The sequence below is a fragment of the Flavobacteriales bacterium genome, assembly GCA_016779995.1.
GTDB lineage: Bacteria > Bacteroidota > Bacteroidia > Flavobacteriales > UBA7312 > UBA8444.
In genome coordinates, this window is record JADHMO010000011.1 from 1 (window position 1) to 54,740 (window position 54,740).

General features: G+C 34.9%; 65 protein-coding genes and 1 pseudogene. 17 read left to right on the forward strand and 49 right to left on the reverse strand.

Features of this window, described 5'->3' with window-relative positions:
* The 6 genes from ISP71_06990 to ISP71_07015 all read right to left on the reverse strand — a co-directional run.
* The coding region (locus ISP71_06990; protein ID MBL6663830.1) for a hypothetical protein at positions 1-1,336 on the reverse strand (1,336 nt) is incomplete at its 3' end.
* 43 nt (positions 1,337-1,379) lie between these two features.
* A complete protein-coding gene (locus tag ISP71_06995) occupies positions 1,380-3,833 on the reverse strand; it encodes a hypothetical protein (GenBank protein ID MBL6663831.1) in 2,454 nt (817 codons plus the stop codon).
* Positions 3,834-3,868: 35 nt separating this feature from the next.
* Positions 3,869-5,146 carry an OmpA family protein gene (locus ISP71_07000; GenBank protein ID MBL6663832.1) on the reverse strand — a complete coding sequence of 426 codons (1,278 nt, stop codon included), beginning with the start codon at positions 5,144-5,146 and terminating at the stop codon, positions 3,869-3,871.
* Positions 5,147-5,182: 36 nt separating this feature from the next.
* Complete coding sequence (locus ISP71_07005; GenBank protein ID MBL6663833.1) at positions 5,183-5,686, reverse strand: T9SS type A sorting domain-containing protein; 504 nt, start codon at positions 5,684-5,686, stop codon at positions 5,183-5,185.
* 50 nt (positions 5,687-5,736) lie between these two features.
* A complete protein-coding gene (locus ISP71_07010; protein ID MBL6663834.1) occupies positions 5,737-6,510 on the reverse strand; it encodes a response regulator transcription factor in 774 nt (257 codons plus the stop codon).
* The gene (locus ISP71_07015) at positions 6,510-7,709 is read right to left on the reverse strand and encodes a histidine kinase (GenBank protein MBL6663835.1); all 1,200 of its coding nucleotides are present in this window, start codon (positions 7,707-7,709) and stop codon (positions 6,510-6,512) included. Before ISP71_07015 ends, ISP71_07010 begins: the two co-directional genes overlap by 1 nt.
* Before the next feature lie 132 nt (positions 7,710-7,841).
* On the opposite strand from ISP71_07015, the gene hemH reads away from it, so the two are divergent.
* From hemH to ISP71_07070, 11 genes are read left to right on the forward strand one after another with little or no spacing between them, the layout of a single operon-like run.
* Positions 7,842-8,858, forward strand: coding sequence for a ferrochelatase (gene hemH / locus ISP71_07020; protein MBL6663836.1), 1,017 nt, complete (start codon positions 7,842-7,844; stop codon positions 8,856-8,858).
* A gap of 4 nt (positions 8,859-8,862) precedes the next feature.
* A complete protein-coding gene (gene hemA / locus ISP71_07025; protein MBL6663837.1) occupies positions 8,863-10,086 on the forward strand; it encodes a glutamyl-tRNA reductase in 1,224 nt (407 codons plus the stop codon).
* The gene (hemC, locus tag ISP71_07030) at positions 10,087-11,001 is read left to right on the forward strand and encodes a hydroxymethylbilane synthase (GenBank protein MBL6663838.1); all 915 of its coding nucleotides are present in this window, start codon (positions 10,087-10,089) and stop codon (positions 10,999-11,001) included.
* The gene (locus tag ISP71_07035) at positions 10,985-11,647 is read left to right on the forward strand and encodes a uroporphyrinogen-III synthase (protein ID MBL6663839.1); all 663 of its coding nucleotides are present in this window, start codon (positions 10,985-10,987) and stop codon (positions 11,645-11,647) included. The genes hemC and ISP71_07035 overlap by 17 nt, the downstream gene beginning before the upstream one ends.
* Complete coding sequence (gene hemE / locus ISP71_07040) at positions 11,644-12,684, forward strand: uroporphyrinogen decarboxylase (protein ID MBL6663840.1); 1,041 nt, start codon at positions 11,644-11,646, stop codon at positions 12,682-12,684. Before ISP71_07035 ends, hemE begins: the two co-directional genes overlap by 4 nt.
* Positions 12,685-12,689: 5 nt before the next feature.
* Positions 12,690-13,592 (forward strand): oxygen-dependent coproporphyrinogen oxidase, encoded by a 903-nt coding sequence (hemF, locus tag ISP71_07045; protein MBL6663841.1) that lies wholly within the window; start codon positions 12,690-12,692, stop codon positions 13,590-13,592.
* 10 nt (positions 13,593-13,602) lie between these two features.
* Positions 13,603-14,583, forward strand: coding sequence for a porphobilinogen synthase (hemB, locus tag ISP71_07050; protein MBL6663842.1), 981 nt, complete (start codon positions 13,603-13,605; stop codon positions 14,581-14,583).
* Positions 14,576-15,859: a glutamate-1-semialdehyde 2,1-aminomutase gene (hemL, locus tag ISP71_07055; protein MBL6663843.1), complete on the forward strand. Its 1,284-nt coding sequence runs from the start codon at positions 14,576-14,578 to the stop codon at positions 15,857-15,859. The genes hemB and hemL overlap by 8 nt, the downstream gene beginning before the upstream one ends.
* 23 nt (positions 15,860-15,882) lie before the next feature.
* A complete protein-coding gene (gene gatB / locus ISP71_07060) occupies positions 15,883-17,334 on the forward strand; it encodes an Asp-tRNA(Asn)/Glu-tRNA(Gln) amidotransferase subunit GatB (GenBank protein MBL6663844.1) in 1,452 nt (483 codons plus the stop codon).
* Between the two features lie 3 nt (positions 17,335-17,337).
* A complete protein-coding gene (locus tag ISP71_07065) occupies positions 17,338-18,453 on the forward strand; it encodes an AhpC/TSA family protein (GenBank protein MBL6663845.1) in 1,116 nt (371 codons plus the stop codon).
* The gene (locus tag ISP71_07070; GenBank protein ID MBL6663846.1) at positions 18,446-19,180 is read left to right on the forward strand and encodes a UDP-2,3-diacylglucosamine diphosphatase; all 735 of its coding nucleotides are present in this window, start codon (positions 18,446-18,448) and stop codon (positions 19,178-19,180) included. Before ISP71_07065 ends, ISP71_07070 begins: the two co-directional genes overlap by 8 nt.
* Here ISP71_07070 and gap read toward each other — a convergent pair.
* The 4 genes from gap to ytxJ form a co-directional block, all read right to left on the reverse strand.
* A complete protein-coding gene (gene gap / locus ISP71_07075; protein MBL6663847.1) occupies positions 19,167-20,165 on the reverse strand; it encodes a type I glyceraldehyde-3-phosphate dehydrogenase in 999 nt (332 codons plus the stop codon). The two genes, ISP71_07070 and gap, sit on opposite strands and share 14 nt — an antisense overlap.
* 62 nt (positions 20,166-20,227) lie before the next feature.
* Positions 20,228-22,969, reverse strand: a complete 2,742-nt coding sequence (locus tag ISP71_07080; protein ID MBL6663848.1) for a T9SS type A sorting domain-containing protein — start codon at positions 22,967-22,969, stop codon at positions 20,228-20,230.
* Positions 22,970-23,038: 69 nt separating this feature from the next.
* Positions 23,039-23,893 carry a lipoyl synthase gene (gene lipA / locus ISP71_07085; GenBank protein MBL6663849.1) on the reverse strand — a complete coding sequence of 285 codons (855 nt, stop codon included), beginning with the start codon at positions 23,891-23,893 and terminating at the stop codon, positions 23,039-23,041.
* Between the two features lie 5 nt (positions 23,894-23,898).
* Complete coding sequence (gene ytxJ / locus ISP71_07090; GenBank protein MBL6663850.1) at positions 23,899-24,219, reverse strand: bacillithiol system redox-active protein YtxJ; 321 nt, start codon at positions 24,217-24,219, stop codon at positions 23,899-23,901.
* 208 nt (positions 24,220-24,427) lie between these two features.
* Here ytxJ and ung point away from each other — a divergent pair, with 208 nt between their 5' ends.
* The 6 genes and pseudogenes from ung (at position 24,428) to ISP71_07120 (ending at position 29,372) form a co-directional block, all read left to right on the forward strand.
* Positions 24,428-25,105, forward strand: coding sequence for a uracil-DNA glycosylase (ung, locus tag ISP71_07095; protein ID MBL6663851.1), 678 nt, complete (start codon positions 24,428-24,430; stop codon positions 25,103-25,105).
* Positions 25,093-25,683 carry a L,D-transpeptidase gene (locus tag ISP71_07100; protein MBL6663852.1) on the forward strand — a complete coding sequence of 197 codons (591 nt, stop codon included), beginning with the start codon at positions 25,093-25,095 and terminating at the stop codon, positions 25,681-25,683. The genes ung and ISP71_07100 overlap by 13 nt, the downstream gene beginning before the upstream one ends.
* Before the next feature lie 24 nt (positions 25,684-25,707).
* Entirely contained in the window at positions 25,708-26,949 is a 1,242-nt protein-coding gene (rmuC, locus tag ISP71_07105) for a DNA recombination protein RmuC (GenBank protein MBL6663853.1), read from the forward strand.
* A complete protein-coding gene (rlmB, locus tag ISP71_07110) occupies positions 26,936-27,682 on the forward strand; it encodes a 23S rRNA (guanosine(2251)-2'-O)-methyltransferase RlmB (protein ID MBL6663854.1) in 747 nt (248 codons plus the stop codon). The genes rmuC and rlmB overlap by 14 nt, the downstream gene beginning before the upstream one ends.
* Positions 27,679-28,911: pseudogene (locus tag ISP71_07115) on the forward strand (DEAD/DEAH box helicase). Before rlmB ends, ISP71_07115 begins: the two are co-directional and overlap by 4 nt.
* A gap of 77 nt (positions 28,912-28,988) precedes the next feature.
* Positions 28,989-29,372 carry a hypothetical protein gene (locus ISP71_07120; protein MBL6663855.1) on the forward strand — a complete coding sequence of 128 codons (384 nt, stop codon included), beginning with the start codon at positions 28,989-28,991 and terminating at the stop codon, positions 29,370-29,372.
* Positions 29,373-29,597: 225 nt separating this feature from the next.
* Here ISP71_07120 and purT read toward each other — a convergent pair whose 3' ends face one another.
* From purT to ISP71_07315, 39 genes are all read right to left on the reverse strand, one after another.
* A complete protein-coding gene (gene purT, locus ISP71_07125; protein ID MBL6663856.1) occupies positions 29,598-30,761 on the reverse strand; it encodes a formate-dependent phosphoribosylglycinamide formyltransferase in 1,164 nt (387 codons plus the stop codon).
* Positions 30,758-32,530, reverse strand: coding sequence for a UbiD family decarboxylase (locus ISP71_07130; protein ID MBL6663857.1), 1,773 nt, complete (start codon positions 32,528-32,530; stop codon positions 30,758-30,760). The genes purT and ISP71_07130 overlap by 4 nt, the downstream gene beginning before the upstream one ends.
* 67 nt (positions 32,531-32,597) lie before the next feature.
* Positions 32,598-33,884: a citrate synthase gene (locus ISP71_07135; protein MBL6663858.1), complete on the reverse strand. Its 1,287-nt coding sequence runs from the start codon at positions 33,882-33,884 to the stop codon at positions 32,598-32,600.
* Between the two features lie 5 nt (positions 33,885-33,889).
* A complete protein-coding gene (gene eno / locus ISP71_07140; GenBank protein MBL6663859.1) occupies positions 33,890-35,179 on the reverse strand; it encodes a phosphopyruvate hydratase in 1,290 nt (429 codons plus the stop codon).
* On the reverse strand, positions 35,179-36,288 hold the full coding sequence (carA, locus tag ISP71_07145) for a glutamine-hydrolyzing carbamoyl-phosphate synthase small subunit (GenBank protein ID MBL6663860.1): 1,110 nt from the start codon (positions 36,286-36,288) through the stop codon (positions 35,179-35,181). The genes eno and carA overlap by 1 nt, the downstream gene beginning before the upstream one ends.
* A 77-nt stretch (positions 36,289-36,365) precedes the next feature.
* Positions 36,366-37,028: a 50S ribosomal protein L17 gene (rplQ, locus tag ISP71_07150; protein MBL6663861.1), complete on the reverse strand. Its 663-nt coding sequence runs from the start codon at positions 37,026-37,028 to the stop codon at positions 36,366-36,368.
* A gap of 4 nt (positions 37,029-37,032) precedes the next feature.
* On the reverse strand, positions 37,033-38,025 hold the full coding sequence (locus ISP71_07155; GenBank protein ID MBL6663862.1) for a DNA-directed RNA polymerase subunit alpha: 993 nt from the start codon (positions 38,023-38,025) through the stop codon (positions 37,033-37,035).
* A 21-nt stretch (positions 38,026-38,046) separates the two neighbouring features.
* On the reverse strand, positions 38,047-38,649 hold the full coding sequence (rpsD, locus tag ISP71_07160; GenBank protein MBL6663863.1) for a 30S ribosomal protein S4: 603 nt from the start codon (positions 38,647-38,649) through the stop codon (positions 38,047-38,049).
* 30 nt (positions 38,650-38,679) lie between these two features.
* Entirely contained in the window at positions 38,680-39,063 is a 384-nt protein-coding gene (gene rpsK / locus ISP71_07165) for a 30S ribosomal protein S11 (GenBank protein MBL6663864.1), read from the reverse strand.
* A 13-nt stretch (positions 39,064-39,076) separates the two neighbouring features.
* Complete coding sequence (gene rpsM / locus ISP71_07170; GenBank protein ID MBL6663865.1) at positions 39,077-39,454, reverse strand: 30S ribosomal protein S13; 378 nt, start codon at positions 39,452-39,454, stop codon at positions 39,077-39,079.
* A 15-nt stretch (positions 39,455-39,469) separates the two neighbouring features.
* Positions 39,470-39,586 (reverse strand): 50S ribosomal protein L36, encoded by a 117-nt coding sequence (gene rpmJ, locus ISP71_07175; GenBank protein ID MBL6663866.1) that lies wholly within the window; start codon positions 39,584-39,586, stop codon positions 39,470-39,472.
* A gap of 4 nt (positions 39,587-39,590) precedes the next feature.
* Positions 39,591-39,806, reverse strand: coding sequence for a translation initiation factor IF-1 (gene infA, locus ISP71_07180; GenBank protein ID MBL6663867.1), 216 nt, complete (start codon positions 39,804-39,806; stop codon positions 39,591-39,593).
* A gap of 2 nt (positions 39,807-39,808) precedes the next feature.
* A complete protein-coding gene (gene map / locus ISP71_07185; protein ID MBL6663868.1) occupies positions 39,809-40,585 on the reverse strand; it encodes a type I methionyl aminopeptidase in 777 nt (258 codons plus the stop codon).
* Between the two features lie 10 nt (positions 40,586-40,595).
* Complete coding sequence (gene secY / locus ISP71_07190) at positions 40,596-41,981, reverse strand: preprotein translocase subunit SecY (GenBank protein ID MBL6663869.1); 1,386 nt, start codon at positions 41,979-41,981, stop codon at positions 40,596-40,598.
* A 9-nt stretch (positions 41,982-41,990) separates the two neighbouring features.
* Positions 41,991-42,440, reverse strand: a complete 450-nt coding sequence (rplO, locus tag ISP71_07195; GenBank protein ID MBL6663870.1) for a 50S ribosomal protein L15 — start codon at positions 42,438-42,440, stop codon at positions 41,991-41,993.
* Positions 42,441-42,447: 7 nt separating this feature from the next.
* Complete coding sequence (gene rpmD, locus ISP71_07200) at positions 42,448-42,630, reverse strand: 50S ribosomal protein L30 (protein ID MBL6663871.1); 183 nt, start codon at positions 42,628-42,630, stop codon at positions 42,448-42,450.
* An 11-nt stretch (positions 42,631-42,641) separates the two neighbouring features.
* Positions 42,642-43,154 (reverse strand): 30S ribosomal protein S5, encoded by a 513-nt coding sequence (rpsE, locus tag ISP71_07205; GenBank protein MBL6663872.1) that lies wholly within the window; start codon positions 43,152-43,154, stop codon positions 42,642-42,644.
* Between the two features lie 10 nt (positions 43,155-43,164).
* Complete coding sequence (rplR, locus tag ISP71_07210) at positions 43,165-43,506, reverse strand: 50S ribosomal protein L18 (protein MBL6663873.1); 342 nt, start codon at positions 43,504-43,506, stop codon at positions 43,165-43,167.
* Positions 43,507-43,528: 22 nt separating this feature from the next.
* The gene (rplF, locus tag ISP71_07215; protein ID MBL6663874.1) at positions 43,529-44,083 is read right to left on the reverse strand and encodes a 50S ribosomal protein L6; all 555 of its coding nucleotides are present in this window, start codon (positions 44,081-44,083) and stop codon (positions 43,529-43,531) included.
* Positions 44,084-44,104: 21 nt separating this feature from the next.
* On the reverse strand, positions 44,105-44,497 hold the full coding sequence (gene rpsH / locus ISP71_07220; GenBank protein ID MBL6663875.1) for a 30S ribosomal protein S8: 393 nt from the start codon (positions 44,495-44,497) through the stop codon (positions 44,105-44,107).
* Between the two features lie 17 nt (positions 44,498-44,514).
* Positions 44,515-44,784, reverse strand: coding sequence for a 30S ribosomal protein S14 (gene rpsN, locus ISP71_07225; GenBank protein MBL6663876.1), 270 nt, complete (start codon positions 44,782-44,784; stop codon positions 44,515-44,517).
* A 3-nt stretch (positions 44,785-44,787) separates the two neighbouring features.
* Positions 44,788-45,333, reverse strand: coding sequence for a 50S ribosomal protein L5 (gene rplE / locus ISP71_07230; protein MBL6663877.1), 546 nt, complete (start codon positions 45,331-45,333; stop codon positions 44,788-44,790).
* Positions 45,333-45,656, reverse strand: coding sequence for a 50S ribosomal protein L24 (gene rplX / locus ISP71_07235; protein MBL6663878.1), 324 nt, complete (start codon positions 45,654-45,656; stop codon positions 45,333-45,335). The genes rplE and rplX overlap by 1 nt, the downstream gene beginning before the upstream one ends.
* Positions 45,657-45,669: 13 nt before the next feature.
* Complete coding sequence (rplN, locus tag ISP71_07240; protein ID MBL6663879.1) at positions 45,670-46,038, reverse strand: 50S ribosomal protein L14; 369 nt, start codon at positions 46,036-46,038, stop codon at positions 45,670-45,672.
* A gap of 1 nt (position 46,039) precedes the next feature.
* Positions 46,040-46,291, reverse strand: coding sequence for a 30S ribosomal protein S17 (gene rpsQ, locus ISP71_07245; protein ID MBL6663880.1), 252 nt, complete (start codon positions 46,289-46,291; stop codon positions 46,040-46,042).
* 6 nt (positions 46,292-46,297) lie between these two features.
* Positions 46,298-46,501, reverse strand: a complete 204-nt coding sequence (rpmC, locus tag ISP71_07250) for a 50S ribosomal protein L29 (protein MBL6663881.1) — start codon at positions 46,499-46,501, stop codon at positions 46,298-46,300.
* Between the two features lie 9 nt (positions 46,502-46,510).
* A complete protein-coding gene (gene rplP, locus ISP71_07255; protein MBL6663882.1) occupies positions 46,511-46,936 on the reverse strand; it encodes a 50S ribosomal protein L16 in 426 nt (141 codons plus the stop codon).
* Between the two features lie 28 nt (positions 46,937-46,964).
* On the reverse strand, positions 46,965-47,675 hold the full coding sequence (rpsC, locus tag ISP71_07260; protein ID MBL6663883.1) for a 30S ribosomal protein S3: 711 nt from the start codon (positions 47,673-47,675) through the stop codon (positions 46,965-46,967).
* Positions 47,675-48,088: a 50S ribosomal protein L22 gene (rplV, locus tag ISP71_07265; protein MBL6663884.1), complete on the reverse strand. Its 414-nt coding sequence runs from the start codon at positions 48,086-48,088 to the stop codon at positions 47,675-47,677. Before rplV ends, rpsC begins: the two co-directional genes overlap by 1 nt.
* A gap of 6 nt (positions 48,089-48,094) precedes the next feature.
* Positions 48,095-48,364 carry a 30S ribosomal protein S19 gene (rpsS, locus tag ISP71_07270; protein ID MBL6663885.1) on the reverse strand — a complete coding sequence of 90 codons (270 nt, stop codon included), beginning with the start codon at positions 48,362-48,364 and terminating at the stop codon, positions 48,095-48,097.
* A 9-nt stretch (positions 48,365-48,373) separates the two neighbouring features.
* Positions 48,374-49,201 (reverse strand): 50S ribosomal protein L2, encoded by an 828-nt coding sequence (gene rplB, locus ISP71_07275; GenBank protein ID MBL6663886.1) that lies wholly within the window; start codon positions 49,199-49,201, stop codon positions 48,374-48,376.
* A gap of 11 nt (positions 49,202-49,212) precedes the next feature.
* Positions 49,213-49,503, reverse strand: coding sequence for a 50S ribosomal protein L23 (rplW, locus tag ISP71_07280; GenBank protein MBL6663887.1), 291 nt, complete (start codon positions 49,501-49,503; stop codon positions 49,213-49,215).
* A 4-nt stretch (positions 49,504-49,507) separates the two neighbouring features.
* Positions 49,508-50,134, reverse strand: coding sequence for a 50S ribosomal protein L4 (rplD, locus tag ISP71_07285; protein MBL6663888.1), 627 nt, complete (start codon positions 50,132-50,134; stop codon positions 49,508-49,510).
* Positions 50,134-50,751, reverse strand: coding sequence for a 50S ribosomal protein L3 (gene rplC, locus ISP71_07290; protein MBL6663889.1), 618 nt, complete (start codon positions 50,749-50,751; stop codon positions 50,134-50,136). Before rplC ends, rplD begins: the two co-directional genes overlap by 1 nt.
* 33 nt (positions 50,752-50,784) lie before the next feature.
* On the reverse strand, positions 50,785-51,090 hold the full coding sequence (gene rpsJ / locus ISP71_07295) for a 30S ribosomal protein S10 (protein ID MBL6663890.1): 306 nt from the start codon (positions 51,088-51,090) through the stop codon (positions 50,785-50,787).
* A 13-nt stretch (positions 51,091-51,103) separates the two neighbouring features.
* Entirely contained in the window at positions 51,104-53,215 is a 2,112-nt protein-coding gene (fusA, locus tag ISP71_07300; GenBank protein MBL6663891.1) for an elongation factor G, read from the reverse strand.
* A 4-nt stretch (positions 53,216-53,219) separates the two neighbouring features.
* On the reverse strand, positions 53,220-53,690 hold the full coding sequence (gene rpsG / locus ISP71_07305) for a 30S ribosomal protein S7 (GenBank protein MBL6663892.1): 471 nt from the start codon (positions 53,688-53,690) through the stop codon (positions 53,220-53,222).
* A gap of 23 nt (positions 53,691-53,713) precedes the next feature.
* On the reverse strand, positions 53,714-54,088 hold the full coding sequence (locus tag ISP71_07310) for a 30S ribosomal protein S12 (protein ID MBL6663893.1): 375 nt from the start codon (positions 54,086-54,088) through the stop codon (positions 53,714-53,716).
* 161 nt (positions 54,089-54,249) lie between these two features.
* Positions 54,250-54,740: T9SS type A sorting domain-containing protein (locus ISP71_07315; protein MBL6663894.1), on the reverse strand; the 491-nt coding region annotated here is incomplete at its 5' end.

The following is a 54,740-nucleotide window of genomic DNA, read 5'->3' on the forward strand; positions in this document are numbered from 1 at the left end:
CCTCTAAATACAAAGTGTCATTAGAAAATGTCAACTGTTGGTCGTCCGTGCCTAAGTCAGAAAGTGAAACCGCATTACCATCTTCTATACGTAAACTATCGCCGTCTATATTGATGTTTTGGTCGTCAGTTCCCATCAAGCCACTCAAATCCACTTCACCGCCATCCTCTAAATACAAAGTGTCATTAGAAAATGTCAACTGTTGGTCGTCCGTGCCTAAGTCAGAAAGTGCCACCGCATTACCATCTTCTATGCGTAAACTATCGCCGTCTATATTGATGTTTTGGTCATCAGTCCCCATCAAGCCACTCAAATCCACTTCGCCACCATCCTCTAAGTATAAAGTATCGTTAGAAAAAGTCAATTGCTGATCATCTGATCCTACGGCTTCTCCCAAATTGACAAAAGTGGTGTCTTGAAAATCATTAAGTACCATCACCAAGGAATCACCTTGAGAATAAACCGTATCAAAATCAAAAGCTAAAGCTGATAAATCTACCGTAACAGAATCTCCTCGTTCTATGTCTATAGTTAGGACATTATCGGTTAGTGTAGCGTAAGTTAAACCTTGGTTATCTGTGCCTAAATCAGAAAGTGCCACCGCATTACCATTTTCTATACGTAAACTATCGCCATCTATATTTATGTTTTGGTCGTCAGTTCCTACGGCTTCTCCTAAATCCACAAAAGTAGTGTCTTGAAAATTATCAAGTACTATGACTAAACTATCTCCTTGAGAATAGACTGTATCAAAATCAAAAATTAAAGAAGATAAATCTACAGCTCCTCCTTGTGTTAAAAATAATGAATCATTCTGAAAACTTAGGGTTTGTATTTCGTTCGTTGAATCCTGGTCGTTATCGTTTATTGGTCCTAAATACACTCCATTGCCATTGGAAATATATAAAGTGTCATTAGATACGCTTAATACTTGACCATCGGTATTGGTCATAGGAATCCAATGACCAGCATCAGCATTAAAAGGATGAGTATTTCTGTAGTAATAAAAGCCTGGATAAATCGAGTCTCCACCAACTGCAGAAATCCCTGTTCCTGTATTGAACACAATAAAACCATCCCATCTATTTGTAAAATTTGCCAAACCATAAGGTCCAGTTGAACCTAGCGTAAAAGTAAAAATAGTTAAGTCTGTTCTTGGAAATACTATACCTTTAGCAACATTAGCTGAAAAGTTCCAAGTTGGAGTACTACTAGCGTCTAAAAAAGCTGAACTTTCGTTCAATGAACCTTCATTTAAATTGTTGTTTAACCTTACTTGGGCTTTCGAAATAACTGCTATAGAAACAATTATTAATATAAAAACAATCTTTCTCATTTTCCTAGCTATATTTGTTTATAATTTAAATTCAACCTAACAATCATTGACTTCCTTTCATCAACCATACATTTCCCGTAGAAACAACTGAATTACTATTACCTGACCACACATTTTGAACTATTCCTAATACACCACCTGAGTCGCCAGTATGCTTTAAAAATTGTAAAACTGATGTCCCATTATTCGTTTCTTCAGCAAAAACAATTACACGACCTGGGCAAGATGCTGGATCTGGTAGAGTAACATTTATAGGATTTTGACCTCCTTGAAAAACTACGAACTCATCAGTATCTAAAACTGTATATGTATTTTCAGATGAATAAGTTACAGGCATATACTTGTAATGAGATACCTTTTTCAAATCACCGTTAGCATCAACTACTAATAATGAATCTGTTACTACACCATTTGGTATACTATCAATTCTAACTTGTCCATTGACGTGCAAGGCTTGTTGTGGAGAAGTCGTGCCTATACCGACCTTACCTGTTCTACCGATATCTGAATTTTGATCTTCACCATTTACTCCCCAAGCATCACCATCACTACCACCACCAGATGCAGTGTTTATAATAGTAGTATCTTGAAATTTATTAGTCACTATAACCACCGAGTCATTAGTGGTATAAATGGTGTCGAAAGCATTTACTAAATCGGATAAATCCACTGCTCCACCATTCTCCAAGAAAAGAGAGTCGTTAGCAAATGATATTTGCTGATCATCCGTACCTTTCAATGTTGATAAGTCCACTGCACCGCCACCCAAGGATAGAAATAAACTATCGTTTGCTAGAGTAATATTTTGAATTTCATTGAAAATGTCACCATCAACTTCAGTTGCATTCAAAGCGGATAAATCCACAAAGCCACCGTCCTCCAAATACAAGGTGTCATTATTAAAGCTTAATTGTTGGTCATCCGATTGGGTTGCTGATAAATCTACTTTGGCAGTGTCGTTAAAACTGTTATAAACAGCATATAATGTATCGTTTTTAGAATAGATAGTATCTAATCCAGTAGCTAGTGATGATAAATCAACCGTCTCACTCGTCCCGTTGCTAATACCAATAGTCAATACATTATTCATAAAGCTAGAACCTGAAATGTTTTGCTTATCATTATCAAAAGCAGATAAATCAATAACATTAGTTCCGTTATCAATAGTTAAATTAGTACCATTCAATTGTAAGTCCTGATTATCTGTACCTGTACCATCTTGCAAGGAAGATAAATCCACAGAATTAGCGTTGTCAATAGATAAACTGGTACCACTTAATGTTAATTGCTGATTATCTGTACCTGTACCATCTTGCAAGGAAGATAAATCCACAGAATTCCCATTGTCAATAGATAAACTAGTGCCACTTAATGTTAATTGCTGATTATCTGTACCTGTACCATCTTGCAAGGAAGATAAATCCACAGAATTCCCATTGTCAATAGATAAACTAGTGCCACTTAATGTTAATTGTTGGTTATCTGTATTATTACCAGCTATTAATGATAAATCAATAACATTAGTTCCGTTATCAATAGATAAATTAGTTCCATTCAATTGTAAGTCCTGATTATCTGTACCCGTACCATCTTGCAAGGAAGATAAATCCACAGAATTCCCATTGTCAATAGATAAACTAGTACCACTTAATGTTAATTGTTGGTTATCCGTACCTGTACCATCTTGTAGGGCTGCTAAATTCACAAAATTACCCCCAGATATACTCAAAACCGTAGTGCCTGAAACTAATTCTAAAGTTTGATTATCGGTTCCTGTACCATCTTGCAAGGAAGATAAATCTACAGAGTTCCCATTATCAATACTCAAATCTGTACCGTTTAAAGTTAATTGTTGGTTATCTGTTCCAGTACCATCTTGAAATTGAGTTAAATCAATGGTATTAGTACCATTGGTAATACCCAATAAATTACCCGTAAGTGTTAAATCCTGCTGATCGGTATCATCCTTATATTCCCCTAAAAATACTTTACCTCCATTCGATAAGAAAAGCGTGTCGTCAGAAAAACTAATAGCTTGAGTTTCATTATTTGGGTCTAAATCTTTATCTAAGGAAAGGTGTTGAGAAATTAAACTAAAAAGCGGCTTTCTTTCTTCTAGAACTTCAAAGTTAGTTCCCGTAGCTGTAAAATCTATATAGACATCTAACCATTTATCCTTACCATCCCATATAATGTCATCAAAGGTTTGAAACTCAGGATCTCCCCATCCTATTACTAAGTTTACCATACCAAACCTGTCGGTATATACACTTCTGTGAATTTCAACGAATTCATCGCCATCGTCATTATAGATTTTAAATCTGAAGGCTAACTCTTGTGAGGCTAACAATTCGTCTTCAACATTTTCTCCAGGCAATTGCTGACCCTGATTGCTTAAAATAACAGCCTGATAACTTATTCCTGGGGATTGAGCTAATAGCTGCACAGAAAATAGACTAATAAAAATAAGAGTTAAAAATTGGGCTAATTGTTTCATGTCTAAAAGGATTTTTGGGGTTTTACTTTACACGTTTATTTTTTAATGATTGTTATTTCTACTCTCCTATTAAATAGGAAATTATATTTATCAAATTTGGATGTTGAACCTAAATAGTCAACAGTAATTCTATCTTTAGAAACGCCTTCTTTTATCAAAAAGTCCCTTACTCGTTCAGCTCTCTTTTTTGATAAATTAACATTGTAGTCGCTTGAGCCAATAATATCAGCATAGCCTACCAGTGCTAAAGAATTATTGGGGTTCTCTTTCATCAAATCGGCCAATGCTTTGAGTTCAACTTTGAACACATCATAGAATTGACTCTTAGCAAATGGAAAGAGAATTAATCGCTTATTTTCATCTAATTCAAAATCAGTACTAGAATTTGTTTTGGGACTTTGTTCAAGTGCTAACAATTGCTCATTCATTTGCTCTAATTCATGAGAATTTTTAGCTACTTTTCTATCCATATCGTTGTAGTCAGCTAATAACTTTCTTATCTTATCGGCAGTAGCCTGTTCTGAAGAATCACCCTTTTCCATCTGATCTATCATTTTCTCGGCCAAATCCTCAAATGTTTTTTCCTTTTTATGACGATTCGTTATTGCTGGTAAATCAACCATTAAGGCAACAGCAAAGACATTGGTATTAAAATTGTAACGCTCAAACTTGCCATCGGGAGCTTGTTCTTCTAATTCTAATCCTTTTTTAATACGGTATGAAAATTGAAGCGTTGAATAGGGAGAAACTTTTTTCCTTATAGCTCCACCATAGTTAATATCCGTACTAGAATTATCGAAATTTTCGTACTCCTTCAAGTCAACAAATCGACTGTTTCTTTCTTGGAATCCCGCCATCAGCCAGTTAAAATAATAGCCCCCTTGAGCCAAGATAGACCATTCTTTATCAGTCTTACCAAACTTGAACAACCTTAAGTTAAGCCCTAATTCTGCAGTAATAAAATCAAAGTCGTAATGCACAAAGCTTTCCGTCATACCAGACAAAAAATAGGCTTTTACATCATTGTTGTTATTAGCCAAGCCAATATGAAATTCGAGATTATCAAAATTGGCAGGTGCAATACCCAACCCTACGGCATATTTTTCTTTAGGACTATTGGTCATATCTGTAATCAAAGATTGTTCATCTCTAGAATCTAAATATTGAAACTTCGTAAAATTCAATCCTCCTTCCACACTAAAGTAATTCCATTGCAAACCTTTTTTTGTCTCTTCCCCATCTTCGTTTTCTTGCCCAAAACTCCAAAAGACACATAGCGAAAATATCGCTAAGAGTAAGTTTTTCAAATTCATAGTTTTATTTAAGTTTTTTTTTCTGACTAATTTATTTTATCGCTGTTTATTTATCTGAACGACACGCTGTCTGTCTCCAACACTAACTCGCAAGAAGTAAGTTCCTTGAGCATGGTGACGAACATCAAAAATGACAAATTGCTGTTCTTTGTAAGATTGTCTATCAACAAGCCTGCCTCTGTAGTCATATAAAGTAACATACATATTGCCTTTGTAGGGCTTTTCTAAATCTATATGTAACTCATCAATTACTGGATTTGGATAAACACCTAAACCTATAGGGTCTGGTCTTCTACTAAGTTTAGCTAATAAAAAAGGTTGAATAAAGCCTTGTCTTGCCACAAAATCACTTTCAAAAACTGTACCTGCTGGACTAGCTTGACCAAAGCTTTGTTGAAGTAAATAATTCTTGTCACCAACACTAACACTTTGTGAAGAACCCGCAGCTGAAGTAGTTGAACGCATCAAATAAGGCGATTTCTGTTGTGCAAAGGATGTAGTGAAGTGAAATAATAATGAAAAGAGTATAATTTTTTTCATGTGCAATTAAGTAAATGGTTTTAAAGTTGATGTAAAGATAAATCTTTTTTCTAAATATTCAACCATTTTCTAAAACTATTCGCTCTTGTTTGACTAACCACGTATTCCTCCTCATTGTCTCCCAACATAACTACAATCAACTTTCCTTTAAAAAAAGGCTTAACCTTATTAATATAATCTAGATTTATTATCATCTTACGATTTATTCTAAAAAATCTCTTGGGATTTAATTCTTCTTCAAGTTTGCCTAAAGAATCATATGAAGAGTATCGCTCTCCATCTTTAGTGACTACATAAGATAATTTATCTGATGAATAAAGGTATTTTATATTTTTAACAATAACTAAATTATACTTGTTGCCCATTTTGAGTAAAAAACGCTCTTTATATATCTTATCATCATTAGCCTTTAAATCTTTAATGAACTTTATCAACTTTTCATTGTCAGTGTCTCTTTCATAATATTTTTTTAATTCATAAAAAAAAGTCAAACTATCAAAAATTTTCTTTTTAGTAATTGGCTTTAATAAATAATCAATACTATTAGTTTTAAATGCTTTTTGCCAATACTCATGATAAGAGGTCGTAAAAATAATTGGACATAAAATCTCACTATCTTCAAAAATTTCGAAACATAAGCCATCATTTAATTCGATATCACTAAAAATTAAATCGGGCATATCATTTTTAGAAAAATACTCAAGTCCTTCCTCTACACTCGAAATTATAGCCACAACCCTAACTTTAGAGGCGTCATAGGCTTCAATATATTTTTTCATATTTTCGGCTATACTTGGGCCGTCTTCAATAACAACTACATCCATTATTCAGTTTTTTGTTTTTTAATTAGCGGGATTTGAACTTCAAAAGAATCAGAACTTTTAATGACATTAATTGAGTAATCTCCAATCAATTGATACCTTTGACTTATACTATCTAACCCCATACCTGTAGAAAATCTAGATTTTTTGAGCATTAAATTATTCTCTACTACTAAGTATTCTTTTTTATAGACATATATGTTTATGTTCAACGGATTATTGTTGGTGTATTTATTATGCTTCAGAGCATTTTCTACTAACATCTGGACACTCATAGGAGGAACAAATAGTTTTTGATAGTTTTTTGATACATCTACATTATAACTTATCGAATTTTCACCATAATTAGATTTGGAAATCGAAACATAATCATCTACAAAAGCTAATTCATTTTTTAAGTCAACTAAAACATCATCACTAACTGAAAGCACATAGCGATATGAATTTGAAAATGTTGACAAAAAATCTATAGCTTTATTTTTGTCAATTTCTATTAATGATATTAAAGTACTCAGAGAATTAAACATAAAATGTGGGGCTAACTGATTTTTCAATAATTTGGTTTGACTTTTGATATTTTCAATTTCTAATAAATGTGTCTTAGTCATTTCTTGAATTAATTTGTCTAAAAAATATCCTGCTTCAAATAATAATATCACAGCTAAAGTGAGCGACATACCCACAAACATATTGTTGTAAATGTAATTTGCAAAATCATCTAATTGTAGTATTGCAGCATACCACACAATTAGGAAGAATAACATCAGAATTGAATTTAATAATAATTGTAGAATAACTCTTCTTACAAGAATTAGCGAGTAACCCTCTATATTTTTTCTTTTAAAAAATCTTTTCTTGGAATAAACCAATAGTCTTACATTAATTTCAAAGATAAAATAAACAACAGGTAAAGTATATAAAGATGGATTTTTAGAAAAAAAGGTTTGTGTGAAATTATCATCAGGAATCATGTGAGTAACGTAAGGAAACAAAAAACCAGCAAAAGGAACAAACAACATCCTAAACCAATAATCATTTCCTAGATGTAAAAATCTTAACTTCATAAAAATTCTCCTTGTGCGAAAAGTCAAAACTAACCTCAATAGGTTTCGAACAGATGAAAATGAAATTGATTCGTCAATAAAAAGACACTGTTCATCGGCATAAAAAAAGCTTTCATCTAAACAATCGCTATGATTCATCGAATTTAACGTAAGAAAAACCCGCTAAAGATTGCTCACAATTTAAAAAATATAGAGCTTTAAAGCAAATTTAAGGAGAGCTTAGTAATATATATTGCTTAAATTTGCAGTTGTATTTTAAATACGTTTTGTATGCATAAAAAGAAGGCGGTTTTATTAGTTAATCTTGGCACCCCCGATAGCACTAAAACAAGTGATGTTAGAAGCTATCTTTTTCAGTTTCTTAATGACAAAAGAGTCATTGATATACCCTGGTTGCTTAGAAAAATATTGGTCAACGGTATTATTGTTCCATTTAGAGCACCAAAATCTGCTAAAGTTTATAAAGAATTGTGGACAGAAAGAGGTTCTCCGATTATATATCACACTGATGATTTGACCGAAAAATTGAAGCACGAGCTAGGGGATAGTTATCACGTGGAATATGCAATGCGATATAAAAACCCTTCTCTTAAAAAAATATTACAAAGCTGGGAAGGTAAAAATTTTGAGCAAATCATCATACTCCCCCTATTTCCACACTATGCATCAGCCACTAATGGTTCTGTCATTGAGGAGGCTATGGATGTTATAAAAAAATGGTGGGTTATTCCTGAGATTAGCTTTGTTAGTCAATTTTATGACCAAGAATTTTATCTAAAAGGATTTGAAGAACAAGGTAACAAGCACAATTTCGACGAATATGACCATGTCTTATTTAGTTTTCACGGCTTACCAGAAAGGCATGTGGATAAAGTGTATGATGAGGGGTTATGTCAAGATAACGATTGTGAACATGGTGTTACTGAAGCCAACCAATTTTGCTATAAAGCTACCTGTTATGAAACAGCAATACAATTGGCTAAACGATTTAAGCTCAAAGAATCTGATTATAGCGTAGGTTTTCAATCCAGATTAGGTAAAGGTTGGATAGAACCTTTTTCTGACAAATTAATAGAAGATTTAGGCAAAAAAGGAGCTAAAAAAATACTCGTTTTTTCTCCTGCATTTGTTGCCGATTGCCTTGAGACAACCATAGAAATTGGTGATGAATACCAAGAGTTGTTTGAAGAATTTGGTGGGGAAAAAGTTCAACTTGTAGAAAGTCTTAATTCCTCAGATACATTCGTCAATGGATTAAAAGAAATGATAATTAAACGAAGTGTGTAATTGCATGTCAAACTCATTTTATAGCATAGGTATCAGTCATTGGAATTGTCCATTAGAAATAAGAGAACAATTCAGTATTGACCAACAACAATCCATTGATTTTATCTCTGATATAAAAGCACTTGGAGGGTCGGCATTTACCATATCAACATGCAATCGCACCCAAGTATTTGCCAACAATATCAATATTCATCAGCTCAAAGAAAAGTTTATACAATACAGCGGTAATCAAAAAGACAACTTCGAAAAGTACGGTTTTATCCTTCAAGGTGATGAGGCTATTCAAAATTTATTTGAAGTCAGTACAGGTATAGACTCTCAAATATTAGGCGATTTGCAAATCTTTTCACAAGTCAAAGAGGGCGTAGAAATTGCTAAAAACAACGATTGTATAAATAGCCATATGGATAGGCTTTTGCAATTTGTATTTCAAGCTAATAAGGAAGTTCAATCGTTTACAACCATTAGCAAAGGAGCTGCCTCTGTTGCTCATGCTGCTGTTCTTAAAATCAGACAAAAAACTGAACACTTGCGTAAAGACAAAAAAATTCTAGTTTTTGGTACTGGTGAAATAGGACAACGTACGTTGGAAAATCTGAATAGCCAAACTAAAGCTCAAATAATTATTATCAATAGAACACTAGAAAAGGCTCAAGAGATTGCAAAAACTCAAAAAGTAAACTATGCTCCTCTAGAGACTCTAGTTCAAGAAATCGCAAAAGCTGATGTTGTAGTGGTTGCTACAAGCTCAAAAGAATACACCATAAATGAGGACCATATTCCTAATTTAAACTCAGAAAAATTGTTTATTGATTTATCTGTTCCTAGAAATATAGACCCAAAACTTGCTTCAAATCAATACATTGAATTGGTCGATATGGATCAGCTCAATGCTGAAGCTGACAAAACACTAGATAAGAGGAAAAAAGATATACCGAAAGCAAAAACTATCATCAACCTTCACAAATTAGAGTTTGAAGATTGGTCAAAGCTGCATAATTTAGGTCCAACAATCAAAAATCTGAAGATGACATTTGAAGAAATGAAAAATTCAGAAATTGAGAAATATAAGGGGCAATATCAACAAGACGAATTGGAACGCATAAAACCTCTTATCGATAGTATCGTTAAAAAAATATCTAGCAAAAACATTGAGTATCTTCGTAACAGATATCGTGTTGACGAAGATATATTGGAAGTTATGCGAGAAATGTATAAAATCAATTAGATGCACATTAAAATTGGTAGTCGTAAAAGTAAATTAGCCCTATGGCAAACTCATCACGTTGCCGATAGACTAACAGAACTTGGTCACACCTATGAACTAGTACTCATAGAGTCGGAAGGCGACAAAGTACTTGACACCCCACTACCACTAATGGGTGGAAAAGGTGTTTTTACCAAAGCTCTGGACGATGTAATTCTTAATAAAACAATAGACATTGCTGTTCACTCATTTAAAGATATCCCTACTGTACTAGAGCCAAATTTGGAAGTATGTGCTATCCTAAAAAGAGAAAATCCAACAGACGCTCTCGTATGTCGCAAGGACTTGGACTTCCTTAATAATAACTCTGCCGTAATTGCTACTAGTAGCAATAGAAGAAAAGCACAATGGCTAAACAAATACCCTCACCACAAAATGGTGGATATAAGAGGGAATGTTCCTACTCGTATTCAAAAACTTAAAGACAGTCAATGGGACGCCACCATACTCGCCAGTGCAGGACTTATTCGATTAGGTCTTGAACACGAAATAGAGCAAGAATTATCGTGGATGGTATCTGCACCAGCACAAGGAGCAGTAGCGATCATTTGTCATACAGAAAATGAATCCATCAAAAGTATAGCCAACGAACTTAATGATGAAAACACAGCACTTTGCACGAGCATAGAACGGTCATTTTTAAATATACTAAACGGAGGTTGTTCAGCACCAGTCGGCGCTCATGTGACTCTTTCAGAGAATACACTTTTCTTCGAGGGGGTTGTAGTAAGCACTGATGGTAAAGAAAAAATTACAATTTCCTTAAAAGATGACAAAGCTAACGGACTTCATTTAGCTCAAAGAGCTGCCCAAGAAGCACTTAATAAAGGTGCTCAAAAACTGATTGAATCAGCAAAAAATGAAAAGTACAGCTAAACATCTTCTTTTTCTTAATGACTTATCAGAACAGACATTAAAAGAACTGAATTCAGACAAGAAACTGAAAGTGTCTTGCGATGGACTTATTCAGATATCAGAAATACCATTTGACAAAGGAGAATTAGACCAAAATAAAACTTGGGTTTTTACTAGTAGAAATGCCGTTGAAATTATTTTAAAGAATAAAATTCCCTTATCCCATTCGATATATGCTGTTGGAGAAAAAACAGCCAGTTTATTACCCTCAGCCACAATTCCAAAAATAGCCTCTGCCCTTGAAGTCGCTAAACTGATAATTAAGGAACAATTAGATGAAGTTATTTTTATCTGTGGAAACAGAAGACGAGATGACTTACCTGACCTTTTAAAATCACATGCTATTAAGCTAAAAGAAGTCGTTGTTTATGAGAGCAAAAATCTTAATAAAACCGTAAATTTGCAATCTATTGACGGCTTAGCTTTTATGAGTCCTAGCTCGGTTTATTCACTAGCTCAAAATGGTGGCTTTATGAATTTACCATGTTTTGCTATAGGACCCACAACAGCCCAAGCACTAAATAATGAAGGACAAAAATGCATAATAAGTAAGTCCACTACGCCACAAAGCCTAGTAGATATTGCTAAACACTATTTTAATCAATGAAACACGATTTTCCAGAACTAAAGAATGACTTATTGCTAAGAGCACTAAATGGCGAAAAGGTAGAGAGACCTCCTGTATGGATGATGCGTCAAGCTGGACGATTCCTACCCGACTATCGCGTTTTGAGAGAAAAGTATTCTTTCTTCGAACGTTGCGAAACACCAGAGTTAGTTTCAGAGATTACGATTATGCCTATTGACCAAGTCGGTACAGATGCAGCTATATTATTTTCTGACATCTTGGTTGTTCCTCAAGCCCTAGGTTATGAAGTGCAAATGATTGCAGGTAAAGGTCCATATCTTCCTCAAACGGTAAATAACCTAAAGGATGCTGAGGCAATACAAGTACCTGATGTGCACGAAAAATTAGGTTATGTGATGGACGCTGTTACATTAACACGCCAAGATTTAAACGGAAAAGTTCCGTTGATAGGCTTTGCTGGCGCGCCATTTACAATACTATGTTATATGGTTCAAGGTCAAGGTTCAAAAGATTTTTCTCAGGCCAAAGCATTTTGTCATTCGCAAAGAGATGCTGCACATCTTCTACTTCAAAAAATTACCGATACTACCATAGCTTACCTCAACGCACAAATTGAAGCCGGTGCTCAAGCCGTTCAACTGTTTGATTCATGGGCTGGACTGCTTTCACCCAAAGATTTTCAAGAGTTTGCATTACCTTATATAAAGCAAATCGTTGACAACATTAGTGGCGCACCAACCATAGTATTTGCCAAAGGCGCGTGGTATGCAATAAAAGACTTAGTCAATTTAGGCACCAATGCCATTGGTGTGGATTGGGCACTTACACCACAAGAGGCTAGAAAATTAGCTGGTCCTAACATTACTCTACAAGGTAATTTTGACCCTGCCTGGTTATTCGCTCCACATAGTGAAATAGAACGACTTGCTAAAGAAATGGTTGATGGCTTTGGAAAAGACAGATACATCGCTAATTTAGGGCACGGAATACTGCCTACAGTTCCAGTTGAAAATGCTAAAGTGTTTATTAATGCTATAAAAAACTACTCTGCATAATGTCCATCAAAGCAATTTTCGAAGCACATATTTTTGACTTGCAAAATCGAATATGCAAAGGCTTAGAACATGCTGATACTCTAGGCCAATTCGTTGAAGACCAATGGCAAAGAGATGGTGGTGGCGGTGGTAAAACACGAATCCTCAATAATGGAAAGGTCATAGAAAAAGGTGGAGTAAACGTATCCGTTGTTCATGGCGAGTTACCTGATTTATTCAAAGAAAAATTTAAAGTTGATGAGGCTACATTTTATGCCTGTGGATTATCTCTAGTTATTCATCCTAAAAGCCCAAAAGTACCAACTGTACATGCCAATTGGCGTTATTTTGAGATGTACGATAAGGCTGGTAACATTAAAACTGCATGGTTTGGCGGTGGCACAGACCTTACCCCCTACTATCTTGATGAAGAAGATGCTAAACATTTTCATCAAGTCAATAAAAAAGTTTGTGATAAGCACGACCCATCATACTACCCTAACTTTAAGAAAGAGTGTGACGCTTATTTTTACAACTCACACCGAGATGAGTGTCGAGGCATAGGAGGAATTTTCTTCGATTATCAGAAAGAAAATGACCACAAAAGCATCCAAGAAATAATGAATTTCAGCATAGATTCAGGCAACGCCTTTTTAGAAGCTTACCTACCAATAGTAGAAAAGCACAAGAATAAAAGCTACACTCAAGAAGAAAAAGTTTGGCAAGAAATACGTAGAGGGCGTTATGTAGAATTTAATCTATTGCACGATAGAGGAACACACTTCGGGATTAAAACAAAAGGAAGGACAGAATCCATTCTTATGAGTCTACCATCTACCGTAAGGTGGGAATACAACCACAAACCAAAATCGGGAAGTGCTGAAGAACAACTTATTGAAGTATTAAAAAACCCAGTAGATTGGGCTTAAATCAGATATTATGTTTCCAGAAAATAGAAATAGAAGATTGAGAAAGAATAGTGCTATAAGAGCAATGGTACAAGAAAATAGACTGCACCCTAGTGACTTTATTGTTCCTTTATTCTTTATGGAAGGAGAAAATAAAAAAGAAGAAATAGCATCAATGCCTGGTTATTTTCGTTACACACTAGACTTGCTAGTCAAAGAGGTAAAAGAGTGCTATGATTTAGGTATACGCTCGGCACTACTTTTTGCTAAAGTTGAAGATTCTCTCAAAGATAATGAGGGTAAAGAAGCTATTAATCCAAATGGACTTATGCAAAGAGCCATAAAAAAATTGAAAGCTGAAGTACCCAATATGTATGTTATGAGCGATATTGCTCTCGACCCCTACTCTATTCACGGTCACGATGGTATCGTTGATGGTCAAGAAATACTGAACGATGAAACTATTGAAGTGTTAGCAGAAATGGCACTTTCACATGCACAAGCGGGAGTTGATATGGTAGCTCCATCTGATATGATGGACGGACGAATAGGTGCTATTAGAGAAAAGTTAGAAGACGAAGGTTATACCGATGTTGGCATTATGTCGTACAGTGTAAAATACGCTTCTTCGTTCTATGGCCCTTTCAGAGATGCACTAGACTCTGCACCAGGTTTTGGCGATAAAAAAACCTATCAAATGAATCCAGCTAATTCATCTGAAGCTATGGCAGAAGTCGATAACGATATCGATGAAGGTGCTGATATCGTAATGGTAAAACCGGGAATGCCCTATCTAGATATGGTAAAACAAATCAGTAAACAATTTGATGTGCCTGTTAGTGTTTATCAAGTATCTGGAGAATATGCTATGATTAAAGCAGCTAGTGAAAAAGGGTGGCTAGACCACGATAAAGCAATGATGGAATCATTAATAGGTTTTAAAAGAGCAGGAGCAAAACTCATTGCAACCTACTTCGCTAAAGAAGCTTCTAAACTATTGAACAATGAATAACAGTGAATTACTCTTTGAAAGAGCTCAATTATTTATACCTGGCGGTGTAAATTCTCCGGTGAGAGCTTTCCGCTCTGTTGGTGGCACACCTTTATTCTTTAAATCTGCCAAAGGTTCTATTCTTACTGATGTCGATGGTAAAAATTACATTGATTACATCGGTTCTTGGGGTCCAATGATTTTAGGGCATTGTCATGAACCAATTGTCGAAACACTAAAAAAAGCAACTGAGAATACCACATCTTTTGGTGCACCAACCGAATTAGAAGCCGACATAGCCGAGTTAATTTGCGAAATGGTACCTGCTGTAGAAAAGGTAAGAATGACCAATTCTGGCACTGAAGCTTGTATGAGTGCTATACGTGTAGCACGAGGCTATACCAACAAAGAAAAATTTATCAAATTTGAAGGTAATTATCATGGCCATGCTGATGCCTTCCTAATTAAAGCAGGAAGTGGCGCAATTACACTAGGAGTCCCTAATAGTCCCGGTGTAACTAAAGGAACAGCTCAAGACACTTTGTTAGCTCCTTACAATGACTTATCAGCAGTAAAAAAAATAATCGAAGAAAACCCCAACCAAATTGCCGCTATTATTCTTGAACCAGTTGCTGGAAATATGGGTTGTATCCCCCCTAAAAAAGGATTTTTGGAAGGGCTAAGAAATCTGTGCAATGAACACGATATTGTTTTGATTTTTGATGAAGTGATGACAGGTTTTAGACTATCAAAAGGTGGTGCTAGTGAATACTATGGTGTTACTCCTGATATGGTAACTCTTGGCAAAATTATTGGAGGAGGATTACCTGTTGGTGCATTTGGTGGTAAAAAAGAAATTATGGATATGGTTGCTCCTGTTGGCCCTGTATATCAGGCGGGAACGCTAAGCGGAAACCCCATAGCTATGGGCTGTGGCTATACCTTATTAAAAGAGCTTAATGAAAATCCAAATATTTATTCTCAACTAGAAGAAAATACAGCCTATTTTGAACAAGAACTTAGACATGTGTTTGATGATAAAAACCTGAGATACACCATTAATAGAGTCGGCTCTATGATAAGCTTTCATTTTGACGTAGATGAAGTCAATAATTTTGATGACGCATGTAATGCTAATGCAGATTTATTTAAAACCCTTTTTCATGGTGTATTAAAAAGAGGTGTTTACTTTGCTCCATCTGCTTTTGAAAGTTTGTTTTTATCAACTACTCATACCAAAGAATTACTTGATACTACTATCGTAGCAATTGAAGAAACATTAGAAGAGATACTTTAATTATATTTACACAAAATTAAGCAATGAGTAGCCTAAGAGATAAATACGAATTAGTTGTAGGATTAGAAGTCCACGCTCAGCTTTCTACTAATACCAAAGCCTACTGTAACGATTCTACAGAATACGGTGCTAGTCCAAATACACAGACTAGTCCAATCACATTAGGTCACCCTGGCACTCTACCAAAAAGTAATAGCAAAGTCATTGAATACGCTGTAAAAATGGGCATTGCTTGTGGCTCGACCATAAGAGAACGTAACGAGTATTCTCGTAAAAACTACTTTTATCCTGATTTACCTAAAGGGTATCAAATTACTCAAGATACAACCCCAATATGCAATGGTGGTGTTATAAACGTTAAAGATGCTAATGGAAATACTAAGCCCATCAATATTACTAGAATACATATGGAGGAAGATGCTGGTAAAAGTATTCACGACCTAGACCCTTTCAATTCTCTAGTCGATTTGAATAGAGCTGGTGTAGCTCTAATAGAAATTGTATCTGAACCCGATATTCGTACTTCTGATGAAGCCTACCAATATCTAGCTGAAGTAAGAAAATTAGTACGCTACTTGGACATTTGTGATGGTAACCTTGAAGAAGGTAGTTTAAGGTGTGATGCCAACATTTCTGTTATGCTTAAGGGAAGTAAAACCTTTGGAAATAGAGCCGAGGTTAAAAATATGAACTCTTTAAGAAATGTAAAAAGAGCTATAGAGCACGAGATGGATCGTCAAATAGAAATTCTTGAAAATGGCGGTGTAGTTGAACAACAAACACGAAGTTTTAACGCCAATACAGGAACTACATCTCTAATGCGAAGTAAAGAAGATGCCAACGATTACAGGTATTTTCCTGAACCAGACTTACAACCTGTACTGGTAACAGAAGAGTACATTGAGACAGTAAAAAAATCACTTCCACCACTTCCTAAAGAGTTATTTAGAAAATTCACTACTGAATATGGTCTTTCTGAATACGATACCAATGTCATCATTGAAGAAAAAGACATTGCTTTATACTTCAACGAACTGTGTCAGCACACTAAAAACTATAAAGCTGCCGCCAATTTTGTGAACGGAAGTGTAAAATCTTACCTCAATGAAAATGCTATTGAAATGAGTCAATTTAGTATCTCTACTAAACGCTTAGCACAACTTATACAATTAGTAGATGAAGGAAAGGTTAGTAACTCAGTAGCAACACAAAAGATTTTTGGCGAACTTATAGGTAATGATATTTCTGCTGAAGAAATTGCTAAGAAAAACAATTGGATACAAGAGAGTAATACCGATGCTCTGCAGTCATTTGTGGAAGAAGCAATTGCAAAATATCCAGAAAAAGTATTGGAATACAAAGCAGGTAAAAAAGGTCTTATAGGCTTATTTATGGGCGAAGTAATGAAACTTTCTAAGGGAAAAGCAGACCCCAAAATAGCCAACCAATTAGTAAGAGAAGCATTAGAAAAATAAACTATGATGAAAAATATTTTATTTTTTGTTAGCATTTTATTCTTAGGGGCTTGCTCTATAGATGAAGGAAATATAAGCGGCACTATTACTAATGCTAAAGATGGTCAATGGTTATTCTTAGAAAAATTAACGCTTAATGCTATTGAAAAAGTAGATTCTTGTCAAATCAAAGACGAGAGTTTCTCCTTCAATTATAAAGCTGACTCTATCAACTTTTACAGAATATCAGAATCTGATAAAAACTATGGCTTGATAGCAATTCAGGATAAAGATACTATTGTGTTCAAAGCTGATATTTCATCTCTAGTAAATTTTCAAGCAAGTGGAAGTAAAGAAGTAGAAGGAAACACACAATTACTTGAAATTATTAATTCCATAAAACCCAAAACTGATTCGCTCAAAATCATCTATCAAAAATCGGTGGGTACAGTAGAAGAATCTATCGTATTGGAAAGAATACGTAAAAAATACGATAGCATTATACTTCAACAAAAGGAAGATTTGAAGCGTTTTATTGATGAAAACCCCAATCTATTCATCAACCTTATTACACTTCAACAACTGGGAGATGTAGCTGAATACTTTAATTACTACGAAAAGGTTTCAAGCAATTTGGATTCACTTTATCCAAATAATTTTTGGATAAATGATGTTAAAGAAAAAGTAAAAAGTGAGAAAAACACAGCAATAGGTGCACAAGCACCTAATTTTAAAATTAATGATAGTCAAGGCAAACCCTTTGAGTTATCTACTTTAAAAGGCTCATACGTATTACTAGATTTTTGGGCTTCTTGGTGCGTACCTTGTAGAAGAGAAAATCCACTGATTGTGGATTTGTATAAAACATACCACCCTATGGGCCTAGAGATTGTTGGTATATCATTAGATGACACTACAAAAACCATAGATGCAAAAGCAGACTGGCTAAAAGCTATAAATCAAGATGGTTTAAAGTGGAAACAAGTCAGCCAATTGAAAGGTTTTGAATCTTCGGTATGTTTAGATTATGGAATAACAAGTATTCCATCTACATTTTTACTAGATGAAAACGGTGTAATTATTGCCCGTAATCTAAGAGGCACTATATTAGCTAACAAATTAAAAGAAATCTTTGAGTAAAATATATTTTGCATCTGACCTACATTTGGGCGTTCCTAACAAAGAAAAAAGTTTGGTGCGAGAAAAATTATTTGTCCAGTGGCTAGACGAAATAAAAAGTGATGCTGAAGCCATTTATCTAGTAGGTGATATCTTTGATTTTTGGTTCGAATATAAAAAAGCTGTGCCTAAAGGCTATGTGCGTTTACTTGGTAAATTAGCAGAAATTAGCGACTCAGGTATTCCTATTCACATTTTTACGGGCAATCATGACATGTGGCTTTTTGACTACCTAGAAGATGAAATAAATGCTCATATTTACAGAGAACCTATAGAAATTTCACTAAAAGGAAAGCGTTTTTTTATTGGTCATGGAGATGGCTTAGGGCCAGGAGATAATGGTTATAAACTCATCAAAAAAATATTTAAAAATAAATTATGCCAATGGCTATTTGAAAGAATTCACCCAAATTTAGGAATTTCAATAGCTCAATATTGGTCTAAGAAAAGTCGAATTGCCAATGGAGAAAAAGATGAAAATTTCCATGGCGAGAAAGAATGGCTAACTCAATTTTGTAAGGAAAAGATGAAAACTATTGATGTAGATTATTTCATTTTTGGTCACAGACACTTGCCATTAGAAGTCAATTTAGGAAATAATACGACTTATATTAACTTAGGAGAGTGGGTAAATTACAATAGCTATGCCGTATTTGATGGTAAAAAGCTTGAACTTAAACGTTACTAATTTTAGCCACTAGGTCAACTAAACGATTAGAATAACCAACTTCATTATCGTACCAACCGACAACTTTTACCATTTTACCGATAACAGACGTTAGCTTTGAATCAAATACACAGGAATGCTTATTTCCTAAAACATCGACAGAAACGATTGGTTCTTCTATGTAGCTGAGAATCCCATTTAATGGGCCACTAGCTGCTTTTCTGAATAATTCGTTAATCTCAGCGACTGATGTATTTTCTTTGATAATACATGTAATATCTGTCAATGAACCATCTGGCACAGGAACTCTAATACCACAACCACCCATCTTGTCATCAAGGTCGGGAAAAATTTTAGTAATTGCTTTAGCAGCACCTGTTGTAGTTGGCACTATAGATGTTGCTCCTGCTCTAGCTCTTCTTAAATCATTGTGAGGTGAATCATGAAGCCTCTGGTCAGTTGTATATGAATGTATTGTTGTAATATATGCACTTTCTATACCAAAATGATTATTTATCAATTGTATCATAGGAGCTGCGCTATTGGTGGTGCACGAAGCGTTGGAAAGTATTTGCTCAGTACCATCAATTAAATCATCATTTACCCCCATTACGATAGTTTTGATATCACTATCGGTCGGTGGAGCCGATATAATAACTTTATTCGCACCAGCTTTTAAATGTTTAGATGCTAATTTCTTGGTTTTAAAATTACCGGTACATTCAAGAACTATATCGACTTTTAAGTCTTTCCATGGTAATTTTTCTGGTTCAGAAATTGAACTATAGTATATGGGCTTATCATCAACAACTATTGAATTACTAGTATAGCTTACTTTTCCTTCAAATGTTCTGTGAACAGAGTCGTACTTAAAAAGGTGTGACATGGTTTCTGACGATGATAAATCATTAATCGCCACAACCTCAATATTAGGGTGCTTTAAAACTGAACGAAGAAACACCCTGCCTATCCTTCCAAAACCATTTATTGCTATACGTACTTTCATAATAACATTAGAAAAAAAAAGCTCTACAAAAATGTAGAGCTTTTTTAAATAAATCTATTATTCTATCTTGTTTTTACAAATTTACCTAATTGCTTACCAGAATCAGTATTGACAACAATAATGTAATTTCCTACCTCTAAAGTAGAAATATCAATTCTTGTTGAAGATAAAGAATTAGAATTGTAAACTTCTTTACCCATTAAATCAATAATGGATACATCGTAAACATTGATATCAGAACTCAATTCTAGATTGATGAACGATTCTGCTGGATTAGGATAAATAGAAAGCATATTTACATTATCAGAATCATCATTAGTGTAATCAAATACAGAAGATGTATTGCTTGATTTGAAGATACCACGTCCGTGAGTACCAACATAAACAACCCCTTTATTGACTCCCGGTAAATACTGCTGACGCAACATGTGGCAAGGAACTAAAGGCATACCATCGTCTTCATTAATCCAGCTATTTCCATTGGTAGTAGACCAAACACCAAACTCCGTTCCTATAATAATGTTGTTTGAATTATTCACATCAATAACTGCTGAATAAACAGGCATATCTGGAAGGTTTCCTTGTATTGGAGTAAAAGTAGGGTCATCTGACATGGCATTAGTGGACTTGTAAACATGATCAAAAGAACCGTAACCACCTACGGTTACTACTATATTATTTTTGTTATTAGGGTCTACTGCTATATCTGTAATTGTATATTGGAATAAAGTGTTTAACTTAATAGTATTAACTACTGCATTAGCGTTATCACCGTTAGGGTCACTACTAGTTTCACCAACATCTAAGAAATCATAGGTGTCCTTGATAGAATCAACGTTTAAATTTAAATTATCAGTTCTGTAAAGGTTATTATTAATAGAGAAAAACATATGATTACCATCAGGAGTAACTGAAATTCTTTCAATTGGGTTGCTATAAATTGGAGTCACTTGAAACCATGTTGGCGTGATACTAAAATCAAGAGCTTGCTTAGTCATGTAAACACAATAGTCTGAACCTGATAGTGCAATCTCTGTCGTTGCTGCAAAGAAGAAACTTGTATCCAAAGGATTACCATCATCATCAACATCTTCCCACAAGTACATAGGGTTAATAAATGTAGCAAACAAGCCATTATCATTTTCATCACTAGCTGTTTCAGCTAATCCAGCAAGGTCTAAGCCAAGAAAGTTTTCTAGTGTACCGTTAGAGGCTCCACCATCTGCAGAACGTCTAACTGATCCATTTTGACTCTCTGAAAAGATAATGTCTGGGTCAATGTATGAAATTTGAGTATATCCACCATCACCACCTGCAATTTCAATTGCATTTTTATCAGAAACATTATTAGAAAAATTGATGTATTGTGTACCATTATCTTGTGTTCCTCCTATAACTTTTCCGTCTTTAGAATAGTCAACAGTATAAAATTGAGTAACACCATATCCACGATTCATAGTAACAAAACTTGCTCCATTATTATCAGTTCGTGACACGCCACCATCGTGACCGAAATAAATTCGACCCGGATTAGTTTCGTCAAAAATTATTTCGTGGTGATCTGCATGCACATAAAAATTGGAAAATTCAGAAATTGCCCAATAAGATATTGGTTCAATATCAACACCATATTCATACTCCCACAAATCTAAACCACCAATTATTATTCTGTCCTTGTTTTGAGGGTCTACAGCTAAAGCCATTGCATAATTGGCTTGTTGATTAAAGATATTGTAGGTAGGAGGTGTTGAACCTGACCAACCCGGTAAAATCATATCCCAAGATTCTCCTTTGTCTGTAGAACGATATATTCCTTTATAACGTCCTAATCCACCTTGGTTTGAGAAAATAGCATAGATATAATTTACATCTGAAGGCGATACAGCCAATTCTATTCTTCCTGAGCCTCCACCAAATGATGTTGTTACAGATGACAGTTGGCTAAAGCTACCAGGAGTTCCGTCAGCAGAATAGAAAACTGAAGAAGATGTACTAGCAAACACCGAGCCGTCAATGGCTACTTCAACGTCGAAAAACTCAGCAGAACTAACCAAACCTGCTTCCCAAGTTTGACCACCATCTGTTGTAATTTTGATACCTCTTCTTGTTGCGGCATAGACAGTATTAGGATCTGTATTGTGAGCCGCCATCTCTGTTACTGAAGCAAAATCAAAACTTGTAGAAATTAAGTTTGATGGTGCAGTAGACTCTAGACGAGCAAAAGTCACACCATCAGTAGATTTGTAAATACCACCACCAATAAATGCAGAAGCACCGTTAGAAGCTCCTCCCATGTTAGAAGTTGCACCCTCTCCCGTTCCGAAATATATATCACCATTGGTAGTTTGACAAATACTCACAACACCAGAAAACTCCAATTGATCGGTACCTGGAACAATTTTCCAAGTTAAACCTGCATTGGTAGACTTCCACAAACCACCTGAAACACCACCAGCATAAATCAAATCAGAATTATCTTTATCAATAAGTATAGCACGTGTTCTACCTCCAACATTATCAGGACCCATTTCTGTCCAGAGCAAGGTAGTATTTGCTGCACTTGACCTCGCGCCTCTTCTAGCTTCAACTTGTTCTCTAGCTTTTAAAACTGCTTCCAAAGGAATCTCACCATTTTCGTTAGCTTTTAAACGATGTAAATATTCAAAAGCACCTTTAAAACCTTTAGAAGGTTCTGAAATCCTTTCTTCTAAAGGAACATAACTCTGTTTATCATGTTGAGATAAATCAACGAATAAAAAAGCCAATAGAACTAAAGAAATTGAAGTGATGATAAAATTTTTCATTATTGATAGTTTTATTTTAGAGGGATAAATTTACAAATTATTTCTATTTTAAGTGACAAAAAGATAATTTTATGCCATATGTTTTTCGGCACGATAAGACGACCTAACTAAGGGTGAACTTTCAACAAATCTAAAGCCTTTGGCTAATCCTATTTGCTTATATTTTTCAAATTGTTCAGGTGTAACAAATTCTTTAACTGGTAAATGCTTAGTGGTTGGCTGCAAGTACTGTCCAATAGTCATAATATCAACCCCTACAGAACGCAAATCGTCCATAGTCTGAATAACTTCTTCTTCTGTTTCACCCAAACCAAGCATAATGCCTGATTTGGTACGCATACCACCCTCTTTCAGTTGTTTTAAAACAGCCAAACTTCTATCATATTTAGCTTGAATTCTAACTTCTTTTGTAAGCCTTCTTACCGTTTCTATGTTGTGGGAAACTATCTCTGGAGCAACATCAATAATGCGTTGAACTTGCTCTTCAATTCCTTTAAAATCAGGAATAAGAGTTTCCATTGTAGTGCCTGGACTTTTTCTTCTAACTGCCTTGACCGTTTCTACCCAAATTAAAGAACCACCATCAGGCAATTCATCACGATCTACCGATGTAATAACACAATGTTTTACTTCCATTAGACGTACTGATTCAGCAACTTTTTCTGGTTCTTCCCAATCTACCGGCAAAGGTCTGCCTGTAGCTACAGCGCAGAACCCACATGAACGGGTACATATATTTCCAAGTATCATAAAAGTAGCTGTACCTTCTCCCCAACACTCTCCCATATTAGGACAATTTCCACTTTCACAAATTGTGTGCAATTTATTGTCTGAAACAAGTTTTCTAACGTGTTTGTAATTTTTACCTGTTGGTAGTTTTACTCTAAGCCATTTAGGTTTTTTTTGAATGCTTTGTTCACTCATTAGGTTTATTCGAAAAGGTTAAGTTGGTGTATAGACGTGTGTGATGAATGTGTATGGCACTCACCATCTTTTATCACTAAAAGCTGAGGCGATTCATGTTTTACATTAAAATCATCTGCTATTTGATTAGATATATCTCTATAGTTTAATAAGTCTAATAAATAAACTGACAGAGATGCTGAATCGTGAGTAGATTCGAAACGACTCAATACCATTTTGCTAATAGAACAACGTGTACTATGCTTAAAAATAAACTGAGGATTCTGAAAAGAATCTTCTTTTATTTTGTCCAATTCGGACATGTTAGTTAAGTTAATCCAATTCATTTAGCTTAAATTTTCTTGAGGGACTGATGCCTTTGAATAATTAGGGCAAGGCTCTGTTACTCCACAAGAAGATAGACATAAGGAAATGGATAATAAAAGGAAGGATATTAAAATAATCTTTTTCATAGATATATAAACGTTGTAATTAACACGTACAAATTTACGTATTTTATTTTTGAAAACGGACTCAATCTTCTATCTTTGATAAGTGAATTCTAAACCTGTACAAATAGAGTCAAGCTGGAAAGAAAAACTTAGAGATAGCTTTCAATCTGAATCATTTATTCGTCTTAAAAAATTCTTGAAGTCAGAAAAAGCAACACAAATAATATATCCCGCTGGAAACAAGATATTTTCAGCTTTCAATCTTTGTCCATTTGATAATGTCAAGATTGTGATAATTGGCCAAGACCCCTATCACGGACCCAAGCAAGCTAACGGATTGTGTTTTTCTGTTTCTGATGGAATTAAACCACCACCATCTCTGCAAAATATTTTCAAAGAATTAAAAGATGATTTAGACTTAGAAATTCCTTCATCTGGCAATTTGGAACATTGGGCTAAACAAGGTGTTCTAATGCTAAACGCTACACTTACCGTTCGAGCAAGGCAAGCAGGTTCTCATCAAAAAAAGGGTTGGGAAGAATTTACAGACAATGTCATTCGTATATTATCTGAAGAAAAAGAGAATCTTATTTTTTTGCTTTGGGGACATTTTGCTCAAAACAAAGCTCAAATTATAAATAATGAAAAACATTATATACTAACTGCAGCACACCCCTCTCCTTTTTCAGCTCATTCAGGCTTTTTTGGCTGTAAGCATTTCTCTATGACAAACGAAATCCTTATAAGATTAAATCAAAAACCAATCAAATGGGGCAAGTGATACTTTTCATATTTCTATTATTTTCTTTCTCAGCAGATGATAGTATCGTTGATAGAGTTAACAACTACTGTCAAGAAAAAAAAGGAAAAACTTATGATGAGATTCTTTTTGTTTCTGTGAAAGAACAAAAGATGTACCATATTGTTGAAAATACTATTGTGAAAGAATATCATGTCTCTACTGCTAAAAAGGGTGTTGGAAACCAAAAAAATAGCGATATGACGCCGCATGGACTACACTATATCAAAGAAAAACATGGGGATAAAACGCCACAAAATGGTAGAATGATTGGTAGAGTATTTTACGGACAAATCGCTACCATATATTCTGACACTACCTCATCTAAAACAGATGATATAACAAGTAGAATATTATGGCTAAGCGGTATGGAAAAAGATATTAATAAAGGAGGAAATGTGGACTCATACAGTCGATATATCTATATACATGGCACTTCTGAAGAAGGCAAAATAGGAACCCCTGCCTCGCATGGTTGTATTAGAATGTTGAATACTGATGTCATCGAGCTATACGCTAAGATAAAGATTGGCGTAAAAGTCCTTATTTTAGATAATTAAACTAAATTAGCCACAAGATAATTTATGGAATTTTTTATAATAATCACATTTTTACTTTTAGGATTTGGCCTGATATCTTTTCAAAACAGATCCAAATCACAAGAGACTGATAACTCTAAAAACGATGAATTGGTTCAGCAAATCATTGAGTTAAAATCTGAGTTGAGTGCCAAAGAAGAACGCATAAAAATTTTAAATGAAAAAATTAAAGACGCTCAAGAAACAAAAGAAGAAACGGAAGAGCGACTTACCAAAGAGTTTGAAAATTTAGCCCATAAAATACTAGACCTAAACTCAGAAAAATTTAAAAAACAAAATAAAGAGCAAATAGATTCACTTCTAAGTCCATTAAGTGAACAAATAGAAAAGTTCAAGAAAAAGGTAGAAGACACTAACGAAAAAGGTGTTGAAAGAAATGCGATGCTAATGCAAAAAATTATCAGCTTAGAATCCTTGAATAACAAGCTTAGCCAAGATGCTCTTAATTTAGCGAATGCCTTGAGAGGAGATTCTAAAACTCAGGGAGATTGGGGCGAAAGTAGGTTAGAATTATTACTTGAAAAATCTGGATTAACTAATGGCGTTCATTTCAGCACACAAGCTGGTTATAAAGATGATGAAGGTAAATTAAAAAAACCTGACTTCATCATCAACCTACCAGATAATAAACACCTTATTATTGACTCAAAAGTTTCTCTTACTGCCTATGTAGAATATTATAATGCCGAAGATGAAATAAAAAAACAACAAGCCTTAAAACGACACTTAGATAGTATTAAAAGACACTATATGGAGCTTAGCGATAAAGACTATCCAAGCCTATATGGAATTAATACACCCGATCACGTTTTAATGTTTGTACCCAATGAACCAGCTTTAATGTTAGCTCTGAATGAAGACAAAAACCTTTATCTTAATGCTCTAGAAAAACACATTGTTCTAGTTTCTGCTTCTACTCTATTGGCAACTCTTAGTACAGTGGCTTCTATTTGGAAACAAGAAGACCAAAAAAGAAATGCTCTAGAAATTGCTAAAGAAGGTGGCTTACTTTACGATAAGTTTGAAGGCTTTGTTCAAGACCTAATTAAAGTAGGGAAAAGTTTAAAAAGTTCTAGAGATAGCTATGAAGATGCTATGAGTAAACTCACTGAAGGCAAAGGTAACATCATTAAAAAAATAGAAAATCTAAAAGACTTAGGAGCTAAAACTAAAAAAAGCTTACCTCAAAATATTATAGACAGAGCAAATCAGGATGAAGATAACTAGATACGAGAATGCTATATTTGGACTTCGTCCAATTATTGAAGCAATAACCGCTGGTCAAGAAATCGATACACTTTTTATTCAAAAAGGTTTGAAAGGTGACATTTTTGCAGAACTATGGGAATTGGTAAAAAAGCATAGGGTGAACTATAAACATGTTCCTGTAGAAAAACTCAACCGACTCACTAGAAAAAATCATCAAGGTGTATTTGCTTTCGTTTCGCCCATAACTTTTCATAGAACTGAAAATATTATCCCTCAACTTTTTGAGGAAGGCAAAGTCCCTCTATTTTTAATTTTAGACAGAGTTACTGATGTAAGGAATTTTGGAGCAATTGTAAGAAGTGCTGAATGCTCAGGAGTTCACGCCATTATAGTACCTGAACGTGGTAGCGCAGCTATTAATGGTGATGCTATGAAAACTTCAGCAGGAGCATTAAGTAGTGTGCCAATTTGTCGAGAATTTAATCTAAAAGCAACAATAGATTTTTTAAAAAATAGCGGTATTCAAGTTGTAGCTTGTACGGAAAAGACAGAAAATTTAATTTATGCTCCCGACTATACTATACCTACAGCTATTATAATGGGTTCTGAAGAAGATGGTATTTCAGAAGAGTATCTCAAATTATGTACTCACAAAACAAAAATCCCAATGTTGGGTAACATCGGTTCATTGAACGTCTCCGTATCTGCTGGTGTAATATTATATGAGGCAGTAAGACAACGTAAAGCATGATTTTTAAAGACTTAGGATTTGAACCACAACTTCAAGAAGGATTAGACATGATGGGTTTTGAAAAACCCACCCCCATACAAGAACAAGCAATACCAGCCATATTAAATAATAAAGATATGATTGCCTGTGCTCAAACTGGAACAGGAAAAACAGCTGCATTTGTACTACCTATCCTCAATAAATTATGTAAAGGAAACACCTCTAAAATCAACACTATTATTGTTTCTCCAACTAGAGAGTTAGCCTTACAAATAGATCGTCAGATAGAAGGTTTTAGCTACTTTACTAACGCCTCATCATTTCCCATTTATGGTGGAGGCACAGGTTCCGATTTTGATGCCCAAAAAAACGCTATCAAAAATGGTTCTGATATATTAGTGTGTACTCCCGGAAGACTATTAGCTCACATGAAATTCAATTATTTTGATGCGTCTGGCGTTAAACATTTCATACTAGACGAAGCCGATAGAATGTTAGATATGGGTTTTTACGATGACATTATGGATATTGCTAAAAAACTCCCAAAAGAAAGACAGAATCTTATGTTTTCGGCAACTATGCCACCAAAGATTAGAAAATTAGCTAGTAATATTTTGGTTAATCCTACTACAATAAGCTTAAGCATATCTAAACCAGCCGAAGGCATTACACAAAAAGCCTACATGGTTCACGACAAACAAAAAATAGCTTTGACACAACATCTCCTCAAAGGGCGAGATTTAAACCATGTATTGATATTTTGTTCGACTAAAAAAAGTGTTAAAGATTTGACACGAAGTTTGATTAAAGCTAATTTATCAGCACATGATATTCACTGAGATCTTGAACAAGAAGAAAGAGAAAAAGTTCTTTTAGATTTTAAAAATAAAAAAGTTAAAATTTTAGTCGCTACAGACATACTTTCTAGAGGAATAGATATCAAAGGAATAGAATTGGTTATTAATTATGAAGTTCCCAATGACGCTGAAGATTATGTACATCGTATAGGAAGAACAGCAAGAGCAGACAGAAAAGGTGAAGCTATTACCTTTATCAATGGAGAACAATGTTTGAAGTTTAAACAAATAGAAGATTTAATAGAACGAACAATAGAAAAAACGCCTTTACCTAATGGTTTCGAAGCTGCACCAGCTTATATTACCGAAAAGAGAAGTCGAGGTAAAAAGAACTTTAAAAAAGGTCATTTTAAAAGAAACAAACATTTTAAAAATAAAAGAAAGAAGCCCTAAGTAATTGCATTTCAAAAATAAATTAGCAATTATTTGTTGTTTTTTTTATATTTGAATGAACTTAAAAACATAAAAACATGACTTCTAAATCTTTTATCTTATCTGCTATTGCAGGAACAATCACTTATTTTTTATTAGGATGGCTTTTTTACGGAATTCTTTTTCCAGAAATTTATCCTAATCAAGGTCAAAATGCCACAGCTTTTATTTTTATTGGCTGCTTTGTTTATGCCTTTCTATTTACTTATATCTATAAGCAATGGGCAAGTATCAGCACCTTAAAAGGTGGAGTTATTGCAGGTCTTACCTTAGGTTTTCTCTACTCCTTAAGTATGAACTTTTTTTTGTATTCCTCTAAGGCTATGAATATTGAAAATTTTATTATTGACCTAGCTATTGGTAGTATTACAGCAGCTATTATGGGTGGCGTTATAGGTTATGTTTTAGGAAAAACTAAATAACCAACCAACTGATTTAAATGTAAAAAAGCCCTCTTAAATTTAAGAGGGCTTTTTTTATGGGAAAACTTAAATTGTTATCTTAAATAGAAATTTTATTTACAACATAAAATAAATACTCAGAGACTACTATAAAAAATAGGAATAAAAGGTAATACTCCAATTAAGTTTTCTAACTCGTTAGAAACTTCTCCTAAAATCAAGGAAAATAATTTCAAATTAAAGAACTTAATCAACAGAAATAATATCAGCAATTTGTTTAGCTCTTTCAACTAAACTTTCTGTACTCTCCGATATTCCATAAGAAAGTGCTACAGCCATTCGTCTGTAAGGACGTGAAGTTGGCTTACCAAAAATCATAAAATCAGAATCTGGTAAAGAAGAAGCTTTTTCTAAGCCTGAAAAAATAGGTAAAGAAGAATTGTCTTTATCAGCTAAAATAACAGCACTAGCACCATTTTTTAACAATTTAATTTCTTGTACTGGAATTCCTAGTATAGCTCTAGCATGTAATTCAAATTCTGAGAAATTTTGAGTGTTAGCTAAAGTAACCATACCTGTATCGTGTGGACGTGGAGAAAGCTCAGAAAAATAAACACCTGATTTGCCAATAAAAAATTCTACTCCCCAAATACCTGCCCCCTGTAAAGCTGTAGTTACTTTTTCAGCCATTTCTTGAGCTTCTTTGAGATGAATATCATTCATAGACATTGGCTGCCAACTTTCTTGATAGTCGCCTCGTTCCTGTCTGTGACCAATTGGTGGACAAAAAAGAGTATTTCCGTTATCTTGAGTTAAGGTAAGTAGTGTAATTTCAAAATCAAAATCAATAAATTCTTCAACAATGACTTCTTTCAAATCGCCTCTTGAACCTTCCATAGCATAATTCCAAGCCGTTTGAATATCCGATTGGGATTTTATAATAGATTGACCTTTACCCGAACTAGACATTAATGGTTTAACTACACACGGCAAGCCACATACCTCAACACCTTTTTTTAATTCTTCATAACTAGTAGCGTAACGGTATTTTGCTGTTTTTACTCCAAGCTCTTGAGCTGCTAAATCTCTTATAGCTTTTCTATTCATAGTAAAGTTAGCCGCCTTTGCCGATGGAATTACTTTGAAACCTTGTTTTTCGTAGTCATAAAATCGCTCTGTACGAATGGATTCTACTTCAGGGACTATCAAGTCAGGTTGGTGTTTTTCTACCAAAGCATCAAGGGCATCTCCATCTAACATATCAATCACTTCAAACTCATGAGCTACTTGCATAGCAGGGGCATTTTCGTAATTATCTACTGCAATAATGTATTGTCCTAATCGTTGCAAAGCAATAACCAACTCCTTACCTAATTCTCCAGAACCTAGAAGTAATATCTTTTTTCTCATAATGCGTTGTTTATCTTTTGATGTGCTATCTGTACAATTTCATCAGGCATGTGCATAGCTGGAGCATGATGAGGCTTGACTCTGGCGTCAATTATTGGTATTCTACAATACCAATGTTTGTTTTGAATTCCTTCCTCCAATCCAAAGATATCTTCAGAAGGATTTGAGCGAGTAAAAGTAACCCATAACCAATTGCTAATGTCTTCGGCTACAAAGGCTGAATCGTCTACCAAAGTAATTAGTGCTATACCCTCTAATTCTAAATGCTCTAGTTTAGACTTTACAGACTCAACGTCTTCGGACTCTACTACCAATACACCGGGCATAACTAAATGAGGCTTTAAACCATCATCTAGGGATAAATTAGATAAATCCTTACACAATTCACGTTTCTTCTCTCCTACTGCAGCACAAACTACTTTTGAACCCTCATTAATGTCTCCGGTGCTGCTATAATCTAGAGTGTCCATAGTAGTTTTGGTTTGGAAGTGTAAATCCCTAGACCAATCAACTCTTGAGAATAAATGTTGGAAGTAATCGTACTCATTCTGAACGTCTAAGTTAGCATCGTCCTCTTGAGCTACTATAAATAAATACTTAGCTAAACTCAATTGACCTTTACCTAAAATATGATTAGCGATAGTAAGTAACTCTTGTGGTCTTCTTGTCTTTTGATAAGGGGTATAACGTTCACTACCAATAGCCAACAATAAAGGATGTACACCAGCCTCATCGACAGCATTTACAGCTTTTAAACCTGGTATTTCAGTAGGAATAATCCCGTCTGTGATATCATGAATTAATGCGCCAAACTGGCTATCCTCTTGAGGAGGTCTTCCAACAACTGTAAATGGCCAAATAGCATCTTTTTTAGCATAAACCTTATGAATTTTCATAACTGGAAAATCATGTGTTAAGCTATAATAACCAAGGTGGTCACCAAAAGGGCCTTCTGGCTTTACGTCATTAGCATTTATCTCTCCACAAATTACAAAATCAGCATCTTTAGATAAGGTATATCCATCTTTTACGACATATCTAAAATTTCTACCTCCCATAATTCCTGCAAAGGTCATCTCACTCATACCCTCTGGTAATGGCATTACAGCAGCCAAACTATGTGCTGGTGGACCTCCCACGAAAATACTAACTTTAAGTGGCTGACCTTTTGCATTTGCTTTGGACTGATGCACACCTATTCCACGATGTATTTGATAGTGTAAGCCAATTTCCTTATTCTGAACATAATCATTTCCTCCCAATTGAATTCTATACATTCCAAGATTTGAGTTCATTATACCGGGCTTGTCTATATCTTCAGAATATACTTGTGGTAAGGTTACAAATGGACCTCCGTCCATTGGCCAACATTTAATTTGAGGAATATCTTCAATTTGAATTTCTTCAAAGTGATGAGATCTATGCTTTATAGGTAGTGCATAAGGCGCATGAGTTACAGAACCTATCAATGCTAGTGGAGTTTTGAAAAAGTTTGCCGGATTTGCTTTTAAAGAAACTAAACCTTTTACAGGCTTTAGAGTATCACGAAAAATAAACTGGCTCTGTTCTAAAGTAGCAAACAAGTTAGAAACTGCTGCAAAACGACTACCCTTTACGTTTTCAAATAAAACTGCTTTTTTATGATTTTTAAAAACTATTTGATGGATTGCTGACATCTCCAAATCAGGGTCTACTTCTTCCTTAATACGGAAGAGCATACCATTTTTTTCCAAGTCTAAAACACAATCTTTTATCGATTTGTAAGCCATGGTACAAAAATAAAAAAAGGTCGTCTTATATGACGACCTTTTTTTAATAGTTATTATTAATCAATTTTTAACGTTTATCAATAGTAACGTAATCTCTTGAAGTATAACCAGTATATACTTGACGAGGGCGTCCAATAGGTTCATTATTCTCTCTCATTTCTTTCCATTGTGCTATCCAACCTGGAAGTCTTCCGAGGGCAAACATAACAGTGAACATATCGGTAGGTATACCTAATGCTCTGTAAATGATTCCTGAATAAAAATCTACATTTGGATATAATCCTCTTGCTACAAAATATTCATCGTTAAGAGCTATTTCTTCTAATTTCTTGGCGATGTCTAAAACAGGGTCATCAACTCCTAATTCTTTTAAAACATCATCTGCAGCTTTCTTAATAATAGTAGCTCTTGGATCAAAGTTCTTATAAACTCTGTGACCAAATCCCATTAATCGGAAAGAATCTGATTTATCCTTTGCTCTTGCAACGTATTTTTCGACATTACCACCATCTGCTCTAATGCTTTCCAACATTTCAATAACAGCTTGATTTGCACCACCATGTAAGGGTCCCCATAAAGCAGCTATACCTGCTGATACTGATGTATATAAACTTGCATGTGATGAACCTACAATACGGACAGTAGATGCTGAACAGTTTTGCTCATGATCAGCATGAAGTATTAATAATCTGTCAAGAGCCTTAGATACAACTGGATTGATTTGATAATCTTCAGTAGGTATAGCAAACATCATTCTTAAAAAATTAGAACAATAGTCTAAACTGTTGTTAGGATAGACAACCGGTTGACGCATTCTATTTTTATAACTCCAAGCTGCAAGAGTTGGTAGCTTGGCCAATAATCGAATGATTGTTCCATTTACTTCACTAACTGAACGATTAGGATCTAATGACATAGGGTAAAAAGCTGTCAAAGAAGATACTAAAGATGATAGCACTCCCATTGGGTGAGACTTGGAAGGAAAACCATCTAAAATAGATTTTACATCTTCGTGTACTAAGGTATGGTTAGTAATCTCTTCTTGAAAAGAATTAAGTTGCTCAGTGGTTGGCAACTCGCCGTATATCAAAAGGTAAGACACCTCAACAAAGCTTGATTTATCGGCTAGTTCTTCAATAGAATAACCACGGTATTTTAAAATGCCTTCTTCACCATTAAGAAAAGTGATAGCACTTTCAGTAGATCCAGTATTTTTAAACCCTTTATCTAATGTTATAAGTCCTGATTCACCTCTTAATCGGCTAATATCTAAGGCTTTTTCATTTTGTGTACCTTCTATTATTGGTAGTTGATACACTTTCCCGTTGTAATGTAATTCAGCTTTGTCTGACATAATTTTTATTTTAAAAACTTAAATGATTTTCCCAAATATTTCGCTTCGTCACCTAACACTTCTTCAATTCTTAGCAACTGATTGTACTTCGCCATTCTATCCGAACGAGAAGCAGAACCAGTTTTAATTTGCCCAGTACTTAATGCTACTGATAAATCTGCAATAGTAGTATCTTCTGTTTCACCTGAACGGTGGCTCATTACTGAAGTGTATGAGTTCATTTGAGCCATCTCTACTGCTTCCATTGTCTCGGTTAAAGTACCAATTTGATTTACTTTTACTAGTATAGAGTTTGCTACTCCAGAGTCAATACCTTTCGATAGACGTTTCACATTTGTAACAAATAAATCATCTCCTACTAATTGAACATTATCTCCAATAGTATCTGTAAGTTGTTTCCAACCGTCCCAATCGTCTTCATCCAAACCATCTTCTATTGATAGAATAGGATACTTTTCAGACCATTCTTTCCAATAGCCAACCATTTCTGATGGTGTTAATTTATCACCTGTCGATTGGTGGAAATGGTATACATTCTCTTCCGCATTATAAAATTCTGAAGCAGCTGCATCCATAGCTATATACATATCATCACCAGGCTTGTAACCTGCTTTTTCTATCGCTTGTAGAACCGTTTCTACAGCCTCAACATTAGAGCCTAAATTTGGTGCAAAACCACCCTCATCTCCAACATTTGTAGAAAATCCTTTTGACTTCAATACTTCTTTCAAGTTATGAAAAACTTCTGTTCCCATTCTTAAAGCTTCACTAAAAGAATTAGCCCCTACCGGCATAACCATAAATTCTTGAAAGTCGATACTATTATCTGCATGCGAACCACCATTCAAAATATTCATCATAGGAATAGGAAGTGTACGTGCATTAATTCCTCCTATATAATTGAATAGCAACTGTCCATTCTCTTGAGCCGCTGCTTTTGCTACTGCCATAGATACAGCCAACATTGCATTAGCACCTAAATTTGCTTTATTTTCTGTACCATCTAAACGAATCATAGCAGAATCAATAGAAGCCTGATCACTGACGTACATACCTTTTAATTCTTCGGCAATTGCAGTATTTACATTATGTACTGCTTTTAAAACACCTTTACCTACATAAACACCTTTATCACCATCTCTTAACTCAACCGCCTCGTGTTTTCCGGTAGATGCGCCTGATGGTACTGCTGCTCTACCCATTATTCCGTTCTCAGTGATTACATCTGCCTCAACAGTAGGATTACCTCTTGAATCTAAAATTTGTCTTGCATGTATTGCGACTATTCTACTCATTACTTTTTGTGTTCTTGTATTAGGTTAATAAAGTGGTCAAATAAATATCTTGAATCGTGTGGACCAGGCGACGACTCAGGGTGATATTGAACTGAGAAAGCATTTTTATCATTGATTTTTATACCTTCAACTGTTTTATCATTTAAATTAATGTGTGTTGCTTCTACATTAGAATGCTTTTCAACATCTTCGGCTTTTATACCAAAACCATGATTTTGAGAAGTTACTTCACACTTACCTGTTTCTAGATTCTGTACAGGGTGGTTTATTCCTCTGTGACCATTATGCATTTTGTAGGTCGAAATACCTTCTGAAATTGCTAGAGCTTGATGACCTAAACAAATACCAAAGACTGGAAACATAGTGTTAGTAATCTTTTTTACATTTTCAATAACTTCAGGCATTACAGATGGATCTCCTGGTCCATTTGACAGAAAGTATCCATCAGGACTCCAAGATTCCAATTCTTCAAATGGTGTATTATAAGGGAATACTTTTAAATAACATCCTCTATCAGCCAAACATTTTAAAATATTTCTTTTGACTCCAAAATCTAATACGGCTACTTTAAATTTAGCATTTTCATCACCAAAAAAATAAGGTGTTGTTGTAGAAACTTTATCGCATAACTGCAATCCTTCCATTGAAGGCACTTGATTTAATTTTTCCTTAAGAGTCTCAATATCAGTAGTTTCTGAAGAAATAATTCCATTCATTGCTCCTTTATCCCTTATATGTCTAACTAAAGCTCTAGTATCAACATCCGAAATAGCTACCATTTCTTCAGACTCAAAATAGTCTTGAATGGATTCCTCAGCATCAGGTCTTGAATAATTCAGGTTATAGTTCTTACAAATCAATCCTGAAATTTTCATTCTGTCCGATTCTACCTCATCACTATGAATACCATAATTACCAATATGGGCATTAGTAGTCAACATAATTTGCCCAAAATAAGATGGGTCAGTGAATATTTCTTGATAGCCTGTCATTCCAGTATTAAAGCAAATCTCACCAGTAGCTGTACCAGTCATACCTGCAGATTTTCCAAAAAAGACGGTTCCATCTTCCAATAAAAGAACGGCGTCTGATTTACTTTTGTATTTCATCTTCATAAAAATAAAAAAAAAGGGATAAAACGCTAACGCCTATCCCTTGATTTAGTATTTAAGACAGATATGTGAGATTACTCACTTTTTGTCTCATTATCTTCGGCGTTGTTTTCTTCTTTAGTTTCTTCTTCCTTAACTTCAGAAGTTTCTTCTGTAGCTTCAGCTTTTTCTTCTTCTACTACTTCAGCAGCTGGTGTTTCTGTTGTTTCTGCTACTACTTCTTCAGTTTTTGTTTCCTCTACTACTGTTTCTTCAGATGTAGTTTCTTCAACAACTACTGCTTCTTCTACAGCTGGTGTAGCGGCAGAGGCTTTCTTAGCACCACCTGAACGTCTAGTAGATTTTGCCTTTTTCGTAGGCTTGTCTGTAACATAGGTTTCGTTATAATCAACAAGCTCTATTAAACACATTTCGGCATTATCACCTAAACGATTACCTGTTCTAAGAATTCTTGTATAACCTCCATTTCTTGTAGCTACCTTAGATGCAACATCTCCGAATAATTCAGTAACAACTTCTTTTTGTCTAAGGTGACTAAAAACAATTCTTCTAGAATGTGTAGTGTCTGTTTTAGACTTAGTGATTAGAGGTTCAACAAACTTTCTTAGTGCTTTAGCTTTTGCTACGGTAGTTTTGATACGCTTGTGTTCGATAAGCGAACAAGCCATATTCGAAAGCATAGCTTTTCTGTGCGCTGTTTTTCTACCTAAATGATTAAATTTCTTTCCGTGTCTCATTTTACTATTCCTTATCTAAATTAAATTTAGCTACATCCATTCCAAAGTTTAAACCTTTGACCAAAACCATTTCTTCTAACTCAGTCAATGATTTCTTACCAAAGTTTCTAAACTTCAATAAATCTGACTTGTTAAAAGAAACTAACTCGCCTAAAGTTTCAACCTCGGCAGTCTTCAAGCAATTCAAAGCTCTAACCGATAATTCTAGGTCTGTTAATTTTGTTTTAAGTAATTGACGCATGTGAAGTGTGTCTTCATCAAACTCGTGAGAGCTATCAGACTCCGTTTGCTCGAATGATACATTTTCATCAGCGAACAACATAAAGTGCTGAATTAGAATTTTAGCAGCTTCAGTTAAAGCATCTTTAGGGTGAATTGAACCGTCAGTAAGGATTTCGAATACTAACTTCTCATAATCTGTTTTTTGCTCAACACGGAAGTTCTCAACGCCAAATTTTACATTTTTTATAGGTGTAAAAATTGAATCAATGAAAATTGTTCCTAATGGAGCAGTAACTTTTTTGTTTTCTTCAGAAGGAATGTAACCTCTACCTTTTTCAATAGTAAGTTCCATTTCAATTTCAACTGATTTATCCATGTTACAGATAACCAACTCAGGGTTTAATATCTGAAAAGAAGTTAAACTCTTTCCTATATCACCTGCAGTAAGTTGATCTTTACCACCAATTTTCACTTGAACTTTCTCTGAATTATCGTCTTCTATTTGTTGCTTAAGGCGAATTTGTTTTAAGTTCAGAATCATTTCTGTAACATCTTCTACAACACCTTTAATAGATGAGAACTCGTGCTCTACACCTTCAATTTTTATTGAAGTGATAGCAAATCCTTCCAAAGAAGAAAGTAGTACTCTTCTTAGAGCGTTTCCAATAGTTAAACCATATCCTGGTTCTAGTGGTCTGAATTCGAAGTTACCATGAAAGTCTGTTGACTCTATCATGTAAACTTTGTCTGGTCTTTGAAAATCTAATATTGACATATCAATAGGGTGATTTAGTTATTATTTAGAATATAATTCAACGATAAGTTGTTCTTTTATGTTTTCAGCAATTTGCTCTCTCTGTGGCACGGCTAAAAGCTTACCAGACATTAAATCTGGATTCCACTCAACATATTCACATCTTTCATTTGAATTAACTAGAGAGTTAGTTATAACCTCTAATGATTTTGATTTTTCACGTACAGCGATTACATCACCTACATTTACTGAGTAAGATGGAATGTTCATAGTTTTTCCATTTACAGTGATGTGTCTGTGTGTAACCAATTGTCTTGATGCTCTACGTGTAGGGGCAATGCCCAATCTATAAACGATATTATCTAGACGAGCCTCACAAAGCTGTAAAAGAATTTCACCGGTAATACCTTTTCTTCTTGAAGCTTCTTTAAATAAGTTAGAAAATTGCTTTTCTAAGATACCGTATGTGTACTTAGCCTTTTGCTTTTCAGCTAACTGACCAGCATATTCCGATTTCTTAGACCTTCTATTATTTCCGTGTTGTCCAGGACCATAGTTTTTTCTTTCTAAAGCCTTATCAGGACCAAAAATAGGTTCGTTGAATCGTCTTGCAATTTTTGATTGTGGACCTCTGTATCTTGCCATTTCTTAAATGTTTATCTTAATTCTTTGTAATTATACTCTACGTCTTTTAGGAGGACGACAGCCGTTATGTGGTATCGGTGTAATATCTACTATTTCTGTAACCACAATACCACTATTGTGTAAAGTTCTTATAGCAGATTCTCTTCCTGAACCTGGACCTTTTACAAATACTTTTACTTTTCTTAACCCTGCTTCATGAGCTCTTGCAGCACAGTCTTCAGCAGCCGTTTGAGCAGCATAAGGAGTATTTTTCTTTGAACCTCTAAAACCCATTTTCCCTGCTGACGACCAAGAAATTACTTGACCTTGATTGTTAGTCAAAGAAATAATGATATTGTTGAAAGTAGCTTGGATGTGTGCTTGTCCTACTGCTTCCACTTTTACAGTTCTTTTTTTCTGATTTGATTTAGCCATATCTCAGTTTTTATTATTTAGTAGCTTTTTTCTTGTTAGCTACTGTTTTTCTTCTTCCTTTACGAGTTCTGGAATTGTTCTTAGTTCGTTGACCTCTTAAAGGTAAACCTACACGATGACGAATACCTCTGTTACAACCGATATCCATCAATCGCTTAATGTTCATTTGTGTTTCAGAACGTAACTCTCCTTCAACTTTCACTTCGTCACCAATAATTTGACGAATATCAGATAGTTGTTTATCGTTCCAATCCTGAACTTTTACGCTGTGATCAATCCCAGCTTTATCTAAGATGTTTTTAGCGACACTAGATCCTATACCGTAGATGTATGTAAGACCTATTACGCCTCTTTTGTTTTTTGGTAAATCGATACCTGCAATTCTAGCCATTTACTATTTTTTAAATTAACCTTGACGTTGTTTAAACTTAGGATTCTTTTTATTGATTACATATAAGCGTCCTTTTCTTCGAACGATTTTGCAATCTTCACTTCTCTTTTTTAATGATGCTCTAACTTTCATTTTCTTAGTATCTGTAAGTTATTCTTCCTTTTGTTAAATCGTATGGCGACATTTCTAATTTTACTTTATCCCCAGGCAATAACTTGATGTAAAACTTTCTCATTTTTCCCGATATATGGGCTGTAATGATATGTCCATTCTCTAGCTCTACTCTAAACATTGCGTTAGAGAGGGCTTGAGTGATTACTCCATCTTGTTCTATGTGTGCCTGTTTGGCCATTTTTATTTTTTATTCAATTCTTTTTCTATCCATTCAAAACTTGATAAGATATCAGCTTTTCCTTGTCTTACTACTATGGTGTGCTCAAAATGTGCTGATGGTTTGTTATCAGCAGTAGTAATTGTCCAACCATCAGAATGCTGACGGATATTTTTTACTCCCATATTAATCATTGGCTCTATAGCTATGACTAACCCATTTTGTAACTTAGGACCACGTCCACGTTTACCATAATTTGGCACTTCTGGGCTTTCATGTAAATGTTCACCCACTCCGTGACCGACCAGCTCTCGTACGACTCCGTAATTATGAGATTCTGCATGTTGTTGAACAGCATGACTGATATCTCCAACTCGGTTTCCTACAATAGCTTGTTCAATTCCTTTATACAAGCAATCTTTGGTCACATCTAACAGCTTTTGAGTTTCTGCATCTATATTACCTATAGCATAAGTATATGCAGAGTCACCATAAAAACCATTCATCAATACACCACAATCTACCGATAAAATAGAACCTTCTTTAAGAGGTTCGTCATTCGGTATACCGTGCACCACTTGACTATCTGGCGACATACACAATGTGTTCGGAAACCCATTGTATCCTTTAAAAGCTGGTACGCCTCCGTTATCAAGTATGTACTCTTCAGCACGTTGATCAAGTTGTAGAGTTGTAACTCCTGGCTCAATCATTTTGGCAACCTCGGCGTGTGCCTTTGCAACAAGTAAAGAACTTTTTCTTATCAATTCAACTTCTTCGTCGGTCTTAATAAAGATCATCGAATCCGTTTTATTGTCCCATCATTCCTGATGACTTTCCTTTTATTCTTCCAGTACTCGTTAATCCGTCATAATGACGCATTAATAAGTGACTTTCAATTTGTTGTAGTGTATCCAACACTACCCCCACCATAATTAATAAAGATGTACCACCATAAAATTGGGCAAATCCTTGATTAACACCAAATTGCATAGCAAATGCAGGAAGAATAGCTACAAATGCTAAGAATAAAGAACCTGGCAAGGTAATTTTTGACATGGCATCGTCTAAGAATTCAGCAGTCTTACGACCTGGCTTAACTCCTGGAATGAAACCACCGTTTTTCTTCATATCGTCTGCCATTTGTTTCGGATTAACCGTAATAGCAGTGTAAAAATATGTGAATATTACAATCATTAAGAAGAAAACTAAATTGTACCAAAATCCTGCAAAATCAGTAAATGCTGCTGCAAAACCTTGTAATGTTTCCGATTCTGAAAAACCAACCAAGGTAATTGGAACAAACATAATCGCTTGAGCAAAGATAATTGGCATTACTCCTGATGCGTTTACTTTCAAAGGGATGTACTGACGCACACCACCGTATTGTTTATTACCGACTACTCTTTTAGCAAAGTTGACTGGTATTCGTCTTGTTCCTTGCACTAGTAAGATACTAACAAGAATAACTAACATAAGTGCTAATATCTCTATCAGGAAAATTACTAAACCACCACCTTGACTTTCTAAAGCGGCTGCAAATTCAGCAAATAAAGAGCCTGGTAAGGCTGCAATAATACCTATCATAATGATAAGTGATATACCATTACCTATACCTCTGTCTGTTATCTTTTCACCTAACCACATTACAAACATGGTTCCTGTTACAAGCACAAGCACAGACATTATTGTAAACATAATAGATGCCTCGTTATTGGCAAAGACATATCCGAAAGTACCATCAGCCATTTGAATAGGCTTATTTAACCATTGGCTTTTTAGATTAGCTACAAAGCCTGGAGCTTGGAAAGCAGTAATAAGAATTGTTAAATAACGTGTTATATTATTGATTTTTCTTCTACCACTTTCACCTTCTCTTTGTAGTTTCTGGAAATATGGCACAGCTATACCCATCAATTGAATAACAATTGATGCAGAGATGTATGGCATAATTCCTAGAGCAAAGATAGAAGCTTGAGCAAATGCTCCACCAGTAAATAGGTTTAAAAGTCCTAATAATCCATCAGGACCACCACTAGCCTCATTAGCTGCTGCTAAAACGCTAGCGTCAATACCTGGTAATGGAACTTGAGCTCCTAATCGATAGATAAGTATAAAACCTAAAGTAACTAGAATTCTAGTTCTTAGGTCCTCTATCTTCCAGATATTTTTTAATGTAGTGATTAGATTCTTCATAGTTCTATATTACAGTGTGGTAGCTGTACCACCAGCAGATTCAATAGCAGATTTTGCACTAGCAGAAAAACCATGAACAGTAACGTTCAATTTAGCCTTTAGCTCACCTCTACCTAAGATTTTTACAAGGTCATTTTTATGTGCTAATCCATTAGCAATAAGGATCTCTAAATCTATTGTGTCTTTTACTTTTTTATTGTCAACTAAGGTTTGAAGAGTATGTAAATTAACACCTCTAAACTCTTTTCTGTTAGGATTGGTAAATCCGAATTTAGGGACTCTTCTTTGAAGCGGCATTTGACCACCTTCAAAACCTATCTTTCTTGAATATCCAGAACGAGATTTAGCTCCTTTGTGACCTCTTGTTGAAGTACCACCTTTTTTAGAACCTTCACCTCTGGCGATTCTTTTTCTATTTTTAATTGATCCTTTTGCAGGAGTAAGATTACTTAAATCCATCTTTAATTTATTTTACTTCTTCGACCTTTAAAAGGTGCGCTACTTTTTTTACCATACCCAACACTTGAGGAGTTGCCTCATGCTCAACTGTTTGGTTCATTTTTTTCAAACCTAAAGCTAACATTGTTCTCTTTTGTCTTTCAGGTCTGCCTATTTTACTTTTTACTTGCGTAACTCTGATTTTAGCCATCAGTATAATTTTTATCCGTTAAAAACTGTTTCTAAATTCACACCTCTTTGTGAAGCAACTTGTTTTGCATCTCTTAATTCAGTCAAAGCTTTCATTGTAGCTTTCACTAAGTTGTGAGGATTTGATGAGCCTTTAGATTTAGCTAGTACATCGTGTACTCCAGCACTTTCTAATACGGCACGCATCGCACCACCGGCTTTAACACCAGTACCATTTGAAGCAGGCTTGATAAGCACTTGAGAACCTGAATACTTGGCTTCTTGTTCGTGAGGTATAGTACCATTTTGAACAGGAACTTTAACCAAATTCTTTTTAGCAGAATCAATAGCTTTGCTAATAGCAACTGTAACCTCCTGAGATTTACCTAAACCATGACCGACGATACCATTACCATCTCCTACAACCACAATTGCAGAAAAACTGAATGTACGACCACCTTTAGTTACTTTGGTTACACGTTGTATCCCAACTAGTCTGTCTGCTAACTCGATGTCGCTTGCTTTTACTCTTTTAATATCTGACATATTTTATTTCTTAAAATTTTAAACCTGATTCACGAGCACCCTCAGCTAAAGCCTTAACTCTACCATGGTAAAGGTATCCACCTCTATCAAAAACAACTTTTGATACTCCAGCAGCAATACTTTTTTCGGCAATAGCCTTACCAACAGCACCCGCTTGTTCAATTTTAGTGCCTTTTATATCTTTAGAAGAAGCAGCAGCAATAGTTTTACCATCAATGTCATTGATTAACTGTGCATAGATTTCTTTATTACTTCTAAAAACAGCAAGTCTTGGCATCTCTGATGTACCAGAGATAGTAGCTCTTACTCTTCTTCTAATTTTATTTCTTCTCGATTCTTTTGAAAACGCCATGTTTCTATAAAATTTTTAATTTTTATTTAGCAGCAGTTTTACCAGCTTTTCTTCTTAATTGCTCTCCAACATACTTAATTCCTTTTCCTTTGTATGGCTCAGGCTTTCTAAGAGAACGAATCTTAGCGGCAACAGCCCCTAGTAATTGGTTATCCATAGAGGTTAAAGTAATAATTGGGTTTTTACCTTTTTCAGAAAGTGTTTCAACTTTTACTTCAGCAGGAATTTCAAAGATTACATTGTGTGAAAAACCTAATGCTAATTCTAATTTTTGTCCTGAGTTACTTGCACGATAACCTACACCAACAAGCTCTAATTCTTTTTTAAATCCTTCCGACACACCAATTACCATGTTGTTTAATAGTGATCGTGTAAGACCATGAAAAGATTTGTGCTCCTTACTATCTGAAGGACGGTTTACTGTAACAGAGTTTTCTTCTACATTAACCGATAAATCAGCGTGAAAGGTTTTTGATAATTCACCAAGTTTACCTTTTACAAGTACTGAATTGTTTTCTGCAAGAGTGATAGTCACTCCTTGTGGCAATTCAATGGGGTTATTTCCTATTCTAGACATTTCTTATCTTTATTATTCTTATTAATAAACGTAGCATAATACTTCGCCACCAACATTTAAATTCTTTGCTTCTTTGTCAGTAATAACACCTTTAGAAGTAGAAAGAATAGCGATACCTAAACCGTTAAGTACTCTAGGCATAGTTTCTTTGTTGGCATATTTTCTCAAACCAGGCTTACTAATACGCTCAATTTTCTTGAACGCAGGAGTTGACCCGTTGTATTTAAGGGCTATTTTAATCATTCCTTGTTTGTTATCTTCTTCAAACTTGTAGTTTAGAATATAACCTTTGTCTTTTAAAATCTTAGTCATTTCCTTCTTTGTGTTAGAAGAAGGAATCATAACGACTTTATGTCCTGCTTTTGCTGCGTTTCTAATACGCGTCAAATAATCTGCTATTGGATCTGTATACATTTTCTAATTTTATCTAATTACCAACTTGCTTTCTTTACTCCTGGTATAAGGCCTTGATTAGCCATTTCTCTAAAGGTAACTCTAGAAATACCAAACTGACGCATATATCCTTTTGGACGACCAGTTAATTTACATCTGTTGTGTAGTCTAACAGGAGAAGCGTTTTTAGGAAGCTTCTGTAATGCTTCATAATCACCTGCTGCTTTTAAAGCTGCTCTTTTTTCTGCGTACTTTTCGACAAGCTTTTGACGCTTTACTTCTCTTGCCTTCATTGATTCTTTAGCCATAACTTATTTTTTAAATGGTAAACCAAATTCTGTTAATAGACTCATTGCTTCTTCATCAGTAGGTGCTGATGTCACAAAAGTGATATCCATACCTGTTATTTTATTTACTTTATCGATATCGATTTCAGGAAATATGATTTGTTCTTTAATTCCTAAATTATAGTTTCCTCTACCATCGAATCCTTTTGGATTGATACCTCTGAAGTCACGTACTCTAGGTAATGAAGAAGTTATAAAACGATCTAAGAATTCGTACATTTTATCACCTCTCAATGTTACACGAGCACCAATTGGCATTCCTTTTCTTAATTTAAAGTTAGAAATATCCTTTTTTGACTTCGTTGCAACGGCTTTTTGACCAGTGATTAATGTCATCTCATCGCAAGCTTGATCTACCATCTTTTTGTCAGTAACAGCATCTCCTAAACCTTGGTTTAAACAAATCTTTTCAAGTTTTGGCACTTGCATTACTGATTTGTAAGAGTACTTCTCTAGTAGCCTAGCTACAATTTCCTCTGAATACTTTGTTTTTAATCTAGGTGTATACATTACTTAATTACCTCCCCTGATTTTTTAGAATAACGTGTTAATTTTCCTGTTTTATCGTCTATCTTTCTTCCTATACGAGTAGCATCACCAGATTTAGGATCAACTAACATTAAGTTAGAAATATGAATAGAAGATTCTTTTTTGATAATTCCACCTTGTGGACTAGCTGCATTAGGCTTTGTATGCTTGGAGACCATATTTACTCCTTCAACTAGAGCTCTAGATTTAGAAATAATAACCTCTATTACTTTACCCTCTTGTCCTTTAGAGTTTCCAGCAATAACCTTTACAGTATCTCCTTTTTTTATGTGTAACTTCGACATAATAGTATTTATATTAAAGCACCTCAGGCGCTAATGATACAATTTTCATAAATTGTTTATCTCTTAATTCTCTAGAAACAGGTCCAAAGATACGTGTACCTCTCATCTCTCCAGTTGGGTTTAATAATACACAGGCATTGTCATCAAAGCGTATGTATGAACCATCAGGACGACGTGTTTCTTTTCTAGTTCTTACGACAACTGCCTTGACTACAGTACCTTTCTTAATGTTTCCTGAAGGTATGGCATCTTTTACAGTGACTACTATAGTATCACCAATTGAAGCATATCTTCTTTTTGAACCACCAAGGACTTTAATACAAAGTACTTCTTTAGCACCAGAATTGTCGGCTACTTTTAATCTACTTTCTTGTTGTATCATCTTATTTAGCTCTTTCTATAATTTCAACTAATCTCCAACACTTGTTTTTACTGATTGGACGAGTTTCCATAATTTTTACGGTATCACCACTATTGCAGTCATTTTTTTCATCATGAGCAGTAAACTTACTAGTCTTCATAACGAATTTTCCGTAAAGTGGGTGTTTTTCTTTTCTTACAACAGAAACAACAATAGACTTGTCCATTTTGTTACTTGTTACAACACCGATTCTTTCTTTTCTTAGGTTTCTCATTTCTTCCTAATTTTGTGCTTCAATTAATTCTCTAGATCTCAATTCTGTATTAATTCTAGCTACTGTTTTTCTAGTAAAAGTAATTTGCTTAGGGTTCTCTAAAGGAGAAACCATATGATTTACTTTCATTTTTTCTAAACGAGCTTTCTCTGTCTCTAGCAGAGCCTCAAGCTCATTAGTTGCCATTTCTTTGATAACTGACTGTTTCATAATTATTTATTATTTAGCCTCAACGTAATCTCTACGAACGACAAATTTTGTTTTAATTGGTAACTTTTGAGAAGCTAAACGAAGTGCTTCTTGTGCTACTTCTTTAGAAACGCCTTCACATTCAAAAAGTACTCTACCAGGTCTAACAACTGCCGCCCAATATTCAGGAGCACCTTTACCTTTACCCATTCTTACCTCTGCAGGCTTTGATGTGACAGGTTTGTCTGGAAAAATACGTATCCATACTTGCCCTTGTCTTTTCATATAACGAGTTACCGCAATACGAGCTGCCTCTATCTGACGAGCTGTTATCCATGTTTCTTCCAATGCTTTTATCCCGAAAGAACCAAACGATAATTGGTGTCCTCGCTGAGCAAAACCTTTCATTTTGCCCTTTTGCATTTTTCTAAACTTTGTCTTCTTTGGCTGTAACATATCTTTATTACGCTTTTATCTTATCTAATTACTTTCTTTTTCTTTTAAACTTGCCTCCACTTTTTGGTCCGTTAGGCTTGTTAGCTAAACCAACGTTCGGCGATAAATCACGAGCACCGTATACTTCACCTTTGCAAATCCACACTTTCACACCAATTCTTCCATAGGTAGTGTGTGCTTCTTCTAAAGCATAGTCAATATCGGCTCTAAACGTATGAAGAGGAGTTCTTCCGTCTTTAAACATTTCAGAACGTGCCATCTCTGCTCCATTTAAACGACCAGAGATTTTAACTTTAATACCTTCAGCACCCATTCTCATAGTACTAGCAATTGCCATTTTTATAGCACGACGGAAAGAAATTCTTCCTTCGATTTGACGAGCTATACTAGCAGCTACAAGAGTAGCGTCTAATTCAGGACGTTTGATTTCAAAGATGTTGATTTGAACTTCTTTCTTGGTAATTTTCTTAAGCTCTTCTCTCAATTTATCAACTTCTTGACCACCTTTTCCGATAATAATACCTGGTCTGGCAGTGTGTATAGTTATAGTAACCATCTTAAGAGTTCTTTCAATTACAACTCTAGCTACACTTGCGTTAGAAAGTCTAACGCCGATGTACTGACGAATCTTGCTGTCTTCAGCAATTTTATCACCATAATTTCTTCCACCATACCAGTTAGAATCCCATCCTTTGATGTATCCTAATCTATTACCTATTGGATTTGTTTTTTGTCCCATTATGAATCTTGGTTTTCTTGTATTCTACTACCTAATACTATTGTTACGTGATTAGATCTTTTTCTAATTCTGTGAGCTCTACCTTGAGGAGCTGGTTGAACACGCTTTAGCATTCTACCACTATCTACAGTTATTTCTTTAACATATAAGTTGCTATTCTCAATGTTAGAACCTTCATTTTTAGATTCCCAATTAGCAATAGCAGAAAGCAACAATTTTTCTAATCTGCCTGAAGCTTCTTTTGAATTAAACTTCAAAATGTTGAGTGCTTTTTCAACATCTTCTCCTCTAATAATATCAGCCACTAATCTCATCTTTCTTGGAGATGTCGGACAATTATTAAGTTTTGCGAAGGCTACATTTTTACGAGCCTCTTTTAATGCTTCAGCAGTATTTCTTTTTCTAACTCCCATGTGTTATTATTTTTTCTTGTTACCACCGTGACCTCTAAAGGTACGAGTTGGAGAAAATTCACCTAATTTGTGACCTACCATATTTTCAGTAATGAAAACAGGGATAAATTGTCTTCCATTATGAACCGCAATAGTTTGTCCAACAAAATCTGGAGAAATCATAGAGGCACGAGACCACGTTTTGATGACGTTGTTTTTACCAGATGAAATGTTACTTTCAACTTTCTTTTGAAGTTTAAAGTGTATAAATGGACCTTTCTTTAATGATCTAGCCATAATTTATTCTTATTTCTTACGTCTTTCGACAATGTATATGTTAGAATTATTCTTTTTAGCACGTGTCTTATATCCTTTAGCAGGTATACCATTTCTTGATCTTGGATGACCACCCGATGCTCTACCTTCACCACCACCCATTGGATGATCGACAGGATTCATCGCTACTGGTCTAGTTCTTGGTCTTCTTCCTAACCAACGACTTCTACCTGCTTTACCAGAGTTTTGAAGACTATGCTCTGAATTAGAAACTGTACCAATAGTGGCTAAACACGTTTGTAATACCATTCTTACTTCACCAGAAGCCAGTTTGATAATAGCATATTTACCATCACGTGCCATAAGTTGAGCATAAGCTCCTGCACTTCTTACCATTACACCACCCTGACCAGGACGAAGTTCGATATTGTGAATAGTAGCACCTAAAGGAATATCAGAAAGATAAAGAGTATTACCAACCTCTGGAGTAGCATCTTTACCAGAAACTACCGTTTGACCTACTTTCATTCCGTTAGGACAAATGATGTATCTTTTTTCACCATCAGCATAGTTTAATAGAGCAATAAAAGCAGTTCTGTTTGGATCGTACTCAACAGTACTTACTGTAGCAGGAATCCCAAACTTATTTCTTTTAAAGTCAATGACTCTATATCTCTTTTTATGACCACCACCAGTATGGCGCATTGTCATCTTACCTGTATTATTTCTACCACCAGATTTTGATTTTTTCAAAATAAGTGACTTAACTGGATTGTTTCCAGTTGTTAATTGCTCAAAGTCGTTGACTACTTTGAAACGCTGTCCAGGTGTTGTTGGTTTTAGTTTTCTTAATCCCATCTTTTTAAAAATTAGATGTTGCTATAAAAATCAATTGTATCTCCTTCTGCTAGTTGAACAATCGCCTTTTTAAAATGACTTGTTCTACCACTAATCACTCCAGCTTTTGTGAAACGACTTTTAGATTTACCAGCATAATTCATTGTTCTAACTGAATCTACAGTTACGCCATAGGCTTCTTCAACTGCTCCTTTGATTTGTATCTTGTTAGCATTTCTATCAACAACAAATCCATAGCGATTAAACTCCTCGCTAGCAGCAGTCATTTTTTCAGTTATTATTGGTTTTATTAAAATACTCATCGTCTTAACTTAAAGTGTTTTCAATTGCTTTGATTGAACTCTCAACCATTAAAATGTTTCCTGCATTCATAATTTGATAAGTGTTCAAATTAGCTGATGTAGTAACATTAGTTCTATCTAAATTTCTAGCCGATAAATAGATATTCTGATTAGGCTCATTTAGTATTAAAAGCGTCTTTTTACCGCTTAACTCAAAGTTAGCTAGCATCTCAAGATATTGCTTTGTCTTTGGAGCGTCGAAGCTAAAGTCTTCTAAAACGGTAATGTTATTATCTTTTGCCATTAGAGTAAGAGCAGAAGCACGAGCTACTCTCTTTACTTTCTTGTTCAACTTGAAACCATAATCTCTAGGCTGTGGTCCAAAAACTCGACCACCACTTCTAAATAATGGATTCTTGATAGAACCAGCACGAGCTGTACCAGTACCTTTTTGCTTTTTAATTTTTCTAGTAGATCCTGTTATCTCACCACGTTCTTTAGACTTGTGAGTACCTTGACGTTGATTAGCCAAGTACTGCTTAACATCTAAATAGATAGCGTGATTGTTTGGTTCTACACCAAAAACATTTTTGTTAAGCTTGACTTTCTTTGTAGTCTTCTTACCGCTTATATTGTATACTGCTAACTCCATTATTTTTCTACAATTACATATGAGTTCTTAGCTCCGGGAATAGCACCTTTCACTACTAATAAATTTTTCTCAGGGAAAACTTTCATTACTTGTAGGTTAGTTTCCTTAACTCTTTTGTTTCCCATTTGACCAGCCATTCTCATTCCTTTGAATACACGAGCTGGGTATGAAGCTGCACCAATAGAACCTGGAGCACGCATTCTGTTATGCTGTCCGTGTGTAGCATCACCAACACCTCTAAAGTTGTATCTCTTAACAACACCTTGAAAACCTTTACCTTTTGAGGTTCCGACAACATCTACATATTCGCCTTCCTCAAAGATTTCAACAGTAACAGAATCGCCTAAGTTAAACTCACCTTCAAAATCTCTAAACTCAACCAACTTTTTCTTTGGTGAAACTTTAGCTTTTTTAAAGTGACCCATTTTAGGTTGATTCACTCTGCTTTCTTTTTGATCTTCAAAACCAAGTTGTAGTGCATTATAACCATCCGTCTCAGATGTCTTAACCTGAGTAATTACGCATGGTCCAGCTTCAATTACGGTACAAGGAATATTCTTTCCATTGTCATCGAAGAAGCTTGTCATACCTACTTTTTTTCCTATTATTCCTGACATTTTGTTTGTCTTTTAGTTTTTATAATTAAACTATCACACTTTAATTTCAACATCAACTCCACTAGGAAGTTCTAATTTCATCAGTGCATCGATGGTATTAGATGATGTAGAATAAATATCCATCAATCTTTTATGAGCGCACAATTGAAATTGCTCTCTAGACTTTTTGTTTACGTGAGGAGAACGCAAAACCGTATAAATACGCTTATGTGTTGGTAGTGGAATCGGCCCACTAACTACTGCACCTGCAGATTTAACAGTTTTTACAATCTTCTCAGCAGACTTGTCTACTAGATTGTGATCATACGATTGAAGCTTGATTCTTATTTTTTGACTCATTACTTTAATGAATTTATGCTTGTTTTAATCCTTTTACTTCGTCTATTACTGCATCAGAAACGTTTTTCGGACATTCAGAAAAATGAGAGAATTCCATTGTAGATGTTGCTCTACCTGATGATAATGTTCTCAATGTGGTGACATACCCAAACATTTCAGAAAGTGGCACGTGAGCTTTAACAACTTCAGCACCATTTCTTGAATCCATTCCTTGCATAATACCTCTTCTTCTGTTAAGGTCAGCTACTACATCACCCATGTTTTGCTCTGGAGTAACTACTTCAACTTTCATTATAGGTTCTAGAAGAACAGGATTGGCTCCTTTACAAGCGTTTTTAAATGCTAACTTAGCACATATCTCAAAAGATAATTGATCTGAATCCACGTCATGGAAAGAACCATCAAAAAGTCTCACTTTTAATGAATCTACTTCAAAACCTGCTAAAACACCATTTTGCATTGCTTGTTTAAATCCTTTTTCAATAGATGGAATAAATTCTTTTGGAATTGCTCCACCTTTGATTTGGTCAACAAATTGCAATCCATCTCCTTCGAAATCCTCGTCAACTGGGGACATCTCGAATTGAATATCAGCGAACTTACCACGTCCACCAGATTGCTTTTTGTATGTTTCTCTTGTCGATACAGATGATGTAATTGCTTCTTTGTAAGCTACTTTAGGAGCACCTTGATTACACTCTACACCAAATTCTCTTTTCAGACGATCAACAATAATATCCAAGTGTAACTCACCCATACCAGAGATAATTGTTTGTCCTGAATCTTCGTCTGTTTTAACTGTAAATGTAGGATCTTCTTCAGCAAGCTTCCCTAAAGCTACACCAAGTTTATCCATATCCTTTTGAGTTTTAGGCTCAATAGCTATTCCAATTACCGGATCTGGGAAGTCCATTGATTCTAACACAATAGGTGAAGATTCAGAACATAGAGTATCTCCCGTTCTAATATCTTTAAATCCTGCTAATGCAGCTATATCACCAGCTTGTAATTGATCAATCTGATTTTGCTTGTTAGCGTGCATCTGGAAAATTCTAGAAATACGCTCTTTTTTATTTGTACGTGTATTTAAAACGTATGAACCCGATTCTAAAACACCTGAATAAGCCCTTGTAAAGCATAATCTACCTACATAAGGGTCTGTTGCAATTTTAAATGCTAAACTAGCAAACGGCTCATCAACAGATGGCTTTCTACTTTCTTCAGCATCAGTTTTTGGGTTAGTACCTTTAATGGCTTCAGCATCAATTGGAGATGGAAGAATTTCCATTACCATATCTAGCATAGCTTGAACACCTTTATTTTTAAATGCAGAACCACACATCATAGGAATAACTTTTCCTCCGATAGTTGCTTGTCTTAAAGCATCTAATATTTCTCTTTCTGTAAGAGAGTTTTCATCTTCAAAGTATTTTTCAAGAAGTTTGTCATCAAATTCTGCAACAGCTTCAAGAAGTTTACCTCTGTAATCTCTTGCCTCATCAATGATATCTGCTGGAATTTCAACTTCTTCATAAGTCATTCCCATATCATCTTCGTTCCAAACTATCCCTTTGAAATTGATAAGGTCAACAACACCTCTAAATTTATCTTCACTTCCAATTGGAATCTGAAGTGGTAGAGCGTGACTACCTAACATATCTTTTACTTGCTGACATACATTTAAAAAATCAGCACCTTGACGATCCATCTTGTTTACAAAGCCAATTCTAGGAACGTTATAGTTATCAGCTAATCTCCAGTTAGTTTCTGATTGAGGCTCAACACCATCTACAGCACTAAATAAGAAAACCAAACCATCTAATACTCTAAGAGAACGATTTACCTCAACAGTAAAATCAACGTGACCCGGAGTATCAATAATATTTACGTGATAATCATTGTCTCTGTAATTCCAATTAAGAGTAGTAGCAGCAGAAGTAATAGTAATACCTCTTTCTTGTTCTTGCTCCATCCAATCCATTGTAGCAGCACCATCGTGTACTTCTCCAATTTTATGACTTACACCACCATAGTATAAAATCCTTTCGGTAGTAGTAGTCTTACCAGCATCAATGTGAGCGGCAATGCCTATATTTCTTGTAAATGTTAAATCTCTTTTTGCCATTTTATTAGAATCTAAAGTGTGAGAATGCTTTATTGGCTTCAGCCATTCTGTGAGTATCTTGCTTTTTCTTGAATGCTGCTCCTTCTTCTTTGTATGCCGCAACGATTTCAGCAGCTAATTTGTGACACATGCTTTTATCGTTTCTTTTTCTAGCAAAACCAATCATCCATTTCATAGCCATAGATAATTTACGTGCATCTCTAATTGGCTGTGGAATTTGAAAAGTAGCACCACCTATTCTACGGCTTCTTACCTCGACGGCAGGTGTTACATTTTGGACAGCTTTCTTCCAAACATCTAAGGGTGATTCGTCTTCTACACGAGTATCAACAATTGCAAGAGCATCGTAGAATATTTTAAAAGCTGTTGATTTTTTACCATCATACATCATATTATTAACGAACTGTGTTACCATAGTATCATTAAACTTTGCATCAGGCAATAATCTTCTTTTTTTAGCTGGACTTTTTCTCATTGTTTTATATACTTAAGCTAAAATTATTTTTTAGGTTGTTTAGTACCATACTTAGACCTTCTTTGTGTTCTACCATCAACACCAGCAGTGTCTAAGGCACCTCTCACAATGTGATAACGAACACCAGGTAAATCTTTTACCCTTCCACCTCTTACAAGCACAATAGAGTGTTCTTGTAAGTTGTGTCCTTCACCTCCAATGTAGGCATTGACTTCGTTACCGTTAGTTAATCTTACCCTAGCGACTTTTCTCATTGCTGAGTTTGGTTTCTTTGGAGTTGTTGTATAAACTCTAGTACATACTCCTCTTCTTTGAGGGCAACTTGCTAGTGCAATTGACTTGGACTTTTTAGTTATTTTAGTCCTTCCTTTCCTTACTAATTGTTGAATAGTTGGCATACTATTTCTCGTTTTATATTGTGTTTCTACCCTATTTTGGGGGCGCAAATCTAATCATTTTTATTTACTATCAAATAGTATTTGTAGCTTTTTTTACAAAAAAAAATACCCATAAAATTAAATATGGGTATCTCTAGACTAAAGTTAGTATGCTTTTACGCCTATTTTTTTTCTGAAAAAATGATTTTTCGTTGTATGAAATTTGACTCGGAGTTAAGGTGAATAAAATAAACACCAGGTGATATATTTTTTCTGTCAACTTGAATGGACTTTTTGAATAAATCCTGACTAAGCACTCTTCCCCTAGCATCTAATAATTTGAAAGTGAAATCCTCTGAATTAGTTTCTGATTTTATTTCAATATTAAAATAATCACCGACAGGGTTAGGATAAATCAATACTTCTAAATCTTCAAATTCTGAAACATCAACAGTATTGTAGGTGTTGAGTTTACGACCCTCACAATCGTTAGCATCAGTAACAACTAAAGTATATTCACCACTTTCAGTAGGGCTAAAAGTCGTTCCACTAGACTGATAATTACCAAAATACAACCATTCGTATGTATAAGGTGGCGTACCTCCACTTGCTGAAGCTGTAAATGGTGTTTGACTAGCATTAAACGTAGCCACTACTGCAGTCGGTTGGGTTA

What these genes read in the sequence shown, in the direction of transcription:
- ISP71_06995 (MBL6663831.1), bottom strand. Translation starts at nt 3,833, where the DNA reads ATGAAACAATTAGCCCAATTTTTAACTCTTATTTTTATTAGTCTATTT.
- ISP71_07000 (MBL6663832.1), bottom strand. Translation starts at nt 5,146, where the DNA reads ATGAATTTGAAAAACTTACTCTTAGCGATATTTTCGCTATGTGTCTTT.
- ISP71_07005 (MBL6663833.1), bottom strand. Translation starts at nt 5,686, where the DNA reads ATGAAAAAAATTATACTCTTTTCATTATTATTTCACTTCACTACATCC.
- ISP71_07010 (MBL6663834.1), bottom strand. Translation starts at nt 6,510, where the DNA reads ATGGATGTAGTTGTTATTGAAGACGGCCCAAGTATAGCCGAAAATATG.
- ISP71_07015 (MBL6663835.1), bottom strand. Translation starts at nt 7,709, where the DNA reads ATGAATCATAGCGATTGTTTAGATGAAAGCTTTTTTTATGCCGATGAA.
- hemH (MBL6663836.1), top strand. Translation starts at nt 7,842, where the DNA reads ATGCATAAAAAGAAGGCGGTTTTATTAGTTAATCTTGGCACCCCCGAT.
- hemA (MBL6663837.1), top strand. Translation starts at nt 8,863, where the DNA reads ATGTCAAACTCATTTTATAGCATAGGTATCAGTCATTGGAATTGTCCA.
- hemC (MBL6663838.1), top strand. Translation starts at nt 10,087, where the DNA reads ATGCACATTAAAATTGGTAGTCGTAAAAGTAAATTAGCCCTATGGCAA.
- ISP71_07035 (MBL6663839.1), top strand. Translation starts at nt 10,985, where the DNA reads ATGAAAAGTACAGCTAAACATCTTCTTTTTCTTAATGACTTATCAGAA.
- hemE (MBL6663840.1), top strand. Translation starts at nt 11,644, where the DNA reads ATGAAACACGATTTTCCAGAACTAAAGAATGACTTATTGCTAAGAGCA.
- hemB (MBL6663842.1), top strand. Translation starts at nt 13,603, where the DNA reads ATGTTTCCAGAAAATAGAAATAGAAGATTGAGAAAGAATAGTGCTATA.
- hemL (MBL6663843.1), top strand. Translation starts at nt 14,576, where the DNA reads ATGAATAACAGTGAATTACTCTTTGAAAGAGCTCAATTATTTATACCT.
- gatB (MBL6663844.1), top strand. Translation starts at nt 15,883, where the DNA reads ATGAGTAGCCTAAGAGATAAATACGAATTAGTTGTAGGATTAGAAGTC.
- ISP71_07065 (MBL6663845.1), top strand. Translation starts at nt 17,338, where the DNA reads ATGATGAAAAATATTTTATTTTTTGTTAGCATTTTATTCTTAGGGGCT.
- gap (MBL6663847.1), bottom strand. Translation starts at nt 20,165, where the DNA reads ATGAAAGTACGTATAGCAATAAATGGTTTTGGAAGGATAGGCAGGGTG.
- ISP71_07080 (MBL6663848.1), bottom strand. Translation starts at nt 22,969, where the DNA reads ATGAAAAATTTTATCATCACTTCAATTTCTTTAGTTCTATTGGCTTTT.
- lipA (MBL6663849.1), bottom strand. Translation starts at nt 23,893, where the DNA reads ATGAGTGAACAAAGCATTCAAAAAAAACCTAAATGGCTTAGAGTAAAA.
- ytxJ (MBL6663850.1), bottom strand. Translation starts at nt 24,219, where the DNA reads ATGAATTGGATTAACTTAACTAACATGTCCGAATTGGACAAAATAAAA.
- ISP71_07100 (MBL6663852.1), top strand. Translation starts at nt 25,093, where the DNA reads ATGGGGCAAGTGATACTTTTCATATTTCTATTATTTTCTTTCTCAGCA.
- rmuC (MBL6663853.1), top strand. Translation starts at nt 25,708, where the DNA reads ATGGAATTTTTTATAATAATCACATTTTTACTTTTAGGATTTGGCCTG.
- rlmB (MBL6663854.1), top strand. Translation starts at nt 26,936, where the DNA reads ATGAAGATAACTAGATACGAGAATGCTATATTTGGACTTCGTCCAATT.
- ISP71_07120 (MBL6663855.1), top strand. Translation starts at nt 28,989, where the DNA reads ATGACTTCTAAATCTTTTATCTTATCTGCTATTGCAGGAACAATCACT.
- purT (MBL6663856.1), bottom strand. Translation starts at nt 30,761, where the DNA reads ATGAGAAAAAAGATATTACTTCTAGGTTCTGGAGAATTAGGTAAGGAG.
- ISP71_07130 (MBL6663857.1), bottom strand. Translation starts at nt 32,530, where the DNA reads ATGGCTTACAAATCGATAAAAGATTGTGTTTTAGACTTGGAAAAAAAT.
- ISP71_07135 (MBL6663858.1), bottom strand. Translation starts at nt 33,884, where the DNA reads ATGTCAGACAAAGCTGAATTACATTACAACGGGAAAGTGTATCAACTA.
- eno (MBL6663859.1), bottom strand. Translation starts at nt 35,179, where the DNA reads ATGAGTAGAATAGTCGCAATACATGCAAGACAAATTTTAGATTCAAGA.
- carA (MBL6663860.1), bottom strand. Translation starts at nt 36,288, where the DNA reads ATGAAATACAAAAGTAAATCAGACGCCGTTCTTTTATTGGAAGATGGA.
- rplQ (MBL6663861.1), bottom strand. Translation starts at nt 37,028, where the DNA reads ATGAGACACGGAAAGAAATTTAATCATTTAGGTAGAAAAACAGCGCAC.
- ISP71_07155 (MBL6663862.1), bottom strand. Translation starts at nt 38,025, where the DNA reads ATGTCAATATTAGATTTTCAAAGACCAGACAAAGTTTACATGATAGAG.
- rpsD (MBL6663863.1), bottom strand. Translation starts at nt 38,649, where the DNA reads ATGGCAAGATACAGAGGTCCACAATCAAAAATTGCAAGACGATTCAAC.
- rpsK (MBL6663864.1), bottom strand. Translation starts at nt 39,063, where the DNA reads ATGGCTAAATCAAATCAGAAAAAAAGAACTGTAAAAGTGGAAGCAGTA.
- rpsM (MBL6663865.1), bottom strand. Translation starts at nt 39,454, where the DNA reads ATGGCTAGAATTGCAGGTATCGATTTACCAAAAAACAAAAGAGGCGTA.
- rpmJ (MBL6663866.1), bottom strand. Translation starts at nt 39,586, where the DNA reads ATGAAAGTTAGAGCATCATTAAAAAAGAGAAGTGAAGATTGCAAAATC.
- infA (MBL6663867.1), bottom strand. Translation starts at nt 39,806, where the DNA reads ATGGCCAAACAGGCACACATAGAACAAGATGGAGTAATCACTCAAGCC.
- map (MBL6663868.1), bottom strand. Translation starts at nt 40,585, where the DNA reads ATGATCTTTATTAAGACCGACGAAGAAGTTGAATTGATAAGAAAAAGT.
- secY (MBL6663869.1), bottom strand. Translation starts at nt 41,981, where the DNA reads ATGAAGAATCTAATCACTACATTAAAAAATATCTGGAAGATAGAGGAC.
- rplO (MBL6663870.1), bottom strand. Translation starts at nt 42,440, where the DNA reads ATGGATTTAAGTAATCTTACTCCTGCAAAAGGATCAATTAAAAATAGA.
- rpmD (MBL6663871.1), bottom strand. Translation starts at nt 42,630, where the DNA reads ATGGCTAAAATCAGAGTTACGCAAGTAAAAAGTAAAATAGGCAGACCT.
- rpsE (MBL6663872.1), bottom strand. Translation starts at nt 43,154, where the DNA reads ATGTCAGATATTAAAAGAGTAAAAGCAAGCGACATCGAGTTAGCAGAC.
- rplR (MBL6663873.1), bottom strand. Translation starts at nt 43,506, where the DNA reads ATGGCGTTTTCAAAAGAATCGAGAAGAAATAAAATTAGAAGAAGAGTA.
- rplF (MBL6663874.1), bottom strand. Translation starts at nt 44,083, where the DNA reads ATGTCTAGAATAGGAAATAACCCCATTGAATTGCCACAAGGAGTGACT.
- rpsH (MBL6663875.1), bottom strand. Translation starts at nt 44,497, where the DNA reads ATGTATACAGATCCAATAGCAGATTATTTGACGCGTATTAGAAACGCA.
- rpsN (MBL6663876.1), bottom strand. Translation starts at nt 44,784, where the DNA reads ATGGCTAAAGAATCAATGAAGGCAAGAGAAGTAAAGCGTCAAAAGCTT.
- rplE (MBL6663877.1), bottom strand. Translation starts at nt 45,333, where the DNA reads ATGTATACACCTAGATTAAAAACAAAGTATTCAGAGGAAATTGTAGCT.
- rplX (MBL6663878.1), bottom strand. Translation starts at nt 45,656, where the DNA reads ATGTCGAAGTTACACATAAAAAAAGGAGATACTGTAAAGGTTATTGCT.
- rplN (MBL6663879.1), bottom strand. Translation starts at nt 46,038, where the DNA reads ATGATACAACAAGAAAGTAGATTAAAAGTAGCCGACAATTCTGGTGCT.
- rpsQ (MBL6663880.1), bottom strand. Translation starts at nt 46,291, where the DNA reads ATGAGAAACCTAAGAAAAGAAAGAATCGGTGTTGTAACAAGTAACAAA.
- rpmC (MBL6663881.1), bottom strand. Translation starts at nt 46,501, where the DNA reads ATGAAACAGTCAGTTATCAAAGAAATGGCAACTAATGAGCTTGAGGCT.
- rplP (MBL6663882.1), bottom strand. Translation starts at nt 46,936, where the DNA reads ATGTTACAGCCAAAGAAGACAAAGTTTAGAAAAATGCAAAAGGGCAAA.
- rpsC (MBL6663883.1), bottom strand. Translation starts at nt 47,675, where the DNA reads ATGGGACAAAAAACAAATCCAATAGGTAATAGATTAGGATACATCAAA.
- rplV (MBL6663884.1), bottom strand. Translation starts at nt 48,088, where the DNA reads ATGGGAGTTAGAAAAAGAAATACTGCTGAAGCATTAAAAGAGGCTCGT.
- rpsS (MBL6663885.1), bottom strand. Translation starts at nt 48,364, where the DNA reads ATGGCTAGATCATTAAAGAAAGGTCCATTTATACACTTTAAACTTCAA.
- rplB (MBL6663886.1), bottom strand. Translation starts at nt 49,201, where the DNA reads ATGGGATTAAGAAAACTAAAACCAACAACACCTGGACAGCGTTTCAAA.
- rplW (MBL6663887.1), bottom strand. Translation starts at nt 49,503, where the DNA reads ATGAGTATTTTAATAAAACCAATAATAACTGAAAAAATGACTGCTGCT.
- rplD (MBL6663888.1), bottom strand. Translation starts at nt 50,134, where the DNA reads ATGGAGTTAGCAGTATACAATATAAGCGGTAAGAAGACTACAAAGAAA.
- rplC (MBL6663889.1), bottom strand. Translation starts at nt 50,751, where the DNA reads ATGTCAGGAATAATAGGAAAAAAAGTAGGTATGACAAGCTTCTTCGAT.
- rpsJ (MBL6663890.1), bottom strand. Translation starts at nt 51,090, where the DNA reads ATGAGTCAAAAAATAAGAATCAAGCTTCAATCGTATGATCACAATCTA.
- fusA (MBL6663891.1), bottom strand. Translation starts at nt 53,215, where the DNA reads ATGGCAAAAAGAGATTTAACATTTACAAGAAATATAGGCATTGCCGCT.
- rpsG (MBL6663892.1), bottom strand. Translation starts at nt 53,690, where the DNA reads ATGAGAAAAAGTCCAGCTAAAAAAAGAAGATTATTGCCTGATGCAAAG.
- ISP71_07310 (MBL6663893.1), bottom strand. Translation starts at nt 54,088, where the DNA reads ATGCCAACTATTCAACAATTAGTAAGGAAAGGAAGGACTAAAATAACT.